A 56,083-nucleotide genomic window follows, 5' to 3' on the forward strand; every position below is an offset into this window, starting at 1 on the left:
ATGGGGTTACGGCGGTTATAGCGGTGGGGAAACACCCGGTTACATTCCGAACCCGGAAGTTAAGCCTACCAGCGCCGATGGTACTGCACCGGGGACGGTGTGGGAGAGTAGGACGCCGCCGGACAATTTTTTGAGGGGGGTCATCCCGTTTGGGATGACCCCCCTTTTTTTGTGCCCAAATACCGGCCGTCACGGTGTGTCCGGCCTGACCGCGGCCTTCAGCAGAGGTTCGACGCGGTAGGGGATCTGGGTCGACAGGGCGATCGTCGTGTCCGACCGCCGGCCGACCTCGCCGGCGCCTGCCGGTGCTCTGCGGGCCTTGCGGTGACGGGCCGGTGGGTGAGTGAGGGCCGGATGTGGGGCCAAGACGGGAAGTTCGGGCCCTCCGGGAACCTATGGGCGTCTGTGTGCCTCTAACTTCTCGTGTGGCAACGTCATCGGCTCCGGTACCGAACCCAGGATCACCAGCGGCCTTCCGACCGGCCCTGGGCTGCGCGTCCGGCTGTACGGAGGCCGCGACCGCTATCGCAAATATTTTCGAATTTCGAATTCCCGGCCTCCGGGCGGGGCGTCCGCCGCGCAATTCGATCATCTTGGCCGGCGGTTCGATTCGTGCTCCCGGCACCCGCCGGCGGCGGCTCTACCAGCAAGATCTTATTTCCGGAACCCTTCATCGGCGGCGTACGTTGTGATCTACTGAGGGAACGATGTCCTTCCTGATGACCGGGAAAAATGTTTGCGAAGTGTTCCGTGGGGTAGGCGGGTTCGAGAGTTACCCTGGAAGGGCTGAAACAGAATTGACGACGAAGACATACGCACTCGGCCGCTACATTATCCAACCAACAACCCTTAAACGGCCGGGCGTGTCGGTGGGGGTTCGCTGAATCGTCGATTACGGTCCCGTGTGTAGGGACAAGCCCGGAAAAGGACAAGCCGGAAAAGGACGAGCCGATGGGGGCTGTGCGCAAGGTGGCAAGCTACCTTGGCCTGGGTGGGGCAGAGCAGTACGACGAGGCCTACACCGACGAGGACGAGTACGAGGACGACTGGATGCCGGCGGCCGAGCGCGCCGCCAAGCGTTGGCAGCCCAATGCCGACCCTGCCCACATCGTCATGGTCCGCCCGCACAAGTACGACGACGCCCTGACGATCGGCCGGCACTTCCGCGAGGGCCACACGGTGGTGATGGACGTGGCGGGCATGTCGACCGCGGAGGCCACCCGCATGGTCGACTTCGCCGCGGGCCTCGCCTACGGCTGTGAGGGCCGCATCGAGCGGATCGCGGACAAGGTGTTCCTGATCACCCCCGCGAACGTGGAGGTCTCCAGCGCCTGAACCGGCGCCCCACACGCGCCTGACAGACTGACGGGCCCTCTCCCATACAGCGGGAGAGGGCCCGTGGTTCGTACGGCGGAGCGGCGTCAGGCGGCCCGTGGGCCCCGGCGCAGGAGAGTGGTGATCTCGCTGAGGTCGCGGGCGGCGACGGAGGCCCGCTCCTCGGACTCCCTGGCGTATTCGTGCAGGGCCCAGACGGCCTTGTCGGCGAGATCGCCGAGCTTCCCGGCCCGCGACTGGACGTACCGCACGTCCGAGTGCTCCTGGATGCGGTGCCGCCACAGCAGATGACCGCCCACCGCGGCGATCACCAGGCCGCCGAGGGCCAGCGGCGGGTTGACCACGAAACCCCAGGCGAAGACGGCGGCGGCGAGGACCAGGAGCAGGTACGCCAGCCAGGGCCGGGCACGCTTGGGCACGCACTCGGTGACGAGGCGTTGCTCGGCCGCCGCCATCGACTCCTGGTCGGGGCCCTCGGGCCGGAGCCGTACCGCATAGCCGAGGATCGGCACGTCCAGGACGTCCGGCGGGGGCTCGCGCACCACGTCGACAAGCGCCTCGGCGGCGGCCCGGACGGCGGGCGCCGCGACATGCAGGGCGAGCGCGGCCAGATGCGGATCGGCGTCGGGGCGCAGGTCCTGCAGCAGATGGCCGGTGAGCGAGCTCAGCGGCCCGTCCGGGCCGCCCTGCCCGACCAGCGTGCGGAGCACGGCCAGCGGCTCGTCGTCGGCCCACACGGTGCCGCGTACGACCTTGGTGACCTCGCCCGGCTGCCGGGTGGAGGTGATCGCGTCGCAGCGCTCACGGAGGCGCTGCAGCGTCACCGACGCCTGCAGGGACCGCTCGATCTCGGCGACCTTCGCCAGTTCGGGGAACGGCTCCAGGGAGGGGGGCACCGACGTCTCCGGCGATCCGGGCACGATGGCCTTCAGCCAGCGGTCGTCGGTGGCCGGCACGTCGACCGCGTCCAGCTTGCGCAGCACGAAGATCTTGCCGACCGGCCCGTACGCCCCCCGCGCCGCGGCCAGCCACAGGGCCCGCTGGCCGGGGGCCACCGGGTGGTCCTCGGAGAGGTCGCCGAAGGCGGTGCCGAGCCAGGACGCGTGGATGCGGTCGCCCTGGCCGCAGACGGCGAGGGCGAGGCACAGGAACAGGGCGGTGCGCCGTTCGTCCAGCTGGGAGGCGAGAGCCAGCGGCTCCAGCGCGTCCACGCCCGACAGGATCAGCACGAGGGTCTCGACCGCCGGCGCGAGCCAGTATCCCGGCACGTCCGTGACGCCCGGCGGCAGCTCGGGCGTGGTGCCGTCGGCCGCCAGGCTGACGAGCAGCGCTTCAGCGTAGCGGTGCAACTCCGTGGCGTCGGCCACGTTTCCGGGGTCCGGACTCGTGGTCAGGTCCATGCTCACGCGGATCGCTCCCCGAGGGATCGGCTGGCACTCCCTTGCCCGCGCCAGACTAGACGCTCGGCGCGCTGACGAGGGGTTAGGCACGCCGGAGCGGGTTCGGGCACGCCGCTCACATCCGCTCGGGCACTTCGATGCCGAGCAGGTCGAGGCCCCGCAGCAGCACGCGCAGCGTGAGCGCCGACAGGGCCAGGCGCGACTGCCGTACGGACTCCTCCTCGGCCTTGAGGACCGGGCAGCTCTCGTAGAACGAGGTGAACGCCTGCGCGAGGTCGAACAGGTAGTTGCAGAGCCGGTGCGGCTCGGACAGCTCGGCGACGGCGGCGACCACCGTGCCGAAGCCGAGCAGTTGCAGCGCCAGCGCCCGCTCGGCCGGGTGGCCGAGCACGATCGGGCCGGTGACCGACTCCGGGTCGATCCCGCCGTTGCGGAAGATCGACCGGATGCGGGCCGTGGCGTACTGGAGGTACGGCCCCGTGTTGCCGGTCAGCGCGAGCATGCGGTCGAAGTCGAAGACGTACTCGCTGTCGTGGCTGACCGACAGGTCGGCGTACTTGACGGCGCCCATGCCGACCTGGCGGGCGATCTGCCGCCGGGCCTCCGGCTCGTACCCGCGTTCGGCGATGACCGCCTCGGCCCGGACGACCGCCTCCTCGAGCAGCTCGGTGAGCTTGACCGACTCACCGCTGCGGGTCTTGAACATCTTGCCGTCGCTGCCGAGCACACTGCCGATCTGGACGTGCTCCGCCTTCACCTCGTCGTGCAGCCAGCCGGCCATCCGGGCCGCCGCGAAGACCATCTGGAAGTGCAGCGACTGGGTCGCGCCCACGACGTAGAGGACCCGGTCGGCCTTGAGGTCGCGGACCCGGTAGCGGATCGCGGCGAGGTCGGTCGTGGCGTAGCCGTACCCGCCGTCGCTCTTGCGGACGATGAGCGGCAGCGGCTGGTCGTCGCGGCCGGTGAAGCCGGGCGGGAAGACGCACAGCGCGCCCTCGCTCATCTCGGCCACGCCCATGCGCTCAAGCTCGTCGCAGACGTCGGCGAGCATGGGGTTGTACTTGCTCTCGCCCGCGATGTCGTCGTCGGTGAGCGTGACGCCGAGCGCGCGGTACACCTTGTTGAAGTAGCGCTTGGTGTACTCGATGAACTCGTGCCACAGGCGCAGGGTCGGCGGGTCGCCGCCCTGCAGCAGCGGCACCCTGCGGCGGGAGCGCTCCTCGAACGCCTTGTCGGTGTCGAACTTGTGCCGCGCCTCCTGGTAGAAGGCGTTGCCGTCGCCGGCGGCCAGGCGGCCGAGCGCCTGCTCCTCGCCGATGTCGAGGAGGTGCTCGATGAGCATGCCGAACGGCGTGCCCCAGTCGCCGAGATGGTTCTGCCGGATCACCTGGTTGCCGACGTGCTCGTGCGTACGCGCGAGCGTGTCGCCGACGATCGTGGTGCGCAGGTGACCGACGTGCATCTCCTTGGCGGCGTTCGGCGCCGAGTAGTCGACGACCACGGTCTGCGGAGCCGGCTGCGGCACGCCGAGGCGGTCGTCCAGCAGCCGCTGCCCGGCCTGCTCGGCGATCCAGCCGTCACGCAGCGTCAGGTTGAGGAACCCGGGCCCGCTGACCTCGACGCTCACGTCGGAGGTGTCGAGGTGGCCCGCGATGGCCTGGGCGACCTCCCGAGGCGCACGTCGGAGCCGCTTGGCCAGGCTGAGCGCGACGTTCGCCTGGTAGTCGGCGAACTGTGAGGGCCTGATCAGCGGATCTTCGGTGGCGTACTCCGGACCGAAGGCGGAGCCCAGCGCCTGCTGGACCCGCTCGGTGAGCACGAGCTGCGGGTCGGTCATGCGTCAAGCTTATCGGCGCGCGACTTCGGCCCGCCTGCCGAAATCGGCGGCCATCCCGCCGTCCGTCCGGCGGTCGTCCGCATGGTCAGCGGCGGCGGTGCGACCGGTTGCCCGCGGCGATCCGCTCGCCGATCCTGGCGACGACGCCCTGGGCCGACAGGCGGGCCGCGAGCTCGCAGGCGGCGGCGACCCCGCGGGCCCGCGACGAGCCGTGGGCGATCACCACCGTGCCGTTCAGCCCGAGCAGCACGGCCCCGCCGTGCGCCTCGGGGTCGAGCCGGCCGGCCAGCTCGCGTAGCCGGGCCCGCTGCAGCATCCCGCCGAGCCGGGCCAGGCGGCTGTCCGCGATCGCCTCCCTGAACTGGTCGAAGGTGTACCGCACGGTGCCCTCCACCGTCTTCAGCGCGACGTTGCCGGTGAACCCGTCGGTGACGACGACGTCGGCCTTCCCGGTGAGCAGGTCGTGTCCCTCCACGTTGCCGACGAAGTCGATGCCGGGGGTGGCGACGAGCAGTTCGTGCGCGCGTTTGGCGAGCTTGTTGCCCTTCTCGGCCTCGGCTCCGATCGTGAGCAGGCCGACGCGCGGACGCCGCGTGGAGAGGACGGCCTCCGCGTACGCCACCCCGAGGTGGGCGAACTGCACCAGCATCTCGGGCTTGGCGTCCGCCGTGGCCCCCGCGTCGAGCAGCACGGTGGGCTGGGGAAGCGTCGGCAGGCCGACCGCGATGGCGGGCCGTACGACGCCCTGCTGGGCCCGCAGGCGCAGCCGTCCCGTGGCGACGACGCCGGCGGTCGACCCGGCGGACACCACCGCGCAGGCGTCGCCGCGCCGGACGAGATGGCACGCGACGGCGATGCTGGACCGCGGGCGCCGCAGGCTCGCCAGCGCGCCCTCGTTCATCGCCAGGGCCTCCTCGGCGCGGACGATGGGGATCTCGGTGACCGCGTCGTGCCCGGCCAGCTCCTGGTGGAGCACCCGGGGATGGCCGACGAGCACGACGGGCACGCCGCGTTCGCGCACCGCCCGCACGGCTCCCGCGACGATCTCGCCGGGCGCGTGGTCGCCGCCCATGGCGTCCAGGGCCACGGGCAGCGTACGGCCGGTGGGTTGCATGGCCGAATCGTAGGCCGTCAGCGGCGCGTCCCCCGGTACACCACGATCTTGCCGAAGCGCGCGTTGCCGGTGAGCCGGATCAGCGGACCGTTCTCGGCGCCGTCCCCGCCGCTGATCGCGCGCTTGGAGAACACGGTGCCGCCCTGGTCGACCACCCTGGCGTCCGGAGGGACGGTGATGATGATCTTCCCGCAGAACGAGTTCACCTCAAGCGTCACCTCCCGGCCGGGCAGGACCGCCTCGTCGAGGTCGACGATCAGCGCTCCGAAGACGGCGCTGAGCTCGGTGTGCCGCCCGGCGATCCAACGTCCGCGCCGTATGATCTTGCTGAACACCGCCGAGATCCGGAGCCGGTCCGTGGGGAGCGCGGACGTCTGGCCAGACACGTCCGGCAGATCCCTGATCAGTGGCACGAGTTCGCCCAGCGTCACGGCGTGGTAGACGGAGTCGAGCCTGTCGGCGTGTTCGAGGCTCGTCAGGCGGCCGGTGGCCAGCGCCTCGCCGAGCACGGCCGCGATCCTGTCGCGGTCGGCGTCGGAGGCGCGCTGCGCGGGATCGTCGCCCGCGTACGGGGTGAGGTAGGTCACCCCGACAGCCTAACTCCTAACGCGATATGTCGCGATAGCGCCAGCCGGGAGCAGGGAGTCCCAGGGGCCGCGGGCCGGTGCCCGCCGGGTGCGCGTCACGGGCGCCACGCGCGCGCCGCCAAAAGCGAGCGGAAAAATTCACCGCCGCGACCGGGCGCGGTGTTTACCGTAGCTTTCTGCTGCGCGGGGATTGGGGCGACCGTGAAGTGGTCGTCCGATGCTCGATATCCCGATTTTTCTGGCGCGTCGTCCTGCCTGGACCCCCGCTTCGTCGGGCCTTCCGGCGCGAACCGCGGTGATAGAAATGCCGACGTCTTTGTCGGCGTGCCCGCCGACGCACGGGGGTTCTTGGGTTCGTCATTCCCACTCTCGTGAAAAGGAATATGAACCGGGGGCAAGTCAAATGAAACGACTGGTTAGGACAGCCGTCGTCGCCGTAGCAATCGGCGTCGCCGGCATGCTCGCCGCGCCCGCGCAGGCCGAGGGGTGCGCGGTCAAGTGCACGAACACCCGGGTCGCGGCGGTGGCGAGCCTGCTGGCCGACCTGCGGGCCGGCGTGGTCGCCGACGCGGTGGCCGGCACGACGAGCGGGGCGGCGAGCGGCACGAGCGCCGCGGCGAGCGGCGCCGTCGCGCAGGCCGACGCCGCCGCCCAGGTGGCGGTGAACGTGACCGCCGCGCTCCGGGCCGACCTCGTCGCCGTCGCGGACCTCGCAGGCACGACCACGGCCGCTCTCACCGCGACCGCGAACGCGCAGATCAACGCCGCGGCCGTCATCGCGGCCGACATCGCCGCCGACATCACGGCGGACGCCACAGTCGACGCCGCCGCTGCCGCAGACGCGACGATCACCGTCGATGCGGCCGTGATCGCCACCCTGGAGGCGCATCTGCGCGCCGCCCTGCAGGCGGTCGTCGACGCCAGAGCCACCGTGGACGCGGCCGTGCGCGCCAAGGCGAAGGCCGTCGCGGCTCTCACCGCCCAGGTCGGCCGGCCGGTCGTCACGACCTCCGGCCGGGCCGCCGACGCCGTGGACGCCTCGGCGGCGGCCGTCGCCGCCGCGGGCGCCGACGTCAGCGCCGCGCTCGACGTCACCGCCAGGCTCAAGGCGCTGCTCAACCTGAACGGCGCCGCCGCGGCGACCGCCGGCAGCGCGGGCGGCCTGCTGACGCTGGTTCCGTGCGCCGACACGAGCAGCACCCGTACGGTGACCGCCGACGTCGCGGCCCGCGTGAACGCGGACGTCCGCGCGGTCGCCGGTGTCGCCGCGACCACCACGAGCGTGCCGGCGCGGGGAGCCGGTGCGGCCACCGCCGCGACGTCCCGGTTGGCCTCCTCCGCGGCCGTCACCGCCGACGCGGCCCTGTCGGGCGCCGTGTCGTCCGCCCCGGGCCTGGTGTCCGGCGCAGTCCCGACGGGGCGGGTGCGCGGGTACGGCAACTGACCCAGGAATCGAACATTCCGGCTTCGGCCACGACGAACGGCCGGCACCTCGTGAGGGTGCCGGCCGTTCGCGTCCCGGCGACGGCGAGGGGTGCTAGTTAGGTGACTCGGAGGAGGCGCGCAGGTAGGTGCGCCTGGCGATCTGGGCCTGCAGGCGGGCCATCTGCCAGTGCAGATCGATGAGCTGCTCGGCGATCAGCCCGACGGGCAGCTCCGAGGGGTCTTCGGCGGCGAGACTGTCGATCGCCGACGCGAGGTCGCTCATCCCGGCCCTCCGCTATGTCGAATCTCCGTTCGAATCATAGTGGAACGCCGGGCCCTGTGGCATCAGGTTTCGTACACCGGTGCGATAAAGCCGCGGGCGAGCGTGTTGGCCGTGACGTTGAAGCCGACCACGGCGGGCGGCGCGTCGGTGTCCAGGCCGAGGGACTCCACGCCCAGCGCGTGCACGGCGAAGAGGTAGCGGTGCGGGTGTCCGGGCGGGGGCGCCGCGCCGCCGTACTCCTTCGTGCTGAAGTCGTTGCGGGCGTGCCTGGCCCCCTCGGGCAGTCCCTTGAAGTCGGGGCCGTTGCCCGCGCCCGCCGGCAGCTCGGTGACGGAGGCCGGGATGTCGAACAGCACCCAGTGCCAGAAGCCGCTGCCCGTGGGGGCGTCCGGGTCGTAGCAGGTGACGGCGTAGCTCCGGGTGCCCTCGGGGGCGCCCGACCAGCGCAGGTGCGGGGAGACGTTCTGCCCGCCCATGCCCCAGTCGTCGAACACGTGGGCCTCGGGCAGCCTCTCGCCGTCCCGCACGTCGTCGCTCTCGACGGTCAGCGCGGGCACCTCGGGCAGGTGGTCGTACGGGATCGGTGGCGGCGTCGGCACGTTCACCCCTCCGTTTCTCTCAGGCTTTGTTGTACGCCTCCAGGACTTCCTGGGGGTCGCCCTGCATTCTGATCTTCCCCTTGTGCAGCCATATCACGCGGTTGCACGTCTCCTCGATCACGTCGAGGTTGTGGGCGACCAGGAAGACGGTGCCGGCGGACTGGCGCATCTGCTTGATGCGGTCCTGGCTCTTGCGCTTGAACTCGCGGTCGCCGGTCGCGAGCGCCTCGTCGATCAGCAGCACGTCGTGCGTCTTGGCCGACGAGATGGCGAAGCGAAGCCGGGCGCCCATGCCGGACGAGTAGGTCGACATGGGGAACTGGACGAACTCCCCGATGCCGGAGAAGTCCACGATCTCGTCGTACTTCTCGCGCACCTCGGCGGGCGTCATCCCCATGGCGTAACAGCCGAGGATGATGTTGCGCTCACCGGTCAGCTCCTTCATGAGGGCCGCGTTGACGCCGAGGAGGGAGGGCTGGCCGTTCGTGTAGACGGCGCCCTTGTGCGGGGGCAGGAGACCGGCGATCGCGCGCAGCAGGGTCGACTTTCCCGAGCCGTTGCGGCCGATGATGCCGATGGCGTCGCCGTGGTGGGCCACGAAGCTCACGCCCTTGACGGCGTGGACCTCCTTCATCTGCGGCCGTCCCTGGCGCCGGAGAAGGCGCATGAGCGCGTTGGCCGCATTGCCCTTCTCGGCGTCGCCGGCCGAGCCGTACACCTTGTAGACGATGTGGAGGTCGTCGACGATGACGGTCGGCGTCCCGGTCGTGGAGTCGGGCGACTCGGGGTCCCGGGTCTCGGAGGGGGTCTGCGTCTTGGGGTCTTGGGGCGCCACCTGGGACAGCTCCTGCTCCTTGGTCAGCTCAGCCACGGCCGTACCTCTCCTCGGCCCGCCAGAAGTACCAGAAGCCGACGATCACCGCGAACACTGCCCAGAATACGCAAGTCACCCACGCCCAGCGCTCCGGGAAACGCTGGTAGATCAGCAGGTCGCGCATGAACTCGATGTAGGCGGCCGCCGGGTTGAACTCCAGCGCCCAGCGGAGGAAGTCGGGGAGCTCCCGGGTCTTGTCGTCGATCGCGTAGAAGACGCCGGAGGCGTACAGCCAGGTGCGGGTGATGAACGGCAGGAGCTGGTTCATGTCCCGCATGAACGCGCCGACGCGGGCCATGAACAGGCCGATGCCGATGTTGAACACGGTCTGCATCGCCAGCGTGACCGGGACCAGCAGCCAGAGCCAGGTGATCGGCTCCCCTGTGACGAGCACCAGCAGGAGCAGCACGCCCATCGAGTAGCCGAGCTGCTGCAGTTCCTGCATGGTGTACGCGAGCGGGAGCGAGGCGCGGGGGAAGTGCAGCGCGCGGATCAGGGACAGGTTCGACGAGATCGACTTGGCCCCGCTGATCACCGTGCGTTGGGTGAAGGTGAACACCATGACCCCGGTGATGAGGAACGCGGGGTAGTTGACGATCGACTTGCTCTGCCCGAGGATCACGCCGAACATCAGCCAGTAGACCGCGGCGTTGAGCAGCGGCGTCAGCACCTGCCAGAGCTGGCCGAGCATCGACTCGGAGTACTTCGAGACGTTGCGCGACGTGGCGTACGTGAGGATGAAGTGCCGCCGGTCCCACAGTTGGCGCAGGTAGGCGGGCATGCTGGGGCGTGCGATGGCGCGTCGCAGTCCGTGACGCTCCGCGAGCGCGGCCAGCGACTCCGGGGCTCGGCCGCCACCCTGGGCCTCCGCGACCGCGGATTCCGGCTGGCTCATGGCAGTGACTCTATTGGATGGAGGTCGGTGGGACGGCTGTCGCACCGGACGTGGCTGCGACTGGTCAACGGTAGCCCAGGACATCGTGATAAGGGGACCGGGGAGGGGGTGCCGCCGACTCCGCCGGTCAAGGGCTCGCACTCTCACGGTGAATGTACGCTAAAGGGGGTTTTAGTGCCTATCTGGGCGTTTAGGGTTGGCACGCGGGACTGCGTGTGTGACGCCCGACTCGCGCACGTGTGACCGAACTGCAACGTGCCGGAGATACCTCTGGTGCGAGAGGTGAGGGATGCTCCGGACGACTGGCAGGACGTCAGCTGGTTTGACGGTGCCCGCAAACCCGGGGTCGCACCAGCGTGAACGCCCATCCTAGAGGGAGGACCAAGATCCACTATGCGTGTGACTAGGGGCGTAAGGATTACCGCCGGAGCAGCGCTGCTGGCGCTCGCCGTGGCCGCCTGTGGCGGTGGTGGAGGGTCCGACAACTCAGGCTCCGGCTCCGGTTCCGCCGCGCAGCCGGTCCGCATCGAGATCGCCGAGCCGCAGAACGACCTGATTCCGGGCAACACCGGCGAGACCAGCGGCGCCGAGGTGCTGAACGCGCTGTTCATCGGTCTCGTCGACTACGACGACCAGAAGAAGCCGGTCAACCGGATCGCGGAGTCCATCGACTCGACCGACCAGACCACCTGGACGATCAAGCTCAAGGACGGCTACACCTGGCACGACGGCACGCCGGTCACCGCCCAGAACTTCGTGGACTCCTGGAACTACACGGCCTACGGGCCGAACCAGCAGCAGTCCAACTACTTCTTCTCGGTGTTCAAGGGCTACGACGCCATGAACCCGCAGGACCCGGACGGCGAGGAGGGCCCGAAGAAGGCCGCCGAGCCCACCGCGACGACGCTGTCGGGCCTCAAGGCGGTGGACGACAAGACCATCTCGGTCGAGCTCACCCACCCCTACTCGGGCTTCCCGACCATGCTGGGCTACACCGCCTTCTACCCCCTGCCGAAGGCCGCCTTCGAGTCCGAGGGCAAGCTGAAGGCCGACTACGGCTCGAACCCGATCGGTGACGGCCCCTTCAAGATGAGCAAGCCGTACAAGCGCGGGACCGACCAGACGGTCGAGATGGCCCGCTTCGACGGCTTCAAGGAGGGCAAGGCCAAGGTCGACGCGCTCCAGTACAAGATCTACACCGACCTGAACACCGCGTACAACGACCTGCGGGCCGGCAACCTGGACATCATGGACCAGCTGCCGCCGGAGCAGATCGGCGGCGCCAAGGCCGAGTTCGGCGACCGCTACATCGAGCAGCCCTCCTCCGGCATCGGCTGGCTCGGGTTCAACATCAAGAGCGGTGACGCGTACGCCAAGAGCCGCGAGCTGCGCACCGCGATCTCGATGTCGATCGACCGGGCGACCATCACCGACAAGGTCTTCTCCGGCACCCGCGTCCCCGCCGACGACAACATCAGCCCGGTCGTCGCCGGTTACCGCAAGGGCGCCTGCGGCGAGGCGTGCACCTTCGACCCCGCGAAGGCCAAGTCGCTCTGGGACTCCAACGGCGGCAAGGACGTCAAGTCCATCGACCTGAGCTACAACGCCGACGGCGCCCACAAGGAGTGGATGGAGGCGGTCGCCAACAACATCCGCACCAACCTCCAGGTCGAGGTCAGCGTCAAGCCGTACGAGAAGTTCGCCGACATCCTCAACGACCTGGGCGACGGCAAGGTCAAGGGCGCCTTCCGGATGGCGTGGATCATGGACTACCCGTCCCCGGAGAACTACCTCCGCCCGATCTTCGGGACCGGCGGCAGCTCCAACTACGTCCAGTACTCCAACAAGGAGTTCGACGAGCTGCTCAACAAGGGTGACTCCGCCGCGTCCCTCGACGAGGGCGTGAAGTTCTACCAGCAGGCCGACGACCTGGCGCTGAAGGAGATGGCGTACGTGCCGATCTACTTCTACACCACGAACGGCGCGTTCTCCTCGAACGTGAAGAACGTCAAGATCGACCCGTTCGAGCGCATCGACGTCTTCAACGTCGAGCGGGCCTGACCGAAGAGCTATTCGGGGGGCGGTCCTTGATCTGCCCCCCGGTAGTCGACCATCCTCAGGGGCAGTCCATGACAGACAGAATGGGCTGCCCCTGTTCATGACCGGGAGACCTCATGGGTCGCTACGTGATCAGACGCCTACTGCAGGCGATCCCTGTACTGGTGGGGACCACGTTCCTGCTCTTCGCCACCGTCTACGCGCTGCCGGGTGATCCCATCGCGGCCCTGGGCGGGGACCGGCGTCTCGACCCCCAGCTTGTGGCGCGCATGCGTGAGCAGTTCCACCTGAACGATCCGCTGCTCGTCCAGTATTGGTACTACATCCGCGACATCGTGTCCGGTGATTTTGGCACCACCTTCCGCGGGGTGCCGGTGTCCTCGCTGTTCCAGGGCAAGTTCCAGGTGACCTTCCAGCTCTCGATCACCGCCCTCGTGTTCGAGGCGGTCATCGGCGTGGGGCTGGGCCTGTGGGCGGCGCTCCGCCGGGGCAGGTGGCAGGACCAGGCGGTGCTCGCCTTCACCCTGCTGCTGGTCTCGATCCCGACGCTGGTGAGCGGGTTCGTCCTGCAGCTCGTGCTCGGCGTGAAGCTGAAGCAGAACACCGGGATCGACTTCTTCCCCGTCGCCGGGATCCAGGACGGCATGCGGAGCTACATCGTGCCCGGCCTGGTGCTGGCCGGGCTCTCGATCGCCTATCTCACCCGGCTCACCCGGACGAGCCTCATGGAGACGCTCCGCGCCGACTACATCCGCACCGCCGTCGCCAAGGGCCTGCCACGACGACGGGTGCTCGGCCGGCACGCGCTGCGCAACTCGCTCATCCCGCTGATCACCTATCTGGGCGCCGACCTGGGCACGCTGATGGGCGGGGCGATCATCACCGAAACGATCTTCAATCTGCCCGGCATCGGCCAGCAGCTCTTCCAGTCCGTCTACCTGCGTGAGAACGCGGTGGTGGTCGGTATCGTGACCGTACTGGTCCTGGTCTACGTCCTGGCCAACCTGATCGTCGACCTGCTGTACGCCGTCCTCGACCCCCGGATCCGCTATGAGTAACGCGACTGTGGCCGAATCGGCCAAGGACAAGGACGCCAAGCCGGAGAAGGCCCGCAGGCCGGCCAGTCTGTGGTCGGACGCCTGGCACGACCTCCGCCGGAACAAGGTCTTCATCCTGGGATCGATCCTCGTGTTGATCCTGATCCTGATGGCGGCCTTCCCGTCGCTGTTCTCGTCCGTCAACGCCTACGACCCCTCCACCTGCGACCTGAGCAACGCGCGGGAGGGCATCACCTCCAAGCACTGGTTCGGCACCGACAACCTCGGCTGCGACACCTACTCCAGGGTCATCTACGGCGCCCGGGTCTCGGTCATCGTCGGCATCGCCACCTCGCTGATCAGCGCCATCGTCGGCGGCGGGCTCGGCCTGCTGGCGGGCTACTACAGCCGCTGGGTCGACGTGCTGCTGTCGCGGATCGCCGAGATCTTCTTCGCGATCCCCTCGGTGCTCGGCGCGCTGCTTTTCCTGTCGGTGGCCGGCCGGGAGAACGCCGGAGCCTGGATCGTGGTCCTCTCGCTCGCCGTGCTGGCCTGGCCGCTGATCCTGCGGATCATGCGGGCCGCGGTCATCTCGGCCAAGAACCAGGACTACGTCACCGCGGCCCGGGCGCTGGGCGCCGGGCCCGGCCGGATCATGGTGCGGCACATCCTGCCCAACGCGATCGCCCCGGTGATCGTTACGGCCACCCTCAACCTGGGTGTCTTCATCGCCGCCGAGGCCGGCCTGTCCTTCCTGGGAGTGGGCGTCCAGCCGCCGGCGATCTCGTGGGGCCTGATGATCGGCGACGCCCGGCGCCGGTTCCTGGAGGCGCCGGAACCGCTCATCTTCCCCGCGCTCTTCCTGAGCATCACCGTGCTGGCGTTCGTCATGCTGGGCGACGCCGTCCGCGACGCGCTCGACCCGAAGCTTCGATAAGAGGGGCGGCAAGTGAAGAACCCATCTGTCGACACGCATCTGCTCCCGGCGGAACGCGCGGGCGACGAACCCCTGCTCGCCGTGGACAACCTGCACGTCGAGTTCCAGACCCGCCAGGGCGTCGTACGGGCCGTGAACGGCGTCTCCTACTCGGTCAACGCCGGAGAGACGCTCGCGGTGCTCGGGGAGTCGGGCTCCGGCAAGTCGGTCACCGCGCAGGCGATCATGGGCATCCTCGACATGCCGCCGGCGCGCATCCCCAAGGGGGAGGTCCGGTTCCACGGCACCGACCTGCTCACGATGCGGGACGAGGACCGCAGCCAGATCCGCGGCCGCCGGATCGCGATGATCTTCCAGGACGCGCTGTCCGCGCTCAACCCGGTGTTCACCGTGGGCTGGCAGATCGGGGAGATGTTCCGCGTCCACCAGGGCATGTCCAAGCGGGACGCCCGCAGGAAGGCCGTGGAGCTCATGGACCGGGTCAGGATCCCGGGCGCCAAGTCCAGGGTCGACGACTTCCCGCACCAGTTCTCCGGCGGCATGCGGCAGCGCATCATGATCGCGATGGCGATCGCGCTGGACCCGGAGATCCTGATCGCGGACGAGCCCACCACCGCCCTGGACGTGACCGTGCAGGCGCAGATCATGGGGCTGCTGGCGGAGTTGCAGCAGGAAAGCGACATGGGCCTGATCCTGATCACCCATGACCTCGGCGTCGTCGCCGACGTGGCCGACAAGATCGCGGTCATGTACGGCGGGCGCATCGTGGAGCACGCCTCGGTCTTCGACGGGTACCGCGCTCCCGCCCACCCCTACACCAAGGGCCTGCTGGAGTCGATCCCCCGGGTGGACCTCAAGGGCCAGGAGCTGTACGCGATCAAGGGCATGCCGCCGAACCTGCTCGACATGCCCACCGGCTGCGCCTTCCACCCGCGGTGCCCGTACCGCAAGGAGAACTGCGTGACCGACGTCCCACCGCTGTACACGGTCAGCGACACCCGCGGCAGCGCCTGCCACTACTGGAGGGAGGTTCTCGATGACGGCTCCCGCTGAGCCCATCCTCGAAGTCCGCGACCTGGTGAAGCACTTCCCGCTGAACTACGGCGTGGTCTTCAAGCGGCAGGTCGGCGCGATCAAGGCGGTGGACGGGGTCTCCTTCGACCTGCGCAAGGGCGAGACGCTCGGGGTCGTGGGCGAGTCGGGCTGCGGCAAGTCCACGCTGGCCAAGCTGCTGATGGCGCTGGAGCGGCCCACGTCGGGCTCGGTCCGGATCAACGGCAGGGACATCACCACCGCCAGGGGCGCCGAGCTCAAGCGGATGCGCCGCAACATCCAGATGGTGATGCAGGACCCGTACACCTCGCTGAACCCCCGGATGACGGTCGGCGACATCGTCGGCGAGCCGTTCGAGATCCACTCGGACGTCGCGCCCAAGGGCGGCCGGCGGCAGCGGGTGCAGGAGCTGCTGGAGGTCGTGGGCCTCAACCCCGACCACATCAACCGCTACCCGCACCAGTTCTCCGGCGGCCAGCGTCAGCGCATCGGCATCGCCCGCGGCCTCGCGCTCCAGCCGGAGATCATCATCTGCGACGAGCCGGTCTCCGCCCTCGACGTGTCGATCCAGGCGCAGGTGATGAACCTGCTGGAGCGGCTGCAGAACGAGTTCAACCTCGCCTACATCTTCATCGCGCACGACCTGTCGGTGGTCCGCCACATCTCCGACCGGATCGCGGTGATGTACCTCGGCAAGATCGTCGAGATCGGGAACGACGCCGAGATCTACGACAGCCCGACGCATCCGTACACGCAGGCGCTGCTGTCGGCGGTGCCGGTGCCCGACCCGGAGGGCCGGGAGACCCGCCAGCGGATCATCCTGCAGGGCGATCCGCCCTCGCCGGCCAACCCGCCGTCGGGCTGCCACTTCCGCACCCGCTGCTGGAAGGCGCAGGACATCTGCGCCGAGCAGGAGCCCGCGCTGGAGGCCCGCCCGGGCAGCGCGCATCCCAGCGCCTGCCACTTCGCGGAGGCCCGCGACGTGGTCAACGCCGAGTAGGAGACCCGCCGCCGGGTCAGCGCCCGGGCGACAGCCGTACGTGCGCGCCCGGGGGCAGGCCCAGGCGGTCGGCGGCGTCCCCGGCGTTGATCGCCATCGCGACCAGGCCGGCGGAGTCGGCGAACGCCACGAGGTCGCCCGGCGGCACGGCGGTGAAGGTCTCCCGGTACGGCACCGCGACCTGGCGGCGCCCCAGCCACACGGCCAGGGTGTCGCCGAGCCGTACGCCGATCTCGGCCAGGTCGTTCGCGGTGATCGAGAACTGGACGTTGCCGTGCCGGTCCACCGACAGCACCTCGCCCTCCGCCGCGCCGTCCCGCAGGCGGCAGGTCGGGGCGGGCAGGGTCACCAGGCGGTCCACCGGCATCGGCGGTCCCACGTCGGCCACCGCCCGGCCGGCGCACAGGTGCGCGGCCACCGGGGCGAACAGGTCGCGTCCCTGGAAGGTCGGCGAGACGTTGGCCAGGAACAGCTCCCTGTTGGTGATCTCGTAGGCCGCGTCGGCGCCGCCGGCGGCCCGGACGGCCCATGACAGGACGCCGTTGTCCGGGCCGACGAACACCCGCCCGCCCGCCTCGACCACGACCGGGCGGCGGTTGCCGCCGACGGAGGGATCGACGACGGCGAGGTGGACGCCGGCCGGCAGATAGGGCAGGGTCTGCGCCAGGATGGCCGCGCCGCGCCGCACGTCCCCGGCGGGAACGAGGTGGCCCACGTCGATGATCCGAGCCTGCGGTGCGATGCCCGCGATCACGCCGTGGCACGCGGCGACGAACCCGTCCTCCAGCCCGTAGTCGGTAAGAAGCGTGATTACAGAGCTCACACCACGTGACACTACGTCGGCCGCTCTCCTCTGCACACCCCGGGTCGTCCAACGTCGTGCGTCCCTTTACCATGAGGGACGGGCTCGCGGCCGATCGAGGAGGAGCGGATGGACACCGAACCGACCGGCGGCGACGGGCTCGACCTCTCCGACCGCGACCGCGAGATGCTCGCGTTCGAGCGTCAGTGGTGGCGGTACGCGGGCGCCAAGGAGCAGGCGATCAGGGAGGCCTTCGGCGTCTCCGCCACCCGGTACTACCAGTTACTCGGGGAGCTGATCGACCGGCCGGAGGCGCTGGAGCACGACCCCATGCTGGTCAAGCGACTGCGCCGGATGAGGGCCGGCCGGCGGCGTGACCGCTCCGCCCGCAGGTTCGGCATGCACCCCTGAGACACCCGCTCACCGTCCCCGCACGGCGCGCCGAAGCGTCCCGACCACTTCTCCGGAACGAGGCCATGACACTGCCCGCGCACCCAGGACTCGACGCGATCGTCGCCGACCCGGCAGGCGCCGTGATCGGGCTCGACTACGACGGCACGCTCTCCCCGATCGTCCCCGACCCCGCCGCCGCCCGCGTGCACCCCGCGGTGCCGGGCGTGCTGGCCGCGCTCGCCCCGCTCGTACGCGCCGTGGTCGTCGTCACCGGCCGGCCGCCCCTGACGGCCATCGGCCTGGGGGAGGTCCCCGGCGGGCCGTCGCTCGGGGACGTGCCCGGCCTGGTGATCCTCGGTCACTACGGCCTCGAGCGCTGGGAGGGCGGCCGCGTGACCGCCCCGCCACCGCCGCCGGGGCTCGACCTCGTACGGACCCGGCTGCCCGATCTCGTGGCCGGGCTGCCGGGCGCGTGGATCGAGGACAAGGGCCACGCCGTCGCCGTGCACACCCGGCGGTGCGCCGACCCCGCCGCGGCCCTGGAGGAGTTGCGCGGACCGGTCGCGGCGCTGGCCGGGGAGGCCGGGCTCGCGGTCGAGCCGGGCCGCATGGTGCTGGAACTGCGGCCCGGCGGCATGGACAAGGGCCGGGCGCTGTCGGCCTTCCTCGCCGAGCGCGGCGCGCGCTCGGTCATGTTCGCCGGCGACGACCTCGGCGACCTCGCGGCCTTCGCCGCGGTCGAGGAGGCCGGCCTGCCCGGCGTACGGGTGTGCAGCGGGTCCGCCGAGGTGACCGAGCTGGCGGAACGCGCCGACCTGGTGGTGGACGGCCCCGACGGCGTGGTGGCCCTCCTCGGCGACCTGGTGGAATCGCTTGGCAAGCGGTCTGCAAGCGGGCAGGTCTAACGTTCCGGACATGAACCGGAAGACCATCCCGGCCGGGCTCGCCGTGCTGACCGCCGCCCTCGCGGCCGCCACCCTGGTGGCTCCCGCGGCGGCGTCCGCGAGCGACCTCGGCGGCACCAGGCAGGTCCACCTGCGCAAGGGCCTCACGCTCACCATCCCCGCCTCGTGGCGGGTCGACGCCGTCCGCACGGACTGGACCCGCGTCATCACCGGCTCGTGCCCCACGCGCGGCACCGCGGACTACGGCTTCCGCGACTCGGGGTGCCACAGCTTCTGGGTCCTGGGTCCCAAGGCCATCAAGATCGGCCATGAGCTGTTCAACGCGTACACGCCGGACGGGCCGTTCTATCCGGCCACCGACGTCGGGCCCTGCCCGGTGCGGAAGAACCTCTACATCGGCCAGACCAAGCTCGTCGCGAAGGGGCTGCGCCAGGTCGGGCCGGGGCACAAGGCCTACTACCGCGACTGGGCGGGGCCGTGCGTGACGATGACGAAGTTCAAGGTCAAGGCCCACTTCCACCAGCGGGAGTGGTTCCTGCCCACGTCGAAGATCCTGGTCGTCGACCAGTGGAACACCCCGGGCCTGGACGGGATCCTCAGGAAGGCCACCTGGCGCTGACCTCTCGCCGGCATCGCCCCGCAAGTCGTCTCCAAGTGGCCGGGCCTACCGTAGGAGACATGATCGGAAAGACCATTGCGACCGCGGCGGCCGGGCTGGCCGTGCTGACGGCCACCCTGGCGGCTCCTTCCGCGGCGTCCGCGAGCGGCACCAAGCAGGTCCACCTGCGCAAGGGCCTGACCCTCACCATCCCCGCGTCATGGAAGGCGGTCCAGGCCGGCACGGACTGGACCCGCGTCGTCACCGGCTCGTGCCCCAGTCTCGGCACCATGGACTTCGGTTTCCGCGACGCGGGGTGCCACGGCTTCTGGGTGCTGGGCCCGAAGGCCCTCAAGATCGGCAATCACACGTTCCAGTCCTACAACCCCAGGTACGGGTTCGATCCCGCGACCGACGTCTCGGTCTGCCCGAGGACCGTCCGCCTGTACAAGGGCACCATGAAGCTCGCCGGCAAGGGGCTGCGGAAGGTCGGGGCGGGTCACCGAGCGGACTACCACGCGTGGGCGGGGACCTGCGTCGACAAGAAGTTCAGGGTGAAGATGCGCTACAGCCAGCGCGAGTGGTATCTGCCCACGTCGAAGATCCTGATCGTCGACCAGTGGAACACCCCGGGCCTGGACGGGATCCTCAAGAAGGCCACCTGGAACTGAGCGCCGCCGCCGCCGTCACCGGTGCGTCTCAGCGCAGCGCGGCGATCTGGTCGTCGAACCAGCGCCGCGGCGGCAGCGCGGTGGCCGCCTCCCGCAGCCGCAGGCCGCGGTCGAGGCGCTCCTCCTCCGGCAGTGTCAGCGCCTCGTGCAGCGCCGCCGCCGTGGCGGTGACGTCGAACGGGTTGACCAGCAGGGAGTCGGCGCCGAGCTCGGCCGCCGCGCCCGCCTCGCGGGACAGCACGAGCGCGCACCGGGGCGACAGGATCGGGCCCTCCTTGGCCACCAGGTTCATGCCGTCCCTGACGGGGTTGACGAGCAGCACGTCGGCCAGCCGGTACGCCGCGAGCGAGCGCGGGTAGTCGTCGTTGACGTTGAGGATCAGCGGGTCCCAGTCCTCGGTGGCGTACTCGTCCTCGATCTCCTTGGCGCACCGCTGCACGGCCGCCGTGTACTCGCGGTACTCCGGCAGGTCGTGCCGGGAGGGGTAGGCGAACGCCAGATGGACCACCCGTCCGTGCCACTCGGGATGGCCCTCCAGGAACTCCTGGTAGGCCCGCAGGCCGCGGACGATGTTCTTGGACAGCTCCGTGCGGTCGATCCGCACGATCAGCCTGCGGTCGCCGACGTGGTCCCTGATCGCCGCCATGTGCGACTCGACGTCCGGTTCGGCCGCCCGCGCCCGCAGCGCGTCGCCGTCCACCCCGAGCGGGTGCACGCCGATCCGGGTGGTCCTGCCGCCCCAGGTCACCGTACGGGCCGCGTGGTCCACCCGCGCCCCGAGCAGGGCGGCGCAGCAGTCCATGAAGGCGCGCGCCCAGCGGGCGGTGAGGAAGCCGGCGTGGTCGGCGCCGAGGATGCCCGACAGCACCTCCGCCGCGACGTCCTCAGGCAGCAGCGCGAAGTACTCCGGCGGGGCCCAGGGCGTGTGCGAGAAGTGGCCGATGCGCAGGTCGGGCCGTTCGACCCGGAGCATCGCGGGGGTGAGCGTCAGGTGGTAGTCCTGCACCATCACGCGGGCCCGGTGCGTGGCCTCTTCCGCCAGCGCGAGCGCGAACGCGCCGTTGTAGGTGCGGTACGACTCCCACTCACGCGCGAACCGGGTCCCGAACTCGGGGGAGAAGGGCGTGTTGTAGAGCAGGTGGTTGACGAACCACAGGGTCGAGTTCGCCACCGCGTTGTAGGCCCGGTGGAAGACCGCGGGCGGGATGTCCAGCATGCGGATGGGCCCCGTCTCGAACGCCCGGTCGAGCCGGCCCCCCGGCGCCTGCCGCACCGCCCCGCGGTCGCCGTCCGACAGCGCCGCGCAGACCCACAGCACGTCGGTGTCCCTGACCACGTCCGACAGCCCGGACACGAGCCCGCCGCCGCCCCTGCGCATGGTCAGGCCGCCGTCCTCCGACAGGGTGAAGGACACCGGGCCCCGGTTGGACGCGATCAGGACGGAGCTGCTCATTGGGGTTTCCCCTCGATCAGAGCGGGCGCGCATGCCGGAAGATTAATAAAAGCGGACCTCCATCAATAGGATGTCAACCGATCGCGGGAGGGCTGGAACGGGATGGCACTGGACGACGTCACCGAGGAGCTGGCCGGATCGGCCGCCCGGGGAGATCACCGCGCCCTCGGTGAGCTGCTGCGGCGCATCGAGCCCGACGTGCTGCGGCACTGCGAGCGGCTACTACCGTACCGGCAGGACGCGGAGGAGGCGGCGCAGGACACGCTGCTCGCCGTGGCCCGCAACATCGCCCGGTTCGAGGGCCGGGCCAAGTTCAGCACCTGGCTGCACATCGTGACCGTGAACTGCGCCAGGACGACCTACCGGTCGCTCAAGCGGCGCTCGTCCGAGCAGGCGGAGGAGCTGCCCGAGCAGCGGCCGGACCCGCGGCGGGTGAGCGTCATCGCGGGGTCGCGGCTCGACCTGCTCGACGCGATGGAGGCGCTGGAGGCCGAGCGGCCCGACCTCGCCCAGGCGCTCGTGCTGCGCGACATCTGCCAGCTCGACTACTCCCAGGTCGCCGACCAGCTCGGCATTCCCCTCGGCACCGTCAAGTCCCGGATACACCAGGCGCGCAAGTACGTGCAGAGCGCGCTCGGCGAGGCCTACGGCTGATACAAACCGTCTCGCCATCCGAGACGGCGGAACGGACACAGGGGACGCCGGGGTACAGTGCTGGAGGACCTTTTTCGAAGGTTCCACAACTGAAGATGCTCATCCAGAGGGGTGGAGGGACCGGCCCTGCGAAGCCCCGGCAACCTCCCCGGTGTCGAACTCGTGCCCACGAGGCCCGGCCGGGACAGGTGCCAATTCCGGCTCGCGGCCAGGGCGGTCGCGAGCGAAGATGAGGGAAAGGCCTCGCTTCATGGCGCACATCAGCACCGCGACCCCCACCACCGCCACCGACTTCGGCCCCGCCACCGGTCTGTCCTGCCGCGAGTGCGGCGCCCACTACGACCTCGGCCCGGTCTTCGCCTGTACGGAGTGTTTCGGCCCCCTTGAGGTGGCGTACGACTTCGGAGAGGTCCGCCGGGAGGACATCGCGGCGGGCCCGGCGAACATCTGGCGGTACCGCTCCCTGCTTCCCGTCCCCGCCGGGGTGGCGGACAAGCCCAACCTGCAGCCCGGCTGGACCAAGCTCGTGCGGGCCGACCGGCTGGCGGCCGAGCTGGGGCTGCGGTCGCTGCACGTCAAGGACGACTCCGGCAACCCGACCCACTCCTTCAAGGACCGGGTCGTCGCGATCGCGCTGGAGGCCGCGCGCACCTTCGGCTTCCACACCCTCTCGTGCTCGTCCACCGGCAACCTCGCCGGCGCGGTGAGCGCGGCCGCCGCCCGGGCCGGGCTGGACTCCTGCGTGTTCATCCCCGCCGACCTGGAGCCGGCCAAGGTCACCATGGCCGCCGTGTACGGCGGCCGCCTGGTCGCCATCGACGGCAACTACGACGAGGTCAACCGCTTCTGCTCCGAGCTCATCGGCGACGAGCTGGGCGAGAAGTGGGGCTTCGTCAACGTCAACCTCCGGCCCTTCTACGCCGAGGGCTCCAAGACGCTGGCGTACGAGATCGCCGAGCAGCTCGGCTGGCGGCTGCCCGAGCAGATCGTCGTCCCGGTGGCCTCCGGCTCGCAGCTCACGAAGATCGACAAGGGCTTCCGCGAGCTGATCAAGCTCGGCCTGGTCGAGGAGCGGCCGTACCGGATCTTCGGCGCACAGGCCGAGGGCTGCTCGCCGGTCTCCCGCGCGTTCAAGGCCGGGCAGGACGTGGTGCAGCCGGTCAAGCCGGACACCATCGCCAAGTCGCTGGCCATCGGCAACCCGGCGGACGGGCCGTACGTGCTCGACATCGCCCGCCGTACGGGCGGCGCGGTGGAGGACGTGAACGACGGCGAGGTGGTCGAGGCGATCCGCCTGCTGGCCCGGACCGAGGGCATCTTCGCCGAGACCGCGGGCGGCGTCACGGTCGGCGTGCTGCGCAAGCTCGTGCGCGAGGGCCGCCTCGACCCCGAGGCCGAAACCGTGGTGCTGAACACCGGCGACGGTCTCAAGACACTTGACGCGGTGGCCGAGCAGGCCCGTCCAACCGCGGTCATCCGTCCCTCCCTCGACGCCTTCCGTGCGGCATTCGCCAACTGAAAGCGTTATCACAGGCCCATCGGCAGCAACGAAAGCGAGTGAACAATGAGCGTTTCCGTGCGGATTCCGACGATTCTGCGGACGTACACCAACGGCGTCGCGGAGGTAAGCGGGGAGGGGGGAACGCTCCGTGAGGTCCTGCAGAAGCTGGATGCGGACTATCCGGGCATCGGAGGTCGAATCCTGGATGAGACGGGCAAGATCCGGCGTTTTGTCAACGTCTATGTCGGAGAAGAGGACGTCCGTTTCGCCGATGGGCTGGACACCGCCACGCCGGAGGGGGTACAGATTTCGGTCATCCCCGCCGTCGCCGGGGGCTGAGCCGCGACACCGCCGCCGGGCACCTGACATGCACTTCTCTCGCCGGGGAAGTGAGATGTCGCCACAGCGAATGGTGAAGCTCTCAACCTTTCGGTAGAAAAGTGAATAATCGTCTGTACCGCTTTGAGCGAACGCGCCGTAGTAGTTTGCGGATTGACTCTGTTGTTCTACGCCTTGACACGGGTATGGTCGAAGACGATCGACAAAACCGGGGGCTTCTTGGGTGTGGTCCCCAGCCCAGCAAGAGGAGTCGGAAGTGGCGCAGGGCACCGTCAAATGGTTTAACGCGGACAAGGGCTACGGCTTCATCGCGGTAGACGGTGGGAAGGACGTGTTCGTCCATTACTCGGCAATCATGATGGACGGCTACAAGGCCCTCGAGCAGGGTCAGCGGGTTGAGTTCGACATCACGCAGGGGCAGAAGGGCCCGCAGGCGGAGGCCGTACGGGCCGTCTGATCCCGTCAAGCGACCATTGGAGGCCCGGTCCGCGTTCCGCGGGCCGGGCCTTCGGCTCGTCCGGGCTCGTCCGGGTGTTCGGGAACCTCGTCCAAGCTGGTCAGAGTGGCTTCCGCTTGCACTCTCGGGGGTAGAGTGCTAAATACTTGTTTGGCACTCTGAGGTCGAGAGTGACAACAACCGGGATCGGGGCGATGGGGCTCGCGCAGGGATAGCGGGTCCACGCCGTCGCGGGCGTCGGCTCGGTCCGTTGAAGACACCCTGCTACTGGGAGGTCTAGCCTAATGGCAGCCAAGATGATCGCGTTTGACGAGGACGCCCGGCGCGGTCTCGAGCGCGGTATGAACCAGCTCGCCGACGCCGTGAAGGTGACCCTCGGCCCCAAGGGCCGCAACGTCGTGCTGGAGAAGAAGTGGGGCGCCCCCACGATCACCAACGACGGTGTCTCCATCGCCAAGGAGATCGAGCTCGAGGACCCGTGGGAGAAGATCGGCGCCGAGCTGGTCAAGGAAGTCGCGAAGAAGACCGACGACGTCGCCGGTGACGGCACGACGACGGCCACCGTGCTCGCCCAGGCGCTGGTCCGCGAGGGTCTGCGCAACGTCGCCGCCGGCGCCAACCCGATGTCGCTGAAGAAGGGCATCGAGGCCGCCGTCGAGCGCGTCAGCGAGGAGCTGTCGAAGCTCGCCAAGGACGTGGAGACCAAGGAGCAGATCGCCTCCACGGCCTCCATCTCCGCCGCCGACCCGGAGATCGGCGCGCTCATCGCCGAGGCGATGGACAAGGTGGGCAAGGAAGGCGTCATCACCGTCGAGGAGAGCAACACCTTCGGTCTGGAGCTGGAGCTCACCGAGGGCATGCGCTTCGACAAGGGCTACGTGTCCGGCTACTTCGTGACCGACCCCGAGCGCATGGAGGCGGTCTTCGAGGACGCCTACATCCTCATCGCCAACCAGAAGATCTCGGCGAACAAGGACCTGCTGCCGCTGCTCGACAAGGTCGTGCAGTCCGGCAAGCCGCTGGTCCTCCTCGCCGAGGACGTCGAGGGCGAGGCCCTGGCGACCCTGGTCGTCAACAAGATCCGTGGCCTGTTCAAGTCCGTGGCCGTCAAGGCCCCCGGCTTCGGCGACCGCCGCAAGGCCATGCTGCAGGACATCGCGATCCTGACCGGCGGCCAGGTCATCTCCGAGGAGGTCGGTCTCAAGCTGGAGAACGCCACCCTCGACCTGCTCGGCCGCGCCCGCAAGATCGTCGTCACCAAGGACGAGACCACGATCGTCGACGGCGCCGGTGACGCCGAGCAGATCTCCGGCCGCGTGAACGAGATCCGCGCCGAGATCGACCGCACCGACTCCGACTACGACCGCGAGAAGCTCCAGGAGCGTCTCGCCAAGCTGGCCGGCGGCGTCGCCGTCATCAAGGCCGGCGCGGCGACCGAGGTCGAGCTCAAGGAGCGCAAGCACCGCATCGAGGACGCCGTCCGCAACGCCAAGGCCGCGGTCGAGGAGGGCATCGTCCCCGGCGGTGGCGTGGCCCTGCTGCAGGCCGGCGCCAACGCGTTCGACAAGCTGGAGGTCAACGGCGACGAGGCGACCGGCGCGGCGATCGTCCGCAAGGCGCTCGAGGAGCCGCTGAAGCAGATCGCCGTCAACGCCGGCCTCGAGGGCGGCGTCGTGGTGGAGAAGGTCCGCAACCTGCCCGCGGGCGAGGGCCTCAACGCCGCGTCCGGCGAGTACGTCAACATGTTCGAGTCGGGCATCATCGACCCGGCCAAGGTCACCCGCTCGGCGCTGCAGAACGCGGCGTCCATCGCGGCCCTGTTCCTCACGACCGAGGCCGTCATCGCCGAGAAGCCCGAGAAGGAGAAGGCCCCCGCCATGCCCGGCGGCGGCGACATGGACTTCTGAGTCCTGCTCTCCCGCTTCACCAGGAAGGGCGGTTCCCCCTCGGGGGAGCCGCCCTTTTCCCTTGCGCCCGGTCTCCCCAGTGCATGAGCGCCAGGCGGTCAGCCCTGCCGCCACTGTTTCAGGACCTGCCGGAAGGCCTCGCTCACGAGGGCGAGAAGTTCGGCGGAGGACCCGAAGCGGGCGCCCGCCGGGGTCGTGGCCCCGAGAATCTCGGCTCCGCGCCGTGACGCGGCCGCCAGGGCCTCGTTCATCCGCAGAGAGGCGAGGATGGACCGCACCCAGATCTCGTCGTCGATGACATAGCGTTCACGCCGCGCGCCGGGAACCCGCTCCCGCCTGAGCATTCCCTGCTGTTCGAGGAAGGCGACGGCGTGCGAGACCGACGCCGGGCTGACGCGAAGCCGCTCAACCAGGTCGGCGGCGGTGAGAGCGCCGGAATCGGTGACGTACAGGCAGGTCAGCACCCTGGCCTCCATCCGGGGCAGCCCCTGCTCCACGAGGAGAGCGGTGAAGGACTCCGTGAAGTCCCGCACCGCCTGGGGATCACGCCCATGGCCGCCGTCGGGGACCGGCGGCGTCGGCGGCTGTGCCTGCCTGTGGCGGCGCGCCCGGTGCCGCGTGGCCTCGTGCGCCCGGTCTGCCCCGTAATCGTCCGGTCCGCCGTTCCGGGTGACCTCCCGCATGATGGTCGAGGCGGGGCGTCCCAGCCGCCGGCCGATCTCCGCGTATCCGAGTCCCTCGGCCAGCCCCGCGGCGATGTGCTGACGGTCCTCGTTGGTGAGTCTGCCTCCGGGCACGGCAATCGTCTCCTGTCTGCCGGCATGCGCGGCTCCGCGCCCGCACACCCGCCGCACAGTATGCATTCACCCTGAGCCCATTGCAAAGCAGGGCTGTCCACCTATTGCATTCAGTGCCACGGTCATTGCAATTGAGGGCTGCGGAACCCCGTCTGTCTCGGCGTTCTGCCGGAAAGTTCATTGACTATTTTATGAATGCAATGTAGCTTTGCGAGCGTTCAGGGATTAGCGAACAACGCTGGATAGGGCGGTTCATGATGGGAAACGGCAACGGCGGCTTCTCCGCGGCGGGGCTGCGCAGACTGCGCGAGGTGCTGGCACGGCACGTCGACTCGGGACGGATTCCCGGGCTCGTCGCCCTGGTCGGCCGGGGCGAGGAGACGCACGTCGAGGCGATCGGGACGATGCGCCACGACGGCGGTGCGCCGATGCGCCGCGACACGATCTTCCGGATGGCCTCGACGTCCAAGCCGGTCTCCGTCGCGGCGGCGATGGTCCTGCTCGACGAGTGCCGGCTGCGGCTGGACGACCTGGTGGAGCAGTGGCTGCCGGAACTGGCCGACCGGCGGGTGCTGAAGCGGATCGACGGCCCGCTGGACGACACCGTGCCGGCGCGGCGGCCCATCACCGTACGCGACCTGCTCACCTCCACGTTCGGGCTCGGCATGGACATGACGTCGCTCGGCACCCCGATCATGGGCGCGGTCTTCGAGCAGGGGCTCACGCCCGACCTGCCGGTGCCGATGCCCGAGCCGGACGAGTGGATCCGCCGTCTCGGCACGCTTCCGCTGATGCACCAGCCCGGAGAGCGCTGGCAGTACCACATCAGCAGCGATCTGCTCGGCGTGCTCGTCGCCAGGGTCACGGGCCGGTCGTTCGAGACGTTCCTGCGGGAACGCGTCTTCGAGCCGCTGGGGATGAAGGACACCGGTTTCCACGTGCCCGCCGACAAGATCGACCGGCTGCCGACCCTCTACGCCCCCGACCCCGGGACCGGAGAGTTCACCGTGTGGGACGAGGCCGAGGGGGGCCGGTGGAGCCGGCCTCCGGCGTTCCAGGGCGGTGGCGGGGGGCTGGTCTCCACCGTCGACGACTACCACGCCTATTTCCGGATGCTGCTGAACGGCGGGAGGCACCGGGGCGAACGGATCCTGTCCCGGCCCGCCGTCGAGCTGATGACCACCAACCGCCTCACTCCCGAGCAGAACGCCGCCCGCACCGCCATGGCCGCCGACAACGTCCATGTGTCCTTCGGCCAGGGGCAGCACGGCGGCTGGGGCATGGGGATGGCGGTGCGCACCTACCGTGGCGACTACGCGTCCGTCGGCCAGTTCGGCTGGGACGGCGGAAGCGGCACCTCGACCTATGCCGACCCGGACGAGCAGCTCACCGGAATCCTGCTCACCCAGGTCGGGATGTCGACCCCGGACTCGGCGCGGCTCATCCACGACTTCTGGACCACGCTCTACCAGGCGATCGACGACTGACCTCCACGGCTCAGGTGAGGCGCCTGACCCAGCGGGCGCAGTCGGTCTGCATCGTGTATCCCGCCGCCGTCCAGGCGTGGTGCGCCAGGGCGTTGTCGTTGAGGACCATCGCGTCGACCCGGAACGCTCCGTACTTCCGGAACCGCTCCTCGGCGGCCCGGATCAGCTGCGATCCGATGCCCTTTCGCCGCTCGGAGGGGTCGACGGCGAGCCGGTAGAGGCTCGCCCGCCAGCCGTCCCACCCCGCGATGAGCGTGCCGACCACGCGGCCGCCGATCTCGGCGATCAGCAGCGCCTCGGGATCACGCTCGACCAGCGCCGCGACCTTGGCGGCGTCGTCGTGCCGGTCGGTGTTCTCCGCGGCCTCCAGCCAGAACCGCAGCACGGCGTCGACGTCGCCGGGACCGCCGTACCGCAGGGTGACCTCGCTCATGCCGGCTCCTCACTCATGTCAGCTCCGGGGGCAGATCGTGGGCGTGCAGGATGGTCAGGGACGTCACGGCCCGGGTGAGGACGACGTAGAGGCGGGCGAGCCCCCGGTCCTCGGCGGCCACGATGCCGGCGGGCTCGGTCACGATCACGTGGTCGTACTCCAGGCCCTTGGCGAGCGTGGCCGGCACCAGCAGCACCCGGTCGTCGCCCGTCGCGTCGGGGCCGAGCACCGTGTGCGGCACGCGGGCGGTGTCCAGTGCGGCCGAGAGAGCCGGTACGGCCGCGTCCGCCGCGATCACGCCGATCGAGCCCTCGCGGTCCAGCGTCTCCCGCACGGTCTCCGGAAGGGCCGCGGCGACGTCGGGCACCTGCCGTACGGACAGCGACCCGGCGCCGGGACGCAGGGAGCGTGGCGGGGCGAGGTCGGGCGCGACGGAGGGCAGCAGCCGCGCGGCGAAGTCGAGGATCTCGCGGGGCACGCGGAAGCCCAGCGTGAGCTCGGTGACCTCCCCCGAGGGCTGGCCGAGGTGGTCGAGCACGGTCTTCCACGACCGCGCCGACCAGGGCGTGGTGCCCTGCGCGAGGTCGCCGAGCACGGTCGCCGAACCGGTGCGGCAGCGCCGCCCGAGCGCGCGCAACTGCATGGCCGACAGGTCCTGCGCCTCGTCCACCACGAGGTGGCCCTGGGAGGGGGTGCGCTCGATGAGGTCGCCGAGTTCGTCCAGCAGGGCGGCGTCGGCGGCCGTCCACTTCGCCGAGCGGTGCGACTTGTACGGCTTGCGCCACAGCAGCAGTTCCCGCTCCTCCGCGGAGAGGTCCGACCGGGCGGCCTTCGCGAGGAACTCGGCGTCCGACAGCAGGCGGTGCAGCACCTGCTGAGGGGTCAGCCTGGGCCACACGGCGTCGAGGACGGCCCTGACCGGCTTCGAGCGGGCCACCGCGTCCTGTGTACGGTCGTCGGGAGACTCGCCGCGGCGCTCCATCTGGACGAGCACGGCGTGCGCGAGCCGCTGGGCCAGCATCGCGCGGCCCGGGCCGTACCTCGTCGTGCCGCGCAGCGAGGCGACGATCTCCCGGACCTCGTGGTCGGGCACGCGGTAGCGGTTCACGCCCTTGGTGACGAGCACACCTTCGACCGGCTTGACGACATGCAGCCACAGGCCGCGGCGCAGGACCTCCGCCATCCGGGCGTCGCCCTTCACGGCCGCCACCGCCGCGTCCTCGGGATGCGCGTGCTCTCCGAGGACGCCCGCCACGGTCGTCTGGTCGACCTTCACCTCGCCGAGAGCCGGGAGGACCGAGGAGATGTACGCCAGGAAGGCGCGGTTGGGGCCGACGATCGTCACACCCGACCTCGCCAGCTTCTCGCGGTGCGTGAACAGCAGGTAGGCCGCGCGGTGCAGGCCGACGGCGGTCTTGCCGGTGCCGGGGGCGCCCTGCACGCAGACGGTCACGCCGAGGTCCGCGCGGACGATCTCGTCCTGGTCGGGCTGGATGGTGGCGACGATGTCCCGCATGGGGCCGGTGCGGGGCCGCTCGATCTCCTCGGTGAGGAGCCTGCTCTGCCCGAGCGTCCGGCCGTCCAGCGGTTCGTCCTCGTACGCCGTGAGGTCGCCGCCCTGGTAGCCGAACCGGCGGCGCAACGCGACGCCCATCGGGTCGGACGGGCTCGCCTGGTAGAAGGCGCGGGAGATCGGCGCGCGCCAGTCGATGACGAGGGGCCGGCTGCTGTCGTCGTGGACGTGCCGGCGGCCGACGTGGATGGTGTCCGGCAGGTCGTCGCCGGCCGACCGGTCGAGGCGGCCGAAGAACAGAGGTGTGTCCGGGTGGTCCGCCAGGGCGGCCACGCGCTGGTCGAGCAGGCCCTGGAGCACCTGCTGCGACACCCAGTCGCCGGCGGCGTCCGCGGACAGCGACTGCGCGTGTTCACGCATCGCCCGCAACGCGGCGCGGGAGGCCGCGAGATGGGCGCGCTCGGCTTCGAGCACATTCTCAGGCATGCGAAAACTCCTCCGTGCACGACGAGGGCAGGACCGAGGACAGGACTGAAGACGGGCAGCGGACAGGACGGAGGCGGGAAGGACGAGAGGCGGAAGGACAAGAGCTTAGCGACGGGCGCCCTGATGCCGAAACGGTATTTCTCTAGCGTGTCGCCGTCGGCCTGCCTGGGTATCTCTACGCGGGTGACGCGCACGTCGGTTCCTCCCGCGATCCTGGCGGCGGTGAGCCTGTTGCTCGCCACGCTGTGGGGCTTCGCGGTCTTCGGCGGCTGGAGCCGGCCGGCCTTCTGCGCCGGTCTGGAGCCATCGCCGGACTGCGCGGATCGGCTGGCGCCGGTGGCCTCGCTGTCCGAACTGGTCGCGCTCGTCGCGGCGGGGACGATGGGATTCGCCTGGTTCGCCCGTCGCGAGTCCCTGTACGGCGTGGCCGTGGCGGCGTGGATCGCGGCGCTGGCGGTCCTGCTCTTCGGCGGCCTGGCCGTTCGCTGAGCCGCCGCACGCGGGACGCCGGGGCCGGGGGCTTCCGGATGCACGGCGTTCCGGGTTGTCCGTTGCCCGGACCGCCGGAGGCTCCGAGGTGCTGTGCCCCGGACGCCTGCCTGGTGCGTCGGCGCGCCGGGGCACCCTGTTGCCGAGGGTGCCGGGCGCGGTACTGCTCAAACGCGGTGCTGCTCAATCGCGGTACTGCTCAAACGCAGTGCTGATCAGGCGCGGCGCTGTCGGGGTGCTTTATTGCTGTATGTCGCGTTTATTTGGCGCGTTCTGTAGCGACTTGCTCACACACCGAAGAATTGGTAACACTTCCCGCTTTTTACCGACAAACCAGGGACAAGGTGAAAAATGCGCATATTGCGTGATTCGCCGTACTGAGTGGGTATTGCCGCCATCACGGCACCGTGATGTCGGTACAGGCGCGAGGGGGTGATGTGGTGACAAGGCCCGCAGGCATTTCCTGGATCTGACAGGCGTCCGTCGATCTTCACCGTGGACGTGCTCCCGGGGAAGCGTGCCCCGGGACACGGCGTCCACCGGTCACCTCGCCGGGTCCTCCTGGCCCACGTCGTCGGCGTCGATGATGTGATAGGCGTACCCCTGCTCGGCCAGGAAGCGCTGCCGGTGCGCGGCGAACTCCTGGTCGACGGTGTCCCGGCTGACGACGGAGTAGAACAGCGCGCCCCCGCCGTCCGCCTTGGGACGCAAGACCCGGCCGAGCCGCTGGGCCTCCTCCTGGCGTGAGCCGAACGTGCCGGAGACCTGGATCGCCACGGCCGCCTCGGGCAGGTCGATGGAGAAGTTGGCGACCTTGGAGACCACCAGCACCTGGATCTCCTTGTCGCGGAACGCCTGAAACAGCCGCTCGCGCTCCTTGACCTTGGTCTCTCCCTTGATGACCGGCGCCTCCAGGTGCTCGCCCAGCTCGTCGAGCTGGTCGATGTACTGCCCGATGACCAGCACCTGCTCGCCCTCGTGCCGCCGCACCAGCGCCTCGGTGACCCGGATCTTGGCGGGGGTGGTGGAGCAGAACCGGTAGCGTTCGTCGCTCTCGGCCATGGCGTAGGCCAGCCGCTCGTCGTCGCGGAGCGTCACCCGGACCTCGACGCACTCGGCCGGGGCGATGTAGCCCTGGGTCTCCATCTCCTTCCAGGGCGCGTCGTACCGCTTGGGCCCGATGAGCGAGAAGACGTCGCCCTCCCGGCCGTCCTCGCGCACCAGCGTGGCGGTCAGCCCGAGACGGCGGCGCGCCTGCAGGTCGGCGGTCATCCGGAAGATCGGCGCGGGCAGCAGGTGGACCTCGTCGTACACGACGAGCCCCCAGTCGCGGGCGTCGAACAGTTCCAGATGCCGGTACGTGCCCTGCCTCCGGGTGGTCATGACCTGGTAGGTGGCGATGGTGACCGGGCGGATCTCCTTCTTGGTGCCGGTGTACTCCCCGATCTCGTCCTCGGTCAGCGAGGTGCGCCGCAGCAGCTCCTGCTTCCACTGGTGGGCCGAGACCGTGTTGGTGACCAGGATGAGCGTGGTCGCCCGCGCGTGTGCCATCGCCGCCGCGCCCACGATCGTCTTGCCCGCGCCGCAGGGCAGCACGACGACGCCGGAACCGCCGTGCCAGAAGGCGTCCGCCGCCTCCTTCTGGTAGGGCCGGAGCTCCCAGCCGTCCTCGCGCAGGTCGATCGGGTGAGCCTCGCCGTCGACGTATCCGGCCAGGTCCTCGGCCGGCCAGCCGAGCTTGAGCAGCGTCTGCTTGATGTTGCCGCGCTCGGAGGGGTGCACGGTCACCGAGTCGGCGCCGAGGCGCTCCCCGACCAGCGGCTGGATCTTCTTGGAGCGCAGCACCTCCTCCAGCACCGCGCGGTCGCTGGTGGCGAGCACTAGGCCGTGCACCGGGTGCTTCTCCAGCCGCAGGCGGCCGTACCGCGCCATGGTCTCCGCGACGTCCACGAGCAGCGCGTGCGGCACGGGGTAGCGGCTGAACCCGATGAGGGCGTCGACGACCTGTTCGGCGTCGTGCCCGGCGGCGCGGGCGTTCCACAGAGCGAGCGGGGTGACCCGGTAGGTGTGGACGTGCTCGGGCGCGCGTTCGAGCTCGGCGAACGGGGCGATGGCCTTGCGGCACTCGCCGGCCCTCGGGTGATCCACCTCCAGCAGCAGCGTCTTGTCCGACTGAACGATCAGCGGCCCGTCACTCAATGCCTGCTCCCTTGTACGGCTGTCCCTTATCCAACAAGAGACCAGGCCTGATGAGTCCCGTTTCACCGAGGCCGGTCGCCCGCCGTGTTGTGAGACGCCCCTCAGTCGACTCCGGCGGCGCGCTCTCCGGGCGTCTGGGACCGCTCGGCGTCGTAGCCCGCGACACCGGTGATGCGGCTGAGGACGAAGCGGTGGACCGTCGCCCGGGTCTCGTCGTACGCCGTGAGGTAGCCGCCCTCCATGCGGGCCGGTTCGAGAATACGGCTGGTGGCGTGCCCCTGCGAGTCGGTGTAGCCGATCCACACCCGCGACCCCTGCCGGATTGCCTCCTCCAGCGCGCTGATCGTGGCGGTGCTGGGGGAGCGGGGCACCTGCCCCTCGGGCGTCTCGGCGGGCCGGCGGCGGGACCGGTGCGCCGCGTCCCCCGCCCGCATCGCCCGTACGGCCGCCGCGGCCGCGTCGGGGTTCGGGCCGGGGTTCGCGGACACGCGGGCGGCGGGCGGGCCCTCGGTCCGCCGGGCGTCGGCCCGCGCGACGACGACGTCGCCCTCCAGCGACTCGGCGACCGGCGCGTATCCCATCGCCCGCAGCGAGTCGACCAGCGCCGCCCGGGACGTCTTCGACGCGAGCACGGTGGGCGCGAGCCGCCGCAGCCGCAGCAGATGGGCCCGCTTGTCGGCGAGCACCTCGTCGAGAAGGGCCGGGTCGTCGCAGCGGACGTAGGACGACGCCACGCCGACCCGGATGCGGCCGTGGCGGCGGGCGACGTCGGTCACCAGGTACGCCAGCGGCTGGGGGACCGGCGTGGCCGAGTGGCGCTCCAGCATCGCGAGCAGGTCGCCGGCGGAGTGCCCGGCGTCGAGCGCCCGGCGGACCGACTGCTCGGAGAAGCGGTAGACGGTCGCGCCGCCCTTGCTCTCGACGTCGGCCGTGAGCGCGAGCCGCCGGCCGAGGTCGGTGGTCAGCGGTCCGGGCGCCACGGCCGTCAGGTCGGCCTGCAGCAGCACGTGGTCGACCGCCTGCGGCAGCAGCGGCGCGAGCAGGTCCGCCGCCCGGCCGTCGCCGCGGGCCGCCGAGCGGCCGTGCGCGGCCGGCACGCCGAGGCCCGTCACGCCGATGTGCTCGGCCTCGCGCAGGGCGAACCGGACGAGCGGGTCGCGCAGCGCGGACCGGCGCCGGGGCTGCTCCCAGGTGAGCCGGGCGAGCACCGACTCGGGCGTCGGCGCGAGGCCGGGCGGCGCCGCCTCCAGCACGGAGAGCGTGCGCGCCCGCGTCTGGGCCGCGCCGGACCGGCGCAGGTCGGGGTGGAGCGCGTTCAGCGGGCGGTCCCGGTCGTCGCGTTCGCCGATCAGGCCCGGCGCGCGGTCCATCGCGGCCCAGGCGGCGGCGAGCACGGCCCACCGGTCCTCGGTCGCCTTGATCCGCCAGCCGTCGTAACCGCCGGTCGGCAGCCACTCACCCTCGCCCGCCGCGATCAGCCCGGCCGCGAGCGCCACCTCCGCGACCAGCCCGGCCGCCCATTCCGGCAGATCGAGGAGCTGGGCCGTGCGCCGCAGGTCCCGTACGGACAGGCCGCCGGCGCGCAGCACGCCGGGCGGGTCGACGCTCCAGAGCTCGCACAGCTCCTCCACCATGCGGACGAACATGAACGCCTGCCCGGCGGCCGTCCGGTCGGCCAGCTCCTGGTCGCGTACGGGTCCGTCCAGGGCGGGCGGCCCGGGGGACAGGTCGCGGTGCACCCGGCCGCCGCGCAGGACCAGGGCGACCTCACGGGGCAGCGCGACCGTCTCCTCCCCGGTCGCCCCCAGCAGCCCGCGGGCCAGCAGCTGCTCGATGGGCGACTGCGCGGTCGCGGTGTCCACCTCACGGCGGGCGCTCGGCAGCCGTCCGCTCGGCGGGCCCCAGACGAGCTCGTCCAGCGCCGCCCTCGCCTGCGGCGACACCTCCTCCAACAGGCGCGCGACGGTCGCGGGGTCGGACAGCAGCGCCGTGAGCCGTTCCCTGGCCGGTCTTCCCGCGTCCGCCTGCCCGCCGCCCTCGTACGCGGGGTCGATGTCGTGCAGGAGGACGTCGAGCCGTTCGGGCGGATGGTGGCGGAAGACCTCGGCGGCCGGCGGGCCGAGCGCGGCCGGGGGCTCCAGGGCCGCGGGCACTCCGGGCGCGGGCAGCAGGGCGTCCGGCGACCCGTAGACCAGGCCGCGGGTGACCAGCGTGTCGAGCGCCGCGTCGAGAGCGGCCGCGACGTCCTCCGCGCCGGACGCGCCGGACGCGCCGGATGGGCCCGACGTGCCCGACGTGCCGGGCGGGTCGGGCACCGCGCGTACGATCATGGAGAGCAGGGCCGGGCGGGAGGAGGGGCCGTCACCCAGCGCCAGCGTCTCCAGCACGGCGAGCTGGAAGCGGTCGAGCCGGTCCAGCGCCCGGCCGAGGGCCGAGGGACTGCAGGCGCGGGCGGCGAGGCCGTCGAGGTGGGCGGGGACGGGCGTGACGAGTTCGGGCCGTGCCGCCACGAGCGCTCGCAGGTGCTCGTCGGAACGGCCGCGCAGCCACTCGCTGAAGTCCGTGCCCGTCATCGTCTCCATGGTAGGGCGACGCCTCCTGGGGATCACGGGACCGCCCGCGTGACAAGGGTTGACGGAAGATCGACGGGAATCCGGAGACGCGACGCTTCAGTGGCCCCTTAGTGGGTCCACGGGGCCTGTCTGTGGGCATAACCTACATCCATCACCTTCACGACAGTCTGAACGAGGTCACCCCTGTGCCGAGTGGCAAGGTCAAGTGGTACGACGCCGACAAGGGTTTCGGCTTCCTCACCCGCGACGACGGCGGTGAGGTCTTCGTCCATTCCTCCGCGCTGCCCAAGGGCGTGGAGGCCCTCAAGCCCGGGCAGAAGGTCGAGTTCGGGGTGGCCGAGAGCCGCCGCGGACAGCAGGCGCTCTCGGTGCGGGTGATCGACCAGCCTCCGACGCTGGCCAAGACCGTGAAGCCCAAGGCGAAGCGGAAGAAGCCGGACGAGATGGTCGTCATCGTCGAGGACCTGATCAAGTTGCTCGACGACATCTCGAACTCCTACCAGCGGGGCAAGCATCCCGACGTGTCGCACGCCAAGAAGGTCGCGACCGTGCTGCGCGCGGTCGCCGACGACCTCGACGCGTAGCGTCCGGCACTCCTGCGGCCGGGCGCTCCGGCGTCCGGTTGCCCCGGCGTCCGGGTGCGGCGAGGGCCCGTGAGGGTGCGGCGGGGCTCAGGCGGTGGCGGCTCCGGTGGCGAGCCTTCGGCGGCGCAGCGCGAGGAGGCGGCCGAGGGACAGCGCGAGGGCCGCGGACATCACGCCCAGCCCGGCGGGACCGGCCACGAACAGGGAGAGCACCAGGCCGAGCAGGCCGCCGGACACCCAGGCGATCTGCAGCAGCGTCTCGGCGACCCCGAAGGCCGACGAGCGCACCTCCTCGCCGATCTCGCGTTGCACGATCGCGTCGAAGGCGAGCTTGCCGAGGCCCTGGGCGAACGCGCCCACGAGGGCGACGGCGGCGGCGGTCCAGATGGTGAAGACGAACGCCGCCGCGACGGTGGCGACCGTCGCGAGCGCGAGCGTGGCCAGCACGGTCAGCTGCGGCGAGCGGGACCGGGTCCAGGAGCCGGCGGCGGCCCCCGCCAGGCCGCCCACGCCCGCGGCGGCCGCCAGCAGCGCCAGCGCCACCGTGGGGCCGGGCCCGCGCAGGTGGCCGTCCTGGACGAGGAACAGCAGGAAGAACACGAGGAAGCCCGACTGGACCCGGATCGCGGCGTTGGCGCCCATGGCCTCGCCCACCGCCGAGCCCACCAGGGAGCCGACGCCCGGCCGCGCGCCCGGGCCCCTGTTCATGTCCGGGCCCCTGTTCACGTCCGGGCCCAGGCCGAGCAGCGTGCGCCAGCGCGGGCGCGGCTCGTCCTCCTCCGGGTCGGGCGCGTCCACGTGCCGCGGCAGCCGTACGGCGAACACCCCGCACAGCAGGAACAGCGGCGCGGCGGCGCGCAGCACCCAGTCGGGCCCGGCCGCGGCGGACAGGCCGGTGGCCAGGCCCGCCCCGGCCCCGGCGGACACCAGCGCGAACAGCGCCACCCGCGCGTTGGCCGTCACCAGAGGGATGTCGGCGGGCAGCAGACTCGGCATGATCGCTGCCCGGGAGACGTTGTAGGCCTTCGACAGCACCAGGACGGCGAGGGCGGACGGGAACAGCGTGACGGCGTCGGAGGTGTGGACGGCGCCGGCCATGCCCCAGCACAGCAGGCCCCGCGCGAGCAGGGTGCCCGCCATGATGTAGCGGCGGCCCGAGCGCAGCCGGTCGAGCACGGGCCCGACGAACGGCGCCACGACCGTGAACGGCAGCATCGTGACCAGCAGGTACGCCGCGACCTGCCCGCGGGCCTGGCCGACCGGGAGCCGGAACAGCAGCGCCCCCGCGAGGGCGACCGTGACCAGCGCGTCCCCGGCCGAGTGGGCGGCCGTCAGCTCGATCAGGCGGCCGAGCCCGGTGCGGTCCGCTCCCTGGGCGTGCGTGAGCCGGCGGGTCGCCCGCGCGGGCGCGCCCACAACATGCATAACGTTCGCCCAAATGTTCACCATAGGCCCCGAGGGTCCTCTCATGATTTGCCCATCAAGCCGGTGCGGTCCGCTCCCGGCGTGGGTGAAAATGGAGAGTGTGAGTCGTACCCGAATCCGTAGCACTCCAGTCGACCAGGCCTGTGCGGCGGCGGTCGGCCTCGCCCGCGGCGCGGCGGAGGAGATCGCGCGCCCGGGGGAGGTGGGAGAGCACCTGGGCTTCGACAACGAGGGCGACCGGGTCGTCACCCATTACTTCGAGTGCCTCGACCGGGCCTACCTGGGCTGGCGCTGGGCGGTCACCGTCACCCGGGCCTCCCGCGCCCGCGTGGTGACCGTGAGCGAGACCGTGCTCCTGCCCGGAGCCGGCGCCCTGCTCGCCCCCCGCTGGGTGCCGTGGAACGAACGGCTGCTCCCCGGCGACCTCGGCGTGGGCGACCTGCTGCCGGCCGAGGCCGACGACGACCGGCTCGTGCCCGGGTTCGCCTCCCCCGACGAGGAGATCGACGCGCAGGCCGTCTTCGAGCTCGGCCTGGGCCGGGCCCGCGTCCTGTCGGCCCTCGGCCGCGACCTCGCCGCGCACCGCTGGCGGTCCGGCGAGCCCGGGCCGCACGCCCCGATCGCGCACGCCGCGCCCGCGCAATGCTCCACCTGCGGCTTCTACTGGCCGCTCGCCGGGACGCTGGGACTGGGCTTCGGCGTCTGTGCCAACGAGTACGCGCCGGACGACGGCCGGGTGGTGTCGGCCGACCACGGCTGCGGCGCCCACTCCGAGGCGACCACCGTGCCCTCCATGGTCACGGACGCGGCGCCGCCGATCCTGGACGACCTGGGATACGACCTGATCGAGTCCGGCTCCGCCGACGAGGCGAGCTCCGAACCCCTGGGCCACGCCTGATCATGTTCGACACCGAGCGCCTGCGTGACACGGTTCTCGCGGCCTGGGCGGCCTCGCCCGCCCGCTTCCGCGAGGACGCCAACGCCGAGGAGGACTTCGCCCTCGGCGGCTACCGCGACCGGCTGGTCGTGGAGCTCGCCCAGAACGCCGCCGACGCGGCGCTGCGGGCGGGCGTGCCCGGCCGCCTGCGGCTGACGCTCGCCGACGGCGTGCTGCTCGCCGCCAACACCGGCGCTCCGCTCGACGAGACCGGCGTCGAGGGCCTCAGCACGCTGCGGGTCTCCGGCAAGAAGGACGAGACGGGGGCGGCCGGGCGGTTCGGCGTCGGCTTCGCCGCCGTGGTGTCGGTGACCGACGAGCCCTCGATCGCCTCCCGGCTGCCGTCCGGCGAGATCCGGGGAGTGCGCTGGTCGCGTGCGGAGACCGCCGCGCTGGTCGCCGCCACGCCGGCGCTCGCCGGGGAGCTGAAGGGCCGCGAGGGCCACGTCCCGCTGCTGCGGCTGCCCTTCGGCGACGACGCCCCGGGCGTCCCCGAGGGCTACGACACGCTCGTCCGGCTGCCGCTGCGCGACCAGGCCGCCGAGGAGGCCGTGCGGCGGATGCTGGAGGAGGCCGGGCCGGCGCTGCCGCTGTCGATGCCGGCGCTGGAGACCGTCGAGGTCGAGGTCGACGGGCGGAGCCGCACGATCTCGGCCGAGGGCTGGCACGTGGTCGCCGAGGCGGGCACGTTCACCCCCGCGCAGGTGGCGGAGCTGTTCGCCGACCGGCCGACCGAGGAGCGGGCCCGGCCCTACTGGGAGGTCCGCTGGGCCGTCCCCACCGGCCGCCCCTCCGGCGGCCCTGCCGGTGGCCGCGACGGCGTCCCCCGGGTGGTCCACGCGCCGACGCCGAGCGACGAGCCGCTCGACCTGCCCGCGCTGCTGATCGCGTCGTTCCCGATGACCACCGACCGGCGGCACGTCGCGCCGGGGCCGCTCACCGACTTCCTCGTCTCCAGGGCCGCCGAGGCGTACGTGCGGCTGCTGGGGGAGCTTCCGGCCACCCCCGCTCTGCTCGGCCTCGTCCCCGGCCTCATGGGCAGCGGCGCGCTCGACGCGGCGATCAGGCGGGAGATCATCGCGGCGCTGCCGGACACGCCGCTGCTGCCGTCGATCTCCCACGACGCCGACGGCGTCGTCCCGGGCGGTCAGGCGCGGGCGGTCGAGGGCCCGGCCGAGTTCCTGGAGAAGATCGCCGGCATCGTCCCCGGGCTGCTGCCCGCCGGGTGGGCCTCCCGGCATCCGGCCCTGACCACGCTCGGCGTACGCCGGGTCGAACTGGCCGACGTCGTGGACATGCTGTCCGGCGAGGCCGTGGAGGACAAGGACCCGGCGTGGTGGCGGTCGCTGTACGAGACGCTGCCCGCCGACGACCCGGAGGCGATCGGGGCGATCCCCGTGCCGCTCGCCGACGGCCGCCTGGTGCGCGGCCCGCGCGGCACCCTGGTGCTGTCACCGGACGGCGCCGCCGCCTCGTCCGGCGGGCCCGGCGTGCCGGGCTCCCTGGACCCCGCCCTGCTGGCCCCGCTCGGGCTGCGGATCGTCCATCCCGACGCCGTCCACCCGCTGCTGCTGCGGCTGGGCGCGGCCGAGGCGACTCCGCGTACGGTGCTGGAGGACCCGCTCACCCACGCGGCCGTGGCCGAGTCGCTGAACAGCGCCGACCCCGAGCCGGTGGCCCAGGCCGTGCTGGCCCTGGTGGACGCGGCCGGCCTGACGGCGGGAGAGGCGCCCTGGCTGGCCGAGCTGGCCCTGCGCGGCGCGGACGGCGAGCGGTACGCGGCGGGTGAGCTGCTGCTGGCCGAGGGATCGCTGGCCGGACTGATCGACCCGGAGGTGCCGTTCGGCGTCGCCGCGCCCGACCTGGTGGAGAAGTACGGGCCGCACGTGCTCGCGGCGACCGGGGTGCTCGACGGCTTCGCCGTGGTCAACGACTCCGACGTGCTGCTCGACCCCGCCGAGTGCGACCACGACCTCGATCTCGAGGACGAGTGGCTGGAGGCGGTGCTCGACCTGCTACCCGATCTGGACGTGCCCCCGGTGGTCCGGGAGTTCACCGCCGTACGTGATCTGGAGTACGTCGCGGACTGGCCGAACGCGCTCGCGCTGCTGTCGCGGCCGCCGCTGCGCGCCGCGCTGCGGCCGATGCGGGTGCTCGCGGCGGGGGAGACCGTCGAGGTGCCGTCGTACACGGCCTGGTGGCTGTCGCGGCACCCGGTGCTCGGCGGGCGCAGGCCGGTCGAGCTGCGGCTCCCGACGGGCGACCCGCTGCTGTTCGGCCTGTACGCCGAGGCGCCGGCGGGGATCGACGAGGACGCGCTCACGATGATGGGCGTCCGGTCGACCCTGGCCGGGCTGCTGGAGTCGCGCGGCGGCCCCGAGGAGCTGCTCGACCTGCTGGCCGACGCGTCCCTGGAGGTGGACCGCGCCCAGCTGCGCTCCCTGTGGATCGCGCTGGCGGCGGTCGACCCGGACCGCGTCGGCCCGCCGGAGGCCGTACGGGCCGTGCGGAAGGGCATGGTCACGGTCGCGGACGTCGAGGACGGCCCGGTCGTGGTGGAGGCGCCCGACCTGCTCCCCCTGGTGGAGGACCGCCCGCTGGTGCTGGCGCCGTTCGACCTCGCCGAGGCGTTGTCGGACGTGCTCGACCTGCCGCTCGCGGGAGAGGCGGTCACCGGCGCGGTCACCTCGCACGGCGCGGAGAAGCCGGTGCCGCCCGAGGTGCGCTCGCTGCTGCCCGGCGCTCCCGCGACCTACGTCGAGCACGACGAGCTTCTCGTGGACGGCACCCCCGTGCCGTGGCGGTTCTTCGACGGCGTGGTCCACGCCACCGGCGTGGAGGGGCTGGCCAGAGGCCTGGCCTGGGCGTCCGGCCAGTGGGGCGACCGCCTCGCCGTCGCGGCCCTGCTGCGCGACCCGGCCCGGGTCCCCCTCCTCCTCGCCGAGGCCGACCTCGACCCCGTCACGTCCCTCTGACCCCTCACCGCACCGCCGGGAGGGGGTAGTCGGGCAGGGCGATGTTCCCGGCCTTGGCGAACTGGGCGGCCAGGATGCCGCGCATCGGCCAGCGGGTCATGGACCGCATCGAGGCGGCCCGCAGCCGGATCGCGAGCGCGGTGGACGGCGCGAAGCCGCCGGCGCCGCCGGGCGGCAGTTTCTGCGCCTCCGTCACGTAGGGCCGCATGACGCGTTCGTAGCCGCGCAGCGCGGCCCGGTGGTCGCCGGCCGCGGCCAGTTCGCCGGCCAGGACGTACGCCCCGACCAGCGCGAGGCTGGTGCCGAGGCCGGTCAGCGGCGTGGCGCAGTAACCCGCGTCGCCGAGCAGCGCCACCCGGCCGCGCGACCACCGATCGAGACGCACCTGTCCCATGGGGTCGAAGAAGAAGTCGGACGCGTCGGCCATCGCCGCCAGCAGGCGCGGGGTCTCCCATCCGGCGCCCGCGAAGCGGTCGGCGACGATCTGCTTCTGCGCGGCGACGTCGCGGCGGTCGTAGGCGATCGGCCCTGACCGGAAGCTCAGGCCGGCCTTGATCTCCCCGGGCAGGCGTCCCGGCCGCGCCGAGACGACCAGGCCGCCCGGGGCGTTGTACATCTGGTACCAGCCGCCGAGGTCCATCGGCAGCGTGGTGGTGAACCACGAGGTGTAGAGCCCGAGCGGGCGGACGAACTCCGCCTCCGGGCCGAAGGCCAGCGCGCGTACGGCCGAATGGGGCCCGTCCGCGCCGACGACCAGCCCGAACCGGCGCGGCGGGGACTTCTCGAAGGTGACGGTCACCCCGTCGTCGTCCTGCCGCAGGGCGGTGACGGTGTCGTCGAACAGATACTCGGTGCCGGGGAGGGACGCCTGGTAGAGGAGGTCGGCCAGGTCGCCGCGGAGGATCTCGATCTCGGAGACGATTCCCTCGCCGCCGAAGGCGTCGACCGGGAGGGTGGCGGTGAAGCGGCCCTTCCCGTCGACCAGGGCGACGCCGCGCTGGTCCACGGCGACCTCCCGCGCCCGGTCGAGCAGGCCCATCCGGGCGGCCACGGTGCGGCCCGCGCCGCGCAGGTCCACGGTCTGGCCACCCGGGCGGGGGGCGGGCGCGCGCTCGACGACCGTGACGGTGAAACCCGCGCGGCCCAGCCAGTACGCCAGTGCGGGCCCGGCGACGCCGCCGCCGGAGACGAGGATGTCGGTGTTCTGCATACGTTGAACTGTACGGCGTACGCATAGTGCACGCAAGGCGTTAAGCTCGGTAAACAATAGCGCCGCACTAGTGCATAAGGGCAGGTCCGGAGCGGCGTGGGGCCGTCCTCGCAGCGTGCTGGGCTAGAGTGGCGCACTAGTGCGGAGGTGGGCGTGGACGGTTCGGGCGCGGGGCGCTACCAGGAGATCGCCGCCGAGCTGCGGAGGCGGATCGAGACGGGTGAGCTCAGGCCGGGCGACCGGGTGCCGTCCACCCGGGAGATCATCCGGCGATGGGGCGTCGCGATGGCGACCGCGACGAAGGTGCTCACCGAGCTTCGCCGGGAGGGACTCGTCCGCGCCGTGCCCGGCGTCGGCACGGTCGTCGACACCGGCGTCCGCACCGGGAGCCGGCCGTCCCCCGCCGTTTCGCCGCAGGGGAATGCCACCGGCGATGGACCGCTTTCCGCCGGGTCGCAGGGTTCCGGGTCGCAGGGTGCCGCCGGTGGCCGGGGTTCCGCCGTGCCCGCACGTGAGGCCCGTGCCGAACCGGGCGTGCCGCCGCGTGCGGCGGGCGCGGGGGAGTCCTCCGGCGGGCGGCCGGGCGCGCCGGTCCGTTCCCGGCGCCGGGGCGCCCCGGACGGTGCGCTCACACCGGCGCGGATCACCTCGGCGGCCATCGCGGTCGCCGACGCGGAGGGGCTCGGGGCGGTCTCGATGCGCCGCGTGGCCGCCGAGCTGGGGGTGGCGACGATGTCGCTCTACCGCCATGTCGCGGACAAGGACGCCCTGGTGCTGCGGATGATGGAGGAGATCTTCGCCCGGATGCGGTTCCCGGACGAACCGCCCCGCGACTGGAGAGGCCGGATCGAACTGGCCGCGCGCCTGCTGTGGGCGACGTTCCGCCGCCATCCGTGGCTCGCGCCGGCCATGTCGGTGACGCGGCCCCAGCCGATCGCCGCCGCGCTGCCCTTCAGCGAGTGGATGCTCACCGCTCTCGACGGTCACGGTCTCGACCTGGAGACGGTGTTCACCGCGTACATCACCGTGTTCAACCACGTCCGGGGTACGGCGATCAACCTGGAGGTGGAGGCGGAGGCCGAGGAGCTCACCGGGATGAACGTCGACGAGTGGATGGACGCCCAGGAGCCCGCCTTCAAGGCGATCATGGCGGGCCGCAGGCTGCCGATGTTCGAGTCCCTCAGCGCGAGCGGTTACGACTTCGACATCGACGCGCTGTTCGAGTTCGGCCTGCAGCGCCTCCTCGACGGCATCTCGATGCTCCTCACCGACACCCCCTGAGCGGAGCCGCCGGGTCAGGGACTGTGCGGCTCCGATCCGGACAGGCCGGAGGCGGGGGTGGTGTCACGTACGCGGGCGTCGCGGCGGCGGACGTACAGGAGGCCGAACAGGCCGAGACCGACGCCGGCCACGCAGGTCCAGACGAGCCGCGTGTCGGCCGGCCGTACGACCAGCAGCACCACGACCAGGGCGACCGCCCACAACACCGTTCCGGTCAGGATCGTCAGGGTGTCCCGGGTTCTGAGGGGCGTGGGGTCCGGCCGGCGTTCGCTCACGTGGGCCAGCTTAGAAGGGCATGACGGCGACCGGGTATTTTTATGACAAACCCGTCACGAAAGGACAACGCTGCTCCCCTGGCTCTTCCCGCCGATGCTAGGGGCCTGCGACTCTGCGCGCGTGAAAACGAACCCCATGAATACCCCTAATTTCCTCGATCGATACTTTTCCATCTCAGCCCGTGGTTCCACCGTCGGCCAGGAGGTCCGCGGCGGCTTCGCCACATTCTTCACGATGGCCTACATCGTGGTGCTCAACCCGCTCATCATCGGCACCGTCGCCGACAAGACGGGTCAGTTCCTCGGTGACGGCGCCAACCCCAACATCCCGTTGGTCGCGGCGGCCACCGCGTTCGCGGCGGGCATCCTCACGATCCTGATGGGCGTCTTCGGCCGGGTGCCGTTCGCCCTGGCCACCGGGCTCGGCCTGAACGCCTTCCTCGCCTTCGGCATCGCAAGTCAGATGTCGTGGGAGGACGCGATGGGCCTGGTGGTGCTCGAAGGCGTCGTCATCGCGATCCTCGTGGTGACGGGCTTCAGAGTGGCGGTGTTCCACGCGATCCCGGCGCAGCTCAAGACCGCGATCAGCGTCGGCATCGGGTTGTTCATCGCGCTGATCGGCTTCGTGGACGCCGGGTTCGTGCGGCGGATGCCCGACGCGGGCGGCACCACCGTCCCGGTCAAGCTCGGCGCCCTGGGCAACGGCTCGCTGACCGGATGGCCGACCCTTGTGTTCGTCGTCGGCCTGCTCGTGACGGCCTTCCTCGTCGCCCGCAGGGTCAAGGGCGCCATCCTGATCGGCATCATCGGCACCACCGTGCTGGCCATGATCGTGGAGGCAATCGGCAAGATCGGGCCGCAGGTGGCCCCGGGCCAGCCGGCCAACCCCGACGGCTGGTCGCTCAACGTGCCCGCCTGGCCGGCCACGTTCATCGAGGTGCCCGACCTGTCGCTGCTCGGACAGTTCAGCCTGTTCGGCGGCTTCGCCAAGATCGGCGGACTGGCGGCGGTGATGTTCGTCTTCACGCTCATGCTCGCCGACTTCTTCGACACCATGGGCACCATCGTCGGCGTGGGCCGGCAGGCGAACCTCGTCCGGGAGGACGGGACGGTCGAGCGCACCCGGGAGATCCTGCTGGTCGACTCGCTCGCGGCGGCGGCCGGCGGCGCGGCGAGCGTCTCGTCCAACACCACCTACATCGAGTCGGCGGCCGGTGTCGGCGAGGGCGCGCGCACGGGCCTGGCGAGCATCGTCACCGGCGTGCTCTTCCTGCTGGCCATGTTCTTCGCCCCGCTGACGGAGATCGTGCCGTTCGAGGCGGCGACCCCGGCTCTCGTGGTCGTCGGCTTCCTGATGATGACGCAGGTCAAGGAGATCGACTTCAGCGACTTCGAGACCGCGATCCCCGCCTTCCTGACCATCGTGCTCATGCCGTTCACGTACTCGATCACCGCCGGAATCGGCGCGGGCTTCGTGAGCTACATCGTGATCAAGGTCTTCCGCGGCAGGGCGAAGGAGATCCACCCCCTGCTGTGGCTGGTCGGGGCGTTGTTCGTCGTGTACTTCGCGCTGGAGCCCCTCAAGGACCTGCTCGGTCTGAGCTGAGCGCCGGTCCGGTCCCCAGAGGCCGCCGCGGCCCTCCGGCCGCGGCGGCCTCTTCGCGTCTCAGAGCGTACGGGCGGCCGCGAACGTGCAGATCGCGGCCGCGAGCATGAGCGCGTGGAGGATCATGTGCTCCAGGTTGGGGCGCGGACGGTCGCCCCGGCGCGGCAGCACGACGACGGTCTTCGCGTAGGTCCGGGCGTGCAACGCGGCCCAGCTCTCCCCGGTGCCCGCCGTCGCCCAGGGGACCGTCACCGCGGCCAGGTAGGGAAGCCACCACAGCATGAGGCCGTTGAGGACGGCGAGCAGTTCCAGCGTCCCGCCGGCGTACGCCAGGGCGGGCAGCCCGGCGCCGGCCGCCCAGGCGAGAAGCACGGCCGGGAGCGCCATGACCGGTGCGTTGATCGCCACCTCGGTGGCTTTCTCCGACCGCCTCGCCTCCCGCACGTTGTTGAACGGGAACAGGTCCACGAGCGTGGTGAGAACGAAGTAGGCGTCGGCCAGGATCAGCAGGACGAGCGCGATGGACACCATGGGGCTTCCTTTCCGTGCGGCCGGGGGGTCAGGCGCCGTAGCGCGCCTCGACGCCCGCGAGGAAGGTCGAGACGGCGATGTCGAACCAGGCGTCGTAGTACGCGGTGGGCGCGGCCGGCGGCTCGGGGGTGTCGCCGAACTCGGCGAGGGCGTGGCCGGTCACGAGGATGTAGAGGGACTGCACGAGATACAGCGCCTCCTCGTCGGTCACCCGCAGGCCCGCGTTCATGGCGGCCAGCACCGTCGGGACGGCCCGCTCGAACACCTGCGGAGACGCGTGCCGTACGGCGACGACGGCGGCCGCGCCGGGGTGGGCCCGCAGTGCCCGGCGAAGCCCCTGGGCCACGTCCGCGAGCAGGTCGCGCCACCCGCCGCCCGGCGGTGCAAGACGCCGGGGACGGTAGTGTCGTGACGTGGCGCGCAGAGGAGGCGGGGCGGTGCCGGCGGACCTGGTGCCTCGGCTGCGCCTGGCCCGCGACCGCATCGACCGCGACTACCGGAGCGATCTCGATCTCGGCGGGCTCGCCGCGGTCGCCGGGATCTCCAAGTTCTACTTCGTCCGCTGTTTCGAGGCGGTGTACGGCGAGACGCCGATGCGTTATCTCACCCGGCGCAGGCTGGAGCGCGCGCAGGACCTGCTGCGCGGGGCCAACCTGACGGTCACCGAGATCTGCATGGCGGTCGGGTTCACCAGTCTCGGGTCGTTCTCGGCCAAGTTCCGGCGGCTGGTGGGGGAGAGCCCGAGCGAGTACCGCGACAGGTGGGCGGCGCGCGGCGGCCCCCGCGTCCCCGGCTGCTACCTGTTCATGTCAGGCGTGCTCGACCTCGGAGCGCACCGCGTCTCCGACTCTGCAATTTTGGAGAAGCCCAGGTCAGCGGGGCGGCAGTAGCGTCTACGCATGATTACGAACGTCTCTCTGGTCACCGTCTACTGCAAGGATCAGGACGAGGCCCGCGACTTCTACGTGGACGTCCTCGGCTTCGTCACGAGGACCGATGTCACGCTCGACGGATATCGCTGGCTGACCGTCGGCCTTCCCGATCGTCCGGAGCTGGAGATCACCCTGATGAAGCCGGGGCCTCCGCTGGACGAGGAGGGCGCCGACTTCCACCGCAGGCAACTCGACAAGGGGCAGGCCGGCGGCCTGGGGCTCGCCGTGGACGACTGCCGGAAGACCTACGAGGAGCTCACCGCCAAGGGGGTGACGTTCCTGCAGGAGCCGGCGGAGCGGCCGTACGGGGTCGAGGCCGTCATGCGGGACAACCAGGGCAACTGGCTCGTCCTCGTGGAGCCGAAGCAGTTCTCGCCGGGGGACTTCGCCTGACGGCGGAACGGTTCGTGGAGAGGCCCGGTCCCCGATGCGGGGGCCGGGCCTCTCCGTCAGCTGACAGACTGCGTCCTCCCTGGCCGGCTCCGTGATCAACATCGGTTCCGGGCCGGTACGGTCGGTCCACGAGCATCACCCCAGATGGGGACCGTTTGGAGGAATGACGACATGCGGCATATAGTTAGCAAAGGTAATGAACTCATGCTAACGAACGCCCAGAACTTGCGCAGCGACGCCGCTCTCGCGTCCGCCCTGCGCGTGTCCCTCGCGCGGCTGACGCGGAGGATGCGCAAGCAGGCCGCGCACCACTCACTGACACCCACACAGCTCGCGACGCTCGTCGCCGTCGAGCGCCACACCGCGATGACCCCCGGCGAGCTCGCGGAGCACGAGAAGGTGCAGCCGCCCTCGATGACCCGCGTGATCGCCAAGCTGGAGGCCCGGGGCCTGCTGGAACGCACCCCGCATCCGACCGACCGCCGGCAGGTGACGGTCAGCGTGACGCCGCAGGGGGCGGCGCTGCTCAAGGAGGAGCGCCGGACGAAGGAAGCCTGGCTGGCGCAGCGGCTCAAGGACCTGACGCCGGAGGAGAGGGCGGCACTGCGCGCGGCGGCGCCGATCCTGGAGAAGCTGTCGACGATGTAGGCGGCATGTTCCGCTCGCTGCGGAACCACAACTACCGGCTGTTCGCCGCCGGTGGGGTCGTCTCCAACGTCGGCACCTGGATGCAGCGCACCGCCCAGGACTGGCTCGTCCTCGACCTCGCCCACAACAGCGGCTCGGCCCTCGGCGTGACCGTCGCGCTGCAGTTCCTGCCCACGATGCTGTTCGGGATGTTCGGCGGGGTGATCGCCGACCGGTATCCCAAGCGCAGGGTGCTCATGGCCGCCCAGACGCTCATGGGCCTGCTCGCGCTCACCATGGGCGCGCTGGTCCTCACCGGGACGGCCCAGGTCTGGCACGTGTACGCCATGGCGTTCACGCTCGGTCTGGTGTCCTGCGTCGAGGTGCCGACGCGGCAGTCGTTCGTGGTCGAGATGGTGGGCAGGCGCGACCTGCCCAACGCGATCGCGCTGAACAGTTCGACCTTCAACCTCGCGCGGGTCGTCGGCCCGGCGCTGGCCGGGCTGCTGATCTACTGGATGGGCACCGGCCCGATCTTCGTGCTGAACGCCGTGTCGTTCGCCGCCGTGATCACCGGGCTCGCGCTGATGCGGTCCTCCGAGCTGCGCACGCCGGAGCCGGTGCCGCGGGGCAAGGGACAGTTGCGGGAGGGCCTGCGGTACGTCGGCGGCCGGCCCGACCTGTTGCTGCCGCTGCTGATGGTGGCGTTCATGGCGATCTTCGCGCAGAGCTTCTCGACGAGCATCGCGCTGATGGCCAAGCAGGTGTTCGGCGCGGGGGCGTCCTCGTTCGGCATCGCGTCCAGCGCGTTCGCCGTCGGGGCGTTCGGCGGCGCGCTGCTGGCCGCCCGGCGGGTCAAGCCGAGCCGCCGGTTCCTGATCGCCGGCGCGCTGTGCTTCGGACTGTTCCAGATCGCCTCCGGGCTCGCCCCCGGTTATCCGGCCTTCCTGCTGCTGCTGGTCCCGGCGGGAATGGCGATGATCACCGTGAACACGACCGCGAACACGATCGTGCAGCTCGGCGCGTCGCCCGAGATGCGCGGCCGGGTGATGGGCATCTACGTGCTGGTCTTCACCGGGGGAGCCCCGATCGGAGCGCCGCTGGTGGGCTGGCTCGCCGAGGTGACCGGTCCCCGCCTCGCGGTCGCCGCCGCGGGCGCGCTGAGCATGTGCGGGGTCTGCCTGGCCGTGCTGGTCACCCGCATGGTCGCGGCGCGCGTGGAGCGCGGGGAAGAATCGACGCGTGAGCAGATTGTTCGTGGCGCTGCTGCCGCCGCCTGAGGCGCTGGCGGAGATCGCCACGGCGGTCGAGCCCGTACGGGCCGGGTGGCCGGAGCTGCGCTGGGTCGATCCCGCCCTGTGGCACGTGACCGTGGCCTTCCTCGGCGAGGTGCCCGACGAGGTCCTGCCCGAGCTGCGCGTACGGCTGGCCCGGGCGGCGGCCCGGCACCCCGCGCAGACGGTGTCGTTCGGCGGCGCCGGAGCCTTCCCCTCCCCGGCCCGGGGCCGGATCTTCTGGCTGGGCCTCGACGCCGGCCCGGCACTGACGAGACTGGCCCAGTCGGTGGCGGCCGGCGCGCGGCGGGCCGGGGCGGAGGAGACGGACCGCAAGCGGTTCCATCCCCATCTCACCCTGGCCCGCTCCAGAGCCCGCTCAGGCCACGGCGACGACCTGCGCCCCCTGGTCGGCGGCGCGCTGGGCGCCTTCGGCGGGCGGCGCTGGGAGGCGACGTCGGTCCACCTCGTACGCAGCCACACCGGCGCGACCGTGCGGTACGAACAGGTCGAGGCGTACGCATTGGCGGTGCGCGGCTAGGCTCCATGACGTGGATCGTCCTCGACGCTGGCTGCTGCCCACGGTGCTCGCGCTGCTCGTGCTCATCGTGGTCGTCGGAGCGCTGCTCAACAACGCCTGATCACGGGCCCGATCACCAGGCGTACTCCTCCGGGGCGGTCCGGAAGCCGGGGAAGATCTCGTCGAGCCGGGCGAGCGCCTTGTCGTCCAGCTTGATCTCCAGCGCCCGCAGCGTCCCGTCGAGCTGCTCGACCGTACGGGGACCGATGATCGGCGCGGTGACCGCCCGCTGGTGCAGCAACCAGGCCAGCCCCACGTTGGCCGGGTCCTCGCCGAGCTCGTCGCAGAACGCCTCGTACGCCTCGATCTTGTCGCGGTGCCTGTCGAGCTGCGCGACGATGCGGTCGTCCGCGGACCGCCCCTTGTCGATCTTACGGAGGATGCCGCCGAGCAGGCCGCCCGCCAGCGGGCTCCACGGGATCAGGCCGAGGCCGTAGTCCGCACAGGCCGGGATGACCTCCAGCTCGGGGGCGCGGACGAGCAGGTTGTAGTGGGACTGCTCGCTGACCAGGCCGAGCGAGCCGCGACGGCGGGCCGACTCCTGCGCCTTGGCGATGTGCCAGCCCGCGAAGTTCGACGAGCCGACGTACAGGATCTTGCCCTGCTGCTTGAGGATGTCCATGGCCTCCCAGAACTCCTCGAACGGGGTGTCCCGGTCGATGTGGTGGGCCTGGTAGACGTCGATGTAGTCGGTCTGCATCCGGCGCAGCGAGGCCTCCGCGGCCCGCCGGATGTTCAGCGCCGACAGCTTCTCCTCGTTCGGCCAGTCGCCCATCGAGCCGTACAGCTTGGTGGCGATGACCGTCTTCTCGCGGCGGCCCCCGCCCTGGGCGAACCAGCGGCCGATGATGTTCTCGGTGATCCCCTCGCCCTTCTTCCAGCCGTAGACGTTGGCCGTGTCGAAGAAGTTGATCCCGAGCTCGTGCGCGCGATCCATGATCGCGAAGGAGTCGTCCTCCGTGGTCTGCGGACCGAAGTTCATGGTCCCCAGGCAGAGCTTGCTGACCAGCAGGCCGGTGCGGCCGAGATGTCCGTATTCCATGCCCTCCACCCTAGGAACCTGGAGTGGACTCCAGTCGAGTGCCGGCATGTCCGCGCTCGGCGCGGCGGCGGGAATTGTTGCCGGAGGGGGTGGAGGGCCGGCCCTCCGTTGCAGCGGCGGACCGGCCCCGGCGTCGCGGCGTCCGGACCAGAGGACCTCCGCGGTGACCGATCCCGGCATGACGGGATCGGTCACCAGTGTCGTCCAGCCCCCGTGGAATGTGGTCCGCGCTTTGTTGCGCGGCAGGGAGTGCAACAATTCGCCTCCCCTCTGACCTGCGGCGACTCCGGAAGACGGGCGGCCGTCGCGGCGAGGTGCCGCGCACGGCGTTGGCCGCAGGCCCGCCGCGCGGGGAAGTGCCGGTGGACGGACCCACTGATATTGCGAACCGCCCGCTACATGTTGCTTTTGACGATTTACTGCTCGTGTGCGGTGGCGGCGTGGCCCACTCTTGAGGCAGCCGCCGGGCCCGGCCGGGAGTTGCAGCTCCCGGCCGTCGTACACGTCCCGCGGCCCACCGCAGCGCAGTCCGGACCGGAGGAGTTCGTCGTGAGCAAGGCACAGCACAACGACGTACGGGAGTCTGCCGCCGTATCGCCGAACTGGCGGGCGGGCGTGTTCGTCGTGATCCAGGTCGTGGTGGTCGTCCTGCTGGTGGCGGGTTACGACCTGCCGACCACACTGGCCGTGGTGGTGGGCACCGGCCTCACCGCCGGGCACGTCATCCGCCAGGTGTTCGGACCCCTGCTTCCGGGCCGGGACGCGCGATGAGTCCGGGGCAGGCAGGGCGGGGGCGTCCGGCTCCCGACCTCGACCCGCACAGGGGCCCGCTCATGGCGCTCGCGTGGGCCCTGTTCGTGCTGCGTCCCCCGCGGGGGCACGACGGCCACCGGACCCTGGAGGAGATCGGCCGCCTCATCAACTACGACAAGAGCAGGGTCTCCAGGCTGACCAACGGGAAGGAACTGCCGTCGCTGGGGCCCATGAGGGCATACCTCGCGATCCACGGCGTCGAGGACACCGGGCCGTGGGAGCGGCTGCGCGACCTCGCGGAGAAGTCCGGCGAGGGGGCGGACGAGCTCCGGCGGTTCGCGGAGGCGTTCGTCGAGCTGGGCACCACGAGCCTGCCGGAGCAGTTCGCCGCACAACAGGTGGGAACCGCGCAGGACCTCCTCGCCTCCTGGACCCCTCCCGCCGCCTCCACCGAGGAGGGCGACGACTCCGGCTCCGTACGGCCGGGCGGGCAGGGAGAGGGCGGCGCCTCCACTGGGGAAGACGACTCCGCGTCGGCCTCGCCGAGCGGCTCCGGCTCGGACGGATCGGGAACGGGCGGCTCCGGGCCGGGCGGCTCCGGGCCGGGCGGGTCAGGGTCCGGAGGTGGCGGATCGCGCGGCGGCCGGGCGGCGCGGATCCGGTGGACGGCGGGCCTCGCGGCCGGGCTGGTCGTGGTGGTGGCCGCCGTCACCGTCATCAGCCTTCGGGCGGACGGCGGCGGCCCCGCGTCGCGGAGCCCCGCGTCCCAGGACTCCGCGCTCGCGGCCTGCCGGCGGCCCACCGCGCAGCTGCGGATCGCCTCCTCGACCGACAAGTCCGCGATCCTCCGGGACCTCGCGCAGGTTTACGGGCCACGCTCCAGCCACGGCGGCTGCGTTACCGTCGCGGTGGACAGCGTCGACTCGGGCATCGCCATGCGGGCGCTGGCCCGAGGGTGGAATCCCGTGACCGACGGCCCGCGCCCGGACGTGTGGGCGCCCGCCGCGCAGGTATGGCTGCAGATCGCCCGTCAGCGGGCCGCCGGGAAGGACGCGCTGAACCTGCTGCCGGAGCGCGCGGGCCCTTCGATCGTCACCAGCCCGCTGACCATCGCCATGCCCGAGCCGATCGCCCGCCGCCAGGGCTGGCCCGGCGAGAGGATCGGCTGGAACAAGCTGGCCACGATGGCCGAGGACGGCCGGCTGACGCTCGGCAAGACCAACCCCGAGTACTCCACCTCCGGCCTGAACGCCACCGTGGCCGCGTTCTATACGCGGACCGGCACCATCGGGGAGCTGGTCCCGAGCGACCTCACCGACCGCGGGAACCAGGAGAAGGTGCGGGCCATCGAGAAAGCCGTGGTCCACTACGGTGACACGACCCTGACCTTCCTCGCCAACCTGCGCCGCGCCGACGACGCCGGGCACTCGACCGACTACATCTCCGCGGTCACCGTCGAGGAGAACAGCGTCGTCGCCTACAACGAGGGTTATCCCTGCGGCAGCCGGTCGGACGAGCCCGGCTGCGCGAAGAGGACCCCGCCTCACGTCAAGCTCGTCGCCTTCTATCCCACCGACGGCAGCGGCGTCGGCACGATCTACTCCGATCACCCCTACATCCCGCTGAACGGACTGCCCGACGAGCGGCGCGCCGTCGCCGCCGACTTCCTCCACTTCCTCACCACGTCGAAGCCCGCCCGGGACCGCTTCGCCGAGCTGGGGTTCCGCGGCCCGTCCCACGAGCTCACCGCGAACATCACCCAGGAGAACGGCGCCCTGCCCGACCCCCTGCCCAAGACGCTCAGCGCGCCCCCCGCCGACTTCGTGGACCGGCTCCTGACGGTCTGGCGGCAGCTCAGGAAGCCGGCCAACGTGCTGGTGCTGATCGACACCTCCGGTTCGATGAACTGGAACGCCAAGGACGATCCCAATCGGGCGCCCGGCGAGCCGAGCAAGCTCGACCTGGTCAAGGAGGCGCACGGTCCCCTGCTGGACGGGTTCACCGGCCGCGACCGGGTCGGGCTGTGGCACTTCTCCAGCAGGCGCGTCGTCGACGACGACGTGGTCGAGATGCGGGCCCGGGCCGCCGACGGCAGGACCCACCGCGAGCACCTCGAAGCCGACATCAGGGCCCTTCACCCCGAAGCGGCCACCGCGCTCTACCGCACCATCGGCGAGGCCGTGAAGTCACTGCGCGACCACTACGACCGCGACGCCATCAACGCCGTCGTCGTGCTGACGGACGGCCGCAACGAGACCACCGGCGGTCCCACGCTCGAGGAGCTCAAGCGCGGCATCGGCGACCCCCGCCGGCCCGTACGCGTGTTCACCATCGCCTACGGCGGCAAGGCCGACACCGGCGCGCTGCGGCAGATCGCCGAGGCCACCCACGCCCGCGCGTACGAGGCGAGCGACCCCGGCTCGATCGCGGGGGTGCTGACCCACGTCATCTCGAACTTCTGAGGCGGTCACCGGGCGCGACCGGCCGCGGCCTCGTCCTCGTCAGATGCGGTAGTCCCAGTCGAGGCGGCCCTCGCCGAGATCGTTGGCGAGGCCGCGGACGAAGTCGAGCTCGGCCGCGATCTGGGCCCGCTGGTACTCGCCCTCCACGAGGAACAGCGGGGCGATGAAGGTCCGGAGGCCCGCGATCTCGGTGTCGAGCGCGGACAGCCGGGCCTCCAGCGCGGCGATCCGCTGCCGCAGCGCCGCCAGCGCCTCCTGGGGCGGTATCACGGGCAGGAAGGCGAGCGCGGCGGGGAATTCGGGGAACTCCCGGGCCGGGGTGGACAGCATGGCGCGCATCCACTGCCGCAGCGTCTCCCGGCCGGTCTCGGTGGCCTCGTAGACGGTGCGTTCCGGCCGGTTCTCCTCGCGCTCCGTCTCACGTACGGCCAGGAGCCCGTCGCGGAGCAGGCGCTCGATCGTCTGGTAGACGCTGTTGCGCTGCGCGACGTTGACCACGTCGTCCTTGTGCCGCTCCTTGATCAACTGCTGCATCCGGTACGCGTGCATCGGCGCCTCGCAGACCAGCGACAACAGCGCCATGGCCAGTGGAGAGCGGCGCGTGGGCATGGGCTCCATCGTATTCTTGCCGGACTATAGTCATAATATGTATAGTCATAACATGACCAAGAAAGCCATCATCATCGGCGGCGGGATCGCGGGTCCCGTCACGGCCATGGCACTGCGGCGCGCGGGCCTCGACGCCGAGGTCTTCGAGGCGTACGACCGGGGAGCCGACGGGGTCGGCGCCTTCCTCACGCTGGCGGTCAACGGCCTTGAGGCCCTGCGGCTGCTCGACCTGCACGACCTCGTCCGCGACCTCGGCATGGACTCGCCGGTGATGGAGATGCGCAACGCCCGTGGCAGGCGGCTGGCCACCGTGCGGCAGCCGAGCCGCACGCTGAAGCGTGCCGATCTCTACCAGGCGCTGCGCGACGAGGCCGTACGGCGGGGCGTGCGGGTCCACTACGGCAGACGGCTGGTGGACGCGGAGGTCGCCGGCGACGGTGTCCGCGCGATCTTCGCCGACGGAAGCGGGGCCGAGGGCGACCTGCTGGTGGGTGCC

General features: G+C 71.2%; 53 protein-coding genes, 1 rRNA gene and 1 riboswitch (1 of these 55 cut by a window edge). Of the genes, 32 read left to right on the top strand and 22 right to left on the bottom strand.

Features of this window, described 5'->3' with window-relative positions; all coding sequences use genetic code 11:
• The first annotated feature begins 7 nt into the window (after positions 1-7).
• Positions 8-124: ribosomal RNA gene (rrf, locus tag HHX37_RS21400) — 5S ribosomal RNA — on the top strand.
• A gap of 827 nt (positions 125-951) precedes the next feature.
• Positions 952-1,335 (top strand): cell division protein SepF, encoded by a 384-nt coding sequence (locus HHX37_RS21405; protein ID WP_117409990.1) that lies wholly within the window; start codon positions 952-954, stop codon positions 1,333-1,335.
• An 86-nt stretch (positions 1,336-1,421) separates the two neighbouring features.
• Here the strand turns inward: HHX37_RS21405 and HHX37_RS21410 are convergent, their stop codons facing one another.
• From HHX37_RS21410 to HHX37_RS21425, 4 genes are all read right to left on the bottom strand, one after another.
• Positions 1,422-2,735 (bottom strand): hypothetical protein, encoded by a 1,314-nt coding sequence (locus tag HHX37_RS21410; protein ID WP_182886761.1) that lies wholly within the window; start codon positions 2,733-2,735, stop codon positions 1,422-1,424.
• Positions 2,736-2,850: 115 nt separating this feature from the next.
• A complete protein-coding gene (gene argS, locus HHX37_RS21415) occupies positions 2,851-4,572 on the bottom strand; it encodes an arginine--tRNA ligase (RefSeq protein WP_182886524.1) in 1,722 nt (573 codons plus the stop codon).
• A gap of 85 nt (positions 4,573-4,657) precedes the next feature.
• On the bottom strand, positions 4,658-5,686 hold the full coding sequence (gene plsX / locus HHX37_RS21420) for a phosphate acyltransferase PlsX (RefSeq protein WP_182886525.1): 1,029 nt from the start codon (positions 5,684-5,686) through the stop codon (positions 4,658-4,660).
• 17 nt (positions 5,687-5,703) lie between these two features.
• The gene (locus HHX37_RS21425; RefSeq protein ID WP_182886526.1) at positions 5,704-6,273 is read right to left on the bottom strand and encodes a DUF1707 SHOCT-like domain-containing protein; all 570 of its coding nucleotides are present in this window, start codon (positions 6,271-6,273) and stop codon (positions 5,704-5,706) included.
• A 403-nt stretch (positions 6,274-6,676) separates the two neighbouring features.
• Here HHX37_RS21425 and HHX37_RS21430 point away from each other — a divergent pair, with 403 nt between their 5' ends.
• The gene (locus HHX37_RS21430) at positions 6,677-7,717 is read left to right on the top strand and encodes a hypothetical protein (RefSeq protein WP_182886527.1); all 1,041 of its coding nucleotides are present in this window, start codon (positions 6,677-6,679) and stop codon (positions 7,715-7,717) included.
• A 93-nt stretch (positions 7,718-7,810) separates the two neighbouring features.
• Here HHX37_RS21430 and HHX37_RS21435 read toward each other — a convergent pair whose 3' ends face one another.
• The 4 genes from HHX37_RS21435 to HHX37_RS21450 form a co-directional block, all read right to left on the bottom strand.
• Entirely contained in the window at positions 7,811-7,981 is a 171-nt protein-coding gene (locus tag HHX37_RS21435) for a hypothetical protein (protein ID WP_182883599.1), read from the bottom strand.
• A 62-nt stretch (positions 7,982-8,043) separates the two neighbouring features.
• Entirely contained in the window at positions 8,044-8,580 is a 537-nt protein-coding gene (locus tag HHX37_RS21440) for a YbhB/YbcL family Raf kinase inhibitor-like protein (RefSeq protein WP_117410026.1), read from the bottom strand.
• Between the two features lie 19 nt (positions 8,581-8,599).
• Positions 8,600-9,442, bottom strand: a complete 843-nt coding sequence (locus HHX37_RS21445) for an ABC transporter ATP-binding protein (protein WP_259403106.1) — start codon at positions 9,440-9,442, stop codon at positions 8,600-8,602.
• A 1-nt stretch (position 9,443) separates the two neighbouring features.
• Positions 9,444-10,349 (bottom strand): ABC transporter permease, encoded by a 906-nt coding sequence (locus tag HHX37_RS21450; protein WP_117409997.1) that lies wholly within the window; start codon positions 10,347-10,349, stop codon positions 9,444-9,446.
• A gap of 393 nt (positions 10,350-10,742) precedes the next feature.
• On the opposite strand from HHX37_RS21450, the gene HHX37_RS21455 reads away from it, so the two are divergent.
• The 5 genes from HHX37_RS21455 to HHX37_RS21475 all read left to right on the top strand — a co-directional run bounded on the left by HHX37_RS21455 (position 10,743) and on the right by HHX37_RS21475 (position 16,434).
• Positions 10,743-12,410 (top strand): peptide ABC transporter substrate-binding protein, encoded by a 1,668-nt coding sequence (locus HHX37_RS21455; protein WP_182883597.1) that lies wholly within the window; start codon positions 10,743-10,745, stop codon positions 12,408-12,410.
• A 113-nt stretch (positions 12,411-12,523) separates the two neighbouring features.
• A complete protein-coding gene (locus HHX37_RS21460) occupies positions 12,524-13,465 on the top strand; it encodes an ABC transporter permease (RefSeq protein WP_117409999.1) in 942 nt (313 codons plus the stop codon).
• A complete protein-coding gene (locus tag HHX37_RS21465; protein ID WP_117410000.1) occupies positions 13,458-14,381 on the top strand; it encodes an ABC transporter permease in 924 nt (307 codons plus the stop codon). The genes HHX37_RS21460 and HHX37_RS21465 overlap by 8 nt, the downstream gene beginning before the upstream one ends.
• Before the next feature lie 12 nt (positions 14,382-14,393).
• A complete protein-coding gene (locus HHX37_RS21470) occupies positions 14,394-15,434 on the top strand; it encodes an ABC transporter ATP-binding protein (protein WP_310740468.1) in 1,041 nt (346 codons plus the stop codon).
• Positions 15,418-16,434 (top strand): ABC transporter ATP-binding protein, encoded by a 1,017-nt coding sequence (locus HHX37_RS21475; RefSeq protein ID WP_182886528.1) that lies wholly within the window; start codon positions 15,418-15,420, stop codon positions 16,432-16,434. Before HHX37_RS21470 ends, HHX37_RS21475 begins: the two co-directional genes overlap by 17 nt.
• Before the next feature lie 16 nt (positions 16,435-16,450).
• On the opposite strand, the gene HHX37_RS21480 is transcribed toward HHX37_RS21475, so the two are convergent.
• Positions 16,451-17,257 carry an SAM hydrolase/SAM-dependent halogenase family protein gene (locus tag HHX37_RS21480; RefSeq protein WP_182886529.1) on the bottom strand — a complete coding sequence of 269 codons (807 nt, stop codon included), beginning with the start codon at positions 17,255-17,257 and terminating at the stop codon, positions 16,451-16,453.
• A 108-nt stretch (positions 17,258-17,365) separates the two neighbouring features.
• Between HHX37_RS21480 and HHX37_RS21485 the strand changes: the two genes are divergently transcribed.
• The 4 genes from HHX37_RS21485 to HHX37_RS21500 all read left to right on the top strand — a co-directional run bounded on the left by HHX37_RS21485 (position 17,366) and on the right by HHX37_RS21500 (position 19,803).
• Entirely contained in the window at positions 17,366-17,647 is a 282-nt protein-coding gene (locus tag HHX37_RS21485; RefSeq protein ID WP_117410004.1) for a DUF3263 domain-containing protein, read from the top strand.
• 65 nt (positions 17,648-17,712) lie between these two features.
• Entirely contained in the window at positions 17,713-18,534 is an 822-nt protein-coding gene (gene otsB, locus HHX37_RS21490) for a trehalose-phosphatase (RefSeq protein ID WP_182886530.1), read from the top strand.
• Between the two features lie 10 nt (positions 18,535-18,544).
• The gene (locus HHX37_RS21495; protein ID WP_182886531.1) at positions 18,545-19,153 is read left to right on the top strand and encodes a hypothetical protein; all 609 of its coding nucleotides are present in this window, start codon (positions 18,545-18,547) and stop codon (positions 19,151-19,153) included.
• Between the two features lie 59 nt (positions 19,154-19,212).
• Positions 19,213-19,803 carry a hypothetical protein gene (locus HHX37_RS21500; protein WP_182883594.1) on the top strand — a complete coding sequence of 197 codons (591 nt, stop codon included), beginning with the start codon at positions 19,213-19,215 and terminating at the stop codon, positions 19,801-19,803.
• Between the two features lie 28 nt (positions 19,804-19,831).
• Here the strand turns inward: HHX37_RS21500 and HHX37_RS21505 are convergent, their stop codons facing one another.
• Entirely contained in the window at positions 19,832-21,256 is a 1,425-nt protein-coding gene (locus tag HHX37_RS21505) for an alpha,alpha-trehalose-phosphate synthase (UDP-forming) (protein ID WP_117410008.1), read from the bottom strand.
• A gap of 102 nt (positions 21,257-21,358) precedes the next feature.
• On the opposite strand from HHX37_RS21505, the gene HHX37_RS21510 reads away from it, so the two are divergent.
• From HHX37_RS21510 to groL, 5 genes are all read left to right on the top strand, one after another.
• The gene (locus HHX37_RS21510; RefSeq protein ID WP_117410009.1) at positions 21,359-21,910 is read left to right on the top strand and encodes an RNA polymerase sigma factor; all 552 of its coding nucleotides are present in this window, start codon (positions 21,359-21,361) and stop codon (positions 21,908-21,910) included.
• 96 nt (positions 21,911-22,006) lie between these two features.
• A riboswitch (SAM riboswitch) is annotated at positions 22,007-22,146 on the top strand.
• 14 nt (positions 22,147-22,160) lie between these two features.
• On the top strand, positions 22,161-23,429 hold the full coding sequence (thrC, locus tag HHX37_RS21515) for a threonine synthase (protein WP_182886532.1): 1,269 nt from the start codon (positions 22,161-22,163) through the stop codon (positions 23,427-23,429).
• 45 nt (positions 23,430-23,474) lie between these two features.
• Entirely contained in the window at positions 23,475-23,750 is a 276-nt protein-coding gene (locus tag HHX37_RS21520) for a MoaD/ThiS family protein (RefSeq protein ID WP_182886533.1), read from the top strand.
• A 256-nt stretch (positions 23,751-24,006) separates the two neighbouring features.
• On the top strand, positions 24,007-24,207 hold the full coding sequence (locus HHX37_RS21525; protein ID WP_030509192.1) for a cold-shock protein: 201 nt from the start codon (positions 24,007-24,009) through the stop codon (positions 24,205-24,207).
• A 284-nt stretch (positions 24,208-24,491) separates the two neighbouring features.
• On the top strand, positions 24,492-26,114 hold the full coding sequence (groL, locus tag HHX37_RS21530) for a chaperonin GroEL (protein WP_117410012.1): 1,623 nt from the start codon (positions 24,492-24,494) through the stop codon (positions 26,112-26,114).
• A gap of 98 nt (positions 26,115-26,212) precedes the next feature.
• Here the strand turns inward: groL and HHX37_RS21535 are convergent, their stop codons facing one another.
• The gene (locus HHX37_RS21535) at positions 26,213-26,911 is read right to left on the bottom strand and encodes a GbsR/MarR family transcriptional regulator (RefSeq protein ID WP_182886534.1); all 699 of its coding nucleotides are present in this window, start codon (positions 26,909-26,911) and stop codon (positions 26,213-26,215) included.
• A 257-nt stretch (positions 26,912-27,168) separates the two neighbouring features.
• On the opposite strand from HHX37_RS21535, the gene HHX37_RS21540 reads away from it, so the two are divergent.
• Entirely contained in the window at positions 27,169-28,398 is a 1,230-nt protein-coding gene (locus tag HHX37_RS21540; RefSeq protein ID WP_182883590.1) for a serine hydrolase domain-containing protein, read from the top strand.
• Between the two features lie 10 nt (positions 28,399-28,408).
• Here the strand turns inward: HHX37_RS21540 and HHX37_RS21545 are convergent, their stop codons facing one another.
• Together HHX37_RS21545 and HHX37_RS21550 are read right to left on the bottom strand one after the other, a co-directional pair.
• Positions 28,409-28,831: a GNAT family N-acetyltransferase gene (locus tag HHX37_RS21545; protein ID WP_117410014.1), complete on the bottom strand. Its 423-nt coding sequence runs from the start codon at positions 28,829-28,831 to the stop codon at positions 28,409-28,411.
• A 13-nt stretch (positions 28,832-28,844) separates the two neighbouring features.
• Entirely contained in the window at positions 28,845-30,830 is a 1,986-nt protein-coding gene (locus HHX37_RS21550) for a HelD family protein (RefSeq protein WP_182886535.1), read from the bottom strand.
• Between the two features lie 183 nt (positions 30,831-31,013).
• Between HHX37_RS21550 and HHX37_RS21555 the strand changes: the two genes are divergently transcribed.
• A complete protein-coding gene (locus HHX37_RS21555) occupies positions 31,014-31,319 on the top strand; it encodes a hypothetical protein (RefSeq protein WP_117410016.1) in 306 nt (101 codons plus the stop codon).
• A gap of 543 nt (positions 31,320-31,862) precedes the next feature.
• Here HHX37_RS21555 and HHX37_RS21560 read toward each other — a convergent pair.
• Both HHX37_RS21560 and HHX37_RS21565 read right to left on the bottom strand, forming a co-directional pair.
• Positions 31,863-33,518, bottom strand: coding sequence for a DNA repair helicase XPB (locus tag HHX37_RS21560; RefSeq protein ID WP_182886536.1), 1,656 nt, complete (start codon positions 33,516-33,518; stop codon positions 31,863-31,865).
• 101 nt (positions 33,519-33,619) lie between these two features.
• Positions 33,620-36,091 (bottom strand): helicase-associated domain-containing protein, encoded by a 2,472-nt coding sequence (locus HHX37_RS21565; protein ID WP_182886537.1) that lies wholly within the window; start codon positions 36,089-36,091, stop codon positions 33,620-33,622.
• A gap of 185 nt (positions 36,092-36,276) precedes the next feature.
• Between HHX37_RS21565 and HHX37_RS21570 the strand changes: the two genes are divergently transcribed.
• The gene (locus HHX37_RS21570; protein ID WP_117410018.1) at positions 36,277-36,675 is read left to right on the top strand and encodes a cold-shock protein; all 399 of its coding nucleotides are present in this window, start codon (positions 36,277-36,279) and stop codon (positions 36,673-36,675) included.
• 87 nt (positions 36,676-36,762) lie between these two features.
• On the opposite strand, the gene HHX37_RS21575 is transcribed toward HHX37_RS21570, so the two are convergent.
• Complete coding sequence (locus tag HHX37_RS21575; RefSeq protein WP_259406649.1) at positions 36,763-38,100, bottom strand: MFS transporter; 1,338 nt, start codon at positions 38,098-38,100, stop codon at positions 36,763-36,765.
• Between the two features lie 100 nt (positions 38,101-38,200).
• Here HHX37_RS21575 and HHX37_RS21580 point away from each other — a divergent pair, with 100 nt between their 5' ends.
• On the top strand, positions 38,201-38,998 hold the full coding sequence (locus HHX37_RS21580) for a DUF3027 domain-containing protein (protein ID WP_310738379.1): 798 nt from the start codon (positions 38,201-38,203) through the stop codon (positions 38,996-38,998).
• A 2-nt stretch (positions 38,999-39,000) separates the two neighbouring features.
• The gene (locus tag HHX37_RS21585) at positions 39,001-42,012 is read left to right on the top strand and encodes a sacsin N-terminal ATP-binding-like domain-containing protein (protein ID WP_182886539.1); all 3,012 of its coding nucleotides are present in this window, start codon (positions 39,001-39,003) and stop codon (positions 42,010-42,012) included.
• Positions 42,013-42,016: 4 nt separating this feature from the next.
• On the opposite strand, the gene HHX37_RS21590 is transcribed toward HHX37_RS21585, so the two are convergent.
• Entirely contained in the window at positions 42,017-43,222 is a 1,206-nt protein-coding gene (locus tag HHX37_RS21590; RefSeq protein ID WP_182886540.1) for an FAD-dependent monooxygenase, read from the bottom strand.
• A gap of 153 nt (positions 43,223-43,375) precedes the next feature.
• On the opposite strand from HHX37_RS21590, the gene HHX37_RS37830 reads away from it, so the two are divergent.
• A complete protein-coding gene (locus tag HHX37_RS37830; protein WP_182886541.1) occupies positions 43,376-44,503 on the top strand; it encodes a TetR/AcrR family transcriptional regulator C-terminal domain-containing protein in 1,128 nt (375 codons plus the stop codon).
• Positions 44,504-44,517: 14 nt separating this feature from the next.
• Here HHX37_RS37830 and HHX37_RS21600 read toward each other — a convergent pair whose 3' ends face one another.
• Entirely contained in the window at positions 44,518-44,778 is a 261-nt protein-coding gene (locus tag HHX37_RS21600; protein ID WP_244302147.1) for a DUF2530 domain-containing protein, read from the bottom strand.
• Positions 44,779-44,872: 94 nt separating this feature from the next.
• Between HHX37_RS21600 and HHX37_RS21605 the strand changes: the two genes are divergently transcribed.
• On the top strand, positions 44,873-46,384 hold the full coding sequence (locus HHX37_RS21605) for an NCS2 family permease (protein WP_117410025.1): 1,512 nt from the start codon (positions 44,873-44,875) through the stop codon (positions 46,382-46,384).
• A gap of 60 nt (positions 46,385-46,444) precedes the next feature.
• Here HHX37_RS21605 and HHX37_RS21610 read toward each other — a convergent pair whose 3' ends face one another.
• Together HHX37_RS21610 and HHX37_RS21615 are read right to left on the bottom strand one after the other, a co-directional pair.
• Entirely contained in the window at positions 46,445-46,915 is a 471-nt protein-coding gene (locus HHX37_RS21610) for a hypothetical protein (RefSeq protein ID WP_182886542.1), read from the bottom strand.
• Between the two features lie 28 nt (positions 46,916-46,943).
• Positions 46,944-47,399 (bottom strand): TetR/AcrR family transcriptional regulator C-terminal domain-containing protein, encoded by a 456-nt coding sequence (locus tag HHX37_RS21615; RefSeq protein WP_259406650.1) that lies wholly within the window; start codon positions 47,397-47,399, stop codon positions 46,944-46,946.
• Between HHX37_RS21615 and HHX37_RS21620 the strand changes: the two genes are divergently transcribed.
• The 5 genes from HHX37_RS21620 to thpR all read left to right on the top strand — a co-directional run bounded on the left by HHX37_RS21620 (position 47,329) and on the right by thpR (position 50,682).
• Positions 47,329-47,805 carry an AraC family transcriptional regulator gene (locus HHX37_RS21620; RefSeq protein ID WP_310740469.1) on the top strand — a complete coding sequence of 159 codons (477 nt, stop codon included), beginning with the start codon at positions 47,329-47,331 and terminating at the stop codon, positions 47,803-47,805. The two genes, HHX37_RS21615 and HHX37_RS21620, sit on opposite strands and share 71 nt — an antisense overlap.
• A 9-nt stretch (positions 47,806-47,814) precedes the next feature.
• The gene (locus HHX37_RS21625) at positions 47,815-48,240 is read left to right on the top strand and encodes a VOC family protein (RefSeq protein ID WP_182883581.1); all 426 of its coding nucleotides are present in this window, start codon (positions 47,815-47,817) and stop codon (positions 48,238-48,240) included.
• A 204-nt stretch (positions 48,241-48,444) separates the two neighbouring features.
• Positions 48,445-48,888, top strand: coding sequence for a MarR family winged helix-turn-helix transcriptional regulator (locus HHX37_RS21630; protein WP_111697529.1), 444 nt, complete (start codon positions 48,445-48,447; stop codon positions 48,886-48,888).
• Positions 48,889-48,893: 5 nt separating this feature from the next.
• Entirely contained in the window at positions 48,894-50,147 is a 1,254-nt protein-coding gene (locus tag HHX37_RS21635; protein ID WP_182883580.1) for an MFS transporter, read from the top strand.
• Positions 50,110-50,682, top strand: a complete 573-nt coding sequence (gene thpR, locus HHX37_RS21640; protein WP_111697531.1) for an RNA 2',3'-cyclic phosphodiesterase — start codon at positions 50,110-50,112, stop codon at positions 50,680-50,682. The genes HHX37_RS21635 and thpR overlap by 38 nt, the downstream gene beginning before the upstream one ends.
• A 112-nt stretch (positions 50,683-50,794) precedes the next feature.
• On the opposite strand, the gene HHX37_RS21645 is transcribed toward thpR, so the two are convergent.
• Positions 50,795-51,763 (bottom strand): aldo/keto reductase, encoded by a 969-nt coding sequence (locus tag HHX37_RS21645; protein WP_182883579.1) that lies wholly within the window; start codon positions 51,761-51,763, stop codon positions 50,795-50,797.
• Between the two features lie 549 nt (positions 51,764-52,312).
• Between HHX37_RS21645 and HHX37_RS21650 the strand changes: the two genes are divergently transcribed.
• Together HHX37_RS21650 and HHX37_RS21655 are read left to right on the top strand one after the other, a co-directional pair.
• Positions 52,313-52,534 (top strand): hypothetical protein, encoded by a 222-nt coding sequence (locus HHX37_RS21650; RefSeq protein WP_182877763.1) that lies wholly within the window; start codon positions 52,313-52,315, stop codon positions 52,532-52,534.
• Positions 52,535-52,596: 62 nt separating this feature from the next.
• Positions 52,597-54,978, top strand: a complete 2,382-nt coding sequence (locus HHX37_RS21655; RefSeq protein ID WP_182886544.1) for a vWA domain-containing protein — start codon at positions 52,597-52,599, stop codon at positions 54,976-54,978.
• Positions 54,979-55,017: 39 nt separating this feature from the next.
• On the opposite strand, the gene HHX37_RS21660 is transcribed toward HHX37_RS21655, so the two are convergent.
• Positions 55,018-55,587 carry a PadR family transcriptional regulator gene (locus tag HHX37_RS21660; RefSeq protein WP_259406651.1) on the bottom strand — a complete coding sequence of 190 codons (570 nt, stop codon included), beginning with the start codon at positions 55,585-55,587 and terminating at the stop codon, positions 55,018-55,020.
• A 52-nt stretch (positions 55,588-55,639) separates the two neighbouring features.
• On the opposite strand from HHX37_RS21660, the gene HHX37_RS21665 reads away from it, so the two are divergent.
• Positions 55,640-56,083, top strand: the beginning of a protein-coding gene (locus HHX37_RS21665; protein WP_182883577.1) for an FAD-dependent monooxygenase. Its footprint extends 729 nt past the window's final position; 444 of the gene's 1,173 nt are visible here — the first part of the coding sequence; it begins with the start codon at positions 55,640-55,642; its stop codon lies off the right edge, out of view.

The organism is Microbispora sp. H10885, from assembly GCF_014161415.1.
GTDB lineage: Bacteria > Actinomycetota > Actinomycetes > Streptosporangiales > Streptosporangiaceae > Microbispora > Microbispora triticiradicis.

Bases quoted from the DNA above. Each gene is read 5' to 3' on its own strand.
- HHX37_RS21510 (WP_117410009.1), top strand. From the start codon at position 21,359: ATGGCACTGGACGACGTCACCGAGGAGCTGGCCGGATCGGCCGCCCGG.
- HHX37_RS21635 (WP_182883580.1), top strand. From the start codon at position 48,894: ATGTTCCGCTCGCTGCGGAACCACAACTACCGGCTGTTCGCCGCCGGT.
- HHX37_RS21435 (WP_182883599.1), bottom strand. From the start codon at position 7,981: ATGAGCGACCTCGCGTCGGCGATCGACAGTCTCGCCGCCGAAGACCCC.
- HHX37_RS21590 (WP_182886540.1), bottom strand. From the start codon at position 43,222: ATGCAGAACACCGACATCCTCGTCTCCGGCGGCGGCGTCGCCGGGCCC.
- HHX37_RS21505 (WP_117410008.1), bottom strand. From the start codon at position 21,256: ATGAGCAGCTCCGTCCTGATCGCGTCCAACCGGGGCCCGGTGTCCTTC.
- HHX37_RS21465 (WP_117410000.1), top strand. From the start codon at position 13,458: ATGAGTAACGCGACTGTGGCCGAATCGGCCAAGGACAAGGACGCCAAG.
- HHX37_RS21615 (WP_259406650.1), bottom strand. From the start codon at position 47,399: ATGCGGTCGCGGGCCAGGCGCAGCCGAGGCACCAGGTCCGCCGGCACC.
- HHX37_RS21660 (WP_259406651.1), bottom strand. From the start codon at position 55,587: ATGCCCACGCGCCGCTCTCCACTGGCCATGGCGCTGTTGTCGCTGGTC.
- HHX37_RS21545 (WP_117410014.1), bottom strand. From the start codon at position 28,831: ATGAGCGAGGTCACCCTGCGGTACGGCGGTCCCGGCGACGTCGACGCC.
- thrC (WP_182886532.1), top strand. From the start codon at position 22,161: ATGGCGCACATCAGCACCGCGACCCCCACCACCGCCACCGACTTCGGC.
- HHX37_RS21405 (WP_117409990.1), top strand. From the start codon at position 952: ATGGGGGCTGTGCGCAAGGTGGCAAGCTACCTTGGCCTGGGTGGGGCA.
- HHX37_RS21450 (WP_117409997.1), bottom strand. From the start codon at position 10,349: ATGAGCCAGCCGGAATCCGCGGTCGCGGAGGCCCAGGGTGGCGGCCGA.
- HHX37_RS21550 (WP_182886535.1), bottom strand. From the start codon at position 30,830: ATGCCTGAGAATGTGCTCGAAGCCGAGCGCGCCCATCTCGCGGCCTCC.
- HHX37_RS21565 (WP_182886537.1), bottom strand. From the start codon at position 36,091: ATGACGGGCACGGACTTCAGCGAGTGGCTGCGCGGCCGTTCCGACGAG.
- HHX37_RS21500 (WP_182883594.1), top strand. From the start codon at position 19,213: ATGATCGGAAAGACCATTGCGACCGCGGCGGCCGGGCTGGCCGTGCTG.
- HHX37_RS21630 (WP_111697529.1), top strand. From the start codon at position 48,445: ATGCTAACGAACGCCCAGAACTTGCGCAGCGACGCCGCTCTCGCGTCC.
- HHX37_RS21485 (WP_117410004.1), top strand. From the start codon at position 17,366: ATGGACACCGAACCGACCGGCGGCGACGGGCTCGACCTCTCCGACCGC.
- HHX37_RS21520 (WP_182886533.1), top strand. From the start codon at position 23,475: ATGAGCGTTTCCGTGCGGATTCCGACGATTCTGCGGACGTACACCAAC.
- HHX37_RS21645 (WP_182883579.1), bottom strand. From the start codon at position 51,763: ATGGAATACGGACATCTCGGCCGCACCGGCCTGCTGGTCAGCAAGCTC.
- HHX37_RS21455 (WP_182883597.1), top strand. From the start codon at position 10,743: ATGCGTGTGACTAGGGGCGTAAGGATTACCGCCGGAGCAGCGCTGCTG.
- HHX37_RS21625 (WP_182883581.1), top strand. From the start codon at position 47,815: ATGATTACGAACGTCTCTCTGGTCACCGTCTACTGCAAGGATCAGGAC.
- HHX37_RS21575 (WP_259406649.1), bottom strand. From the start codon at position 38,100: ATGCATGTTGTGGGCGCGCCCGCGCGGGCGACCCGCCGGCTCACGCAC.
- HHX37_RS21460 (WP_117409999.1), top strand. From the start codon at position 12,524: ATGGGTCGCTACGTGATCAGACGCCTACTGCAGGCGATCCCTGTACTG.
- HHX37_RS21430 (WP_182886527.1), top strand. From the start codon at position 6,677: ATGAAACGACTGGTTAGGACAGCCGTCGTCGCCGTAGCAATCGGCGTC.
- HHX37_RS21610 (WP_182886542.1), bottom strand. From the start codon at position 46,915: ATGGTGTCCATCGCGCTCGTCCTGCTGATCCTGGCCGACGCCTACTTC.
- plsX (WP_182886525.1), bottom strand. From the start codon at position 5,686: ATGCAACCCACCGGCCGTACGCTGCCCGTGGCCCTGGACGCCATGGGC.
- groL (WP_117410012.1), top strand. From the start codon at position 24,492: ATGGCAGCCAAGATGATCGCGTTTGACGAGGACGCCCGGCGCGGTCTC.
- HHX37_RS21410 (WP_182886761.1), bottom strand. From the start codon at position 2,735: ATGGACCTGACCACGAGTCCGGACCCCGGAAACGTGGCCGACGCCACG.
- HHX37_RS21495 (WP_182886531.1), top strand. From the start codon at position 18,545: ATGAACCGGAAGACCATCCCGGCCGGGCTCGCCGTGCTGACCGCCGCC.
- HHX37_RS21475 (WP_182886528.1), top strand. From the start codon at position 15,418: ATGACGGCTCCCGCTGAGCCCATCCTCGAAGTCCGCGACCTGGTGAAG.
- HHX37_RS21605 (WP_117410025.1), top strand. From the start codon at position 44,873: ATGCTAGGGGCCTGCGACTCTGCGCGCGTGAAAACGAACCCCATGAAT.
- argS (WP_182886524.1), bottom strand. From the start codon at position 4,572: ATGACCGACCCGCAGCTCGTGCTCACCGAGCGGGTCCAGCAGGCGCTG.
- otsB (WP_182886530.1), top strand. From the start codon at position 17,713: ATGACACTGCCCGCGCACCCAGGACTCGACGCGATCGTCGCCGACCCG.
- HHX37_RS21540 (WP_182883590.1), top strand. From the start codon at position 27,169: ATGGGAAACGGCAACGGCGGCTTCTCCGCGGCGGGGCTGCGCAGACTG.
- HHX37_RS21585 (WP_182886539.1), top strand. From the start codon at position 39,001: ATGTTCGACACCGAGCGCCTGCGTGACACGGTTCTCGCGGCCTGGGCG.
- HHX37_RS21655 (WP_182886544.1), top strand. From the start codon at position 52,597: ATGGCGCTCGCGTGGGCCCTGTTCGTGCTGCGTCCCCCGCGGGGGCAC.